The following is a 47,585-nucleotide window of genomic DNA, read 5'->3' as shown; positions in this document are numbered from 1 at the left end:
ATGCAACTGTTCAGGTTGGGTGGCTAAAGCGGGAGGGGGCCAAGCCATGCCGCGATCTCCCAAAAGGGGATCAGGATTGCATCGGCCTCCCTCCCGTACCAACAATAGACCAAACCAGACACACAGGATGCCATGGTCAAGCCATGGCAGGACGAAAGAGAGGGTTTCGGGGAGAAAGCCGGTTCCGTTGGCCCGGAAACCTTGGCGTTCCTCTGCTTGAAGGAGGGGCGGTGGCTTTTTGTGATCTTGTGAGCGCCGGCTGGCGAAGGTGGCTTAGGTTGTGGGGTTGGCATTCACGAGGGCAGTGGCGGTTTGGGGCGCAAGTAGACTGTCCCGTTTTGCCCGCCGTCAGGGCAAAGCTGACATTGGCTTTTGCACCACGCTCGTTGAGTTTTGGCTCATCTCTGACATCCCCGGAATACGCAGAGGAGATCCGTTCCTAGACGATTCTGACAGATGCGACTGAGCGAAGCGGGCTCACGTTCGCGTTATTAGCGATGATGATAACCGCTGTTGGTGTCCTTGCAAGGCGTGTTAGCGTAAAAAATTAGTGGCGTGCGACCGACGTTGGCTGAACCCGAACAAGAGAATATGAAACCAGATCATGTGTGCTGATCGCGAAGAAGCAATCCTCAATGAGGTATTGGGGTTTTATTTGGAGTCAGGAGACTTCAATGGACTTGGCGTGTTCTTGATGACAAGCGCTGCTGATGTTGCAGTCATCAGGGAGTTGGTCTCCGACGGCAGTCTGGATTTGGTGCGTGGCGACGCACATCCCAACCCTCACATTAAGGCTTTCCCAGCGGATTCAGTCGAGCTCCAACTCGAAAAGATCGATGCTCTTGGACTTGCTGGGTGCCTATACCCCACCCCGCAACTGCTGAAGGAGCGGAACGCGGGAGCCAATGAAGCCGCACCATATACGCGGGCTCTGAAAGAAGGCGCGCCTCAACTTAGCTACCGCGCATTCGATCTTCGTGCTCTTGAATGGTATCGCAATGACCCCCGCTTTGACTTTGACGTCGATGACATTCACGGCCGTATTCTACAGAAGGAAGGGACTCAGGTAGCAGAACGTGCAGTAGTTCTTGATGGTCTGGAGTTCTTTGAGTTTGGCTTTGCCTATGACGAAGAAATGCATCGAGCATTAGCTGCCTTTATCCGATACTTGCATGACCTGCCAGAAGCACAGCAGATCGAGATGCAGAAGCATGAGTTGCCGGGTTTGTATAAGTTGCACCCTGATTTTTTCCGCACTCAGATCATCGGGGACTTCCCTGAGCGCATGTCGATCTATGACGCCTTCCTGCAGGAGAAGGTAGAGATTAATCGGATGTGTGAGCTTATGGGGAAGCCCAAGCTTTTCCGTACTGAGTATGTTGATTTAAAGCGCCCGCGTGGGTTCGGCATTCTGATACGGCCAACCAAGAAAGAATTTCGAGATTTTGCCCTGCTACTTGATCAGCTTTTGAGCGATGACTTGAATCGAGAATTTTTCAAGGGGGATTTAGAGCTAAATCGCAACCTGACCGACGAAGATGGAAACAGAGTTACGCAGTCGAAAGGCACGATCCAACTCCTCGAGGAATGGATTGGCTCGAAGTTAAGGCCAGCTGAGCCAGCCGCAATGGCGGAACTCTTTGATAATCTCCGAGCGGTACGCAAAGTTCGCCAGAAGCCGGCACACATTGTAGAGGATAACGAGTTCGACCAAAACTACGTCGCCGAGCAGCGCGAGTTAATCACTAAAGCTTATGACGCGGTCCGTACCTTGCGAATGGTGCTGGAGAACCATCCTGCAACGCGCGGGCATGAGGTTCCCGACTATTTGCGAGAGGCGAAGGTGTGGACTATGTAGCTGCCGCCGCTTCTGCACCCAAGCACTCTCGCGCCAAAATACACATGCCGCAGCCGACGGTCATCTCATCTTGCAAATGCAGGAAAATCTGGGGGAAGGTCTTTATGGTCGGGCAGGCCGGATTTGAACCGACGACCCCTTGACCCCCAGTCAAGTGCGCTACCAGGCTGCGCTACTGCCCGAACGCGCTCTACCTAACCGGTTCGCCGCCCAAGCGCAAGCGCCTTGATGGGGCTTGGTCCACAGGTCTTCTGCGGACCGGTGGAAGACCGTGCCGACGCTGCTCCAGCTTGTCGGCGGCGATCAGGCCCCAGGCGATGCCATAGAGCATATAGACGTGGCGCCAGTGGTCCGTGTCGATGATCGCGCTCAGAATCACATGGGCGCACAGAACACCGAACACGCTGTGGAGGAACAGGGTCCAGGGGCGCTGCTTGAAGAGCAGCGGGAACAACCGCTTCAAGGTCCAGCCGATGAACAGGAGATAGACCGTGCCGCCAAGCCAGCCATAGGTGGTGAAGCCCTTCAGATAGACGTTGTGCTCGTCCTCCGGGAAATATTTGTTGAACTCCAGCGCACCGAGGCCAAGGGGGCGCTCCATCACCATCTGGAAGCCCAGCGTGTAGCGGGCAAAGCGGCCGAGGCGTGCACCGTCATAGGACTGCACCAGCTTGGCGCGCTGCTGGAACATCTCCGCCACGCTGTCGATGGACAGCGCGATGCCCAGAAGCGCAATGACGCCGAGAAGGCCAAGGGCGCCGAGCACGATCAGCCGCAGGCGGCGGGACGGGTTGCGCTCGGTGATCAGGGCCAGCAGGTAGACGATGGCCGAGGCCACGATCAGCACGATCCAGGCGCCGCGCGAAAAGCTGAGGAAGATGCCGAGCACCAGAATGCCCAGCGGAATGGAGAGCAGCAGCAGACGCGGAATGGATGCGGACAGCATGCGCTGGATCAAAAGCACGGCGGGGAGCGCCAGGAAGGGGCCGAAGACGTTCGGATCCTGAAACGTGCCGCGGGCGCGCTCATAAAGCGTGAAGAAACCTGCGCCGGGGAAAAGATGAAAATAGCCGGCGATGCCGAACAGGGCGACCAGCACCGAGGAGGCGAGATAGCCCTTCTCGATCATCCGGTAGCGGTCCGGGCGCTCGGCGAGAACGGCTGCGTAGAAGATCGCCGTGACGGCCAGAAAACCGGTGACGACCGTGTAGATCAGAGCGTTATTGAACTCACGGGCCAGTGGCATGGAGGCCAGGCCGCCGGAGATATAGAGCATCAGGCAGATGATCAGCGGGCCGAATTCCCGCCGCAGCTTCAGCCCGAAGGCAAGCCAGACGACCAGCAGGCCGAGCATGTAAAGCTCATACGGGGCCGGTTCCCGGATCACGAAGCCGGACAGGAAGGCCGCCAGCCACAGGGCGCCATTGCCGATCTGCTGTCCCCGCAGAACCAGGCCGGGCTGCCCATGAGAGGCAGTGCGGCCTCCCAGTCTTCCTTCCTGGGGCAGGCCGCCAAAGTCTGCGGCGGAAGCGCTCAATAGGCGTTCTCCGTGTTGAGCAGGCAGATCGGGGTCATCAAGAGGATCTTGAGATCGAAGAGGATCGACCAGTTCTCGATGTAGAACACATCATGCTCGACGCGTTTCTGGATCTTTTCCGGCGTGTCGACCTCGCCGCGCCAGCCGTTGATCTGGGCCCAGCCGGTAACGCCCGGCTTCACCTTGTGGCGGGCAAAATAGCCATCCACCACATTGTCCCAGGTGCGGTTGTCCGTGTGGGCATTGACCGCATGGGGGCGGGGGCCGACAAGGGACAGCTCGCCGCGCAGCACGTTGATCAGCTGCGGCAGCTCATCGATGGAGGACTTGCGGATGAAGCGGCCAACCTTTGTGACGCGGCAGTCGCCCTTGGTCACAACTTTCTTGGCCTCGGCATCGGTCTTGTCGGCGTACATGGACCGGAACTTCAGAACCTCGATGACCTCATTGTTAAAGCCATAGCGCTTCTGCCGGAAAATCACGGGGCCCTTGCTGTCCAGCTTGATGGCAATGGCCGTGAGAACCATGACAGGGGACAGGATGATCAGGCTCAGGCTGGCAAAGAAAATGTCGAACACGCGCTTTGCCACCATGTCCCAGTCGGTGATCGGCTTTTCGACCACATCGACAAAGGGCACGGAGCCGATGAAGGACGCGCCGCGGTTACGGAACTTCATCTTGTCCGTATGGGCGGAAAGACGGATATCGACCGGCAGCACCCACAGGCGGCGCAGCAGCTCCAGCACGCGCTTCTCGGCGCGCAGCGGTATGCATACGATCAGCATGTCGATCCGGGCGAGGCGGCAGAACTCGACAAGAGCCGCGATGTTGCCGAGCTTGGGATAGCCGGCCACCACCGCCGGGGACCGGTCGTTGCTGCGGTCGTCGAAGATGCCGCAGATGCGGATGTCGTTTTCCGGCTGGGATTCCAGCTCGTGGATCAGGTCCGCCGCCGCGTTGCCGCCGCCGACGATGATCGCCCGGCGCTCCAGGCGTCCCGTGTCCATATAGTGCCGGACAAGCCGGTAAACGGCGAAACGGGCTGCGGTCAGACCAATCAAGCCGTAAACGAACCAGGTTCCGATCCAGTTCTGGTCAAGAGCACCGCCGAAGGTGGACGTCGTCTTTACCAGCGCAAACACCGCAAAGACCAGAACCCAGCCGCCAGCCACACGTCCGGACTGGGCAAGACCCTTGCGCATTGTCGGGACCTGATAGGCATCGCCTGCCTGAAAGAAGGACAATGCAAGGATCATGGCGAGACCAATGGCAACGGCATTGCCGATGCCGAAGGTCTGTCCCGGCAGCGCTGTGATGAAGGCTGCAAGGCCTGTGAGGACAATCACCGCAATATCCGCAAGGCGGACGGTTCCAGTCAGAACCGGAACGGAAACGGCATTGTCTTCAAGCGTGCCTGCGACGCGCAGAGCCTCCTCGGACAGCGAGGGGCGGTCTGCGCCGGCGTTATGCGCCTGGGTGCTTTCCCCTTGCCCTTTAGGCTGGTTGGCCGCATGTGGGGGAGGAGCAGGCGCAACGGACGGCGCCCGCAGGCTGCTGGTCAAGTGCTCGCGCAATTCCGGAGCGCTGCGGTCCGGTGTATCTTCCGGCGGCTGCACGTCTGGTGCTTTGACGTCGTTCTTGGCAGGGTCAAAGGGGGGCTGGCTGCCGTGACGGCTGGCTGGAAGGCTCATCAGCGTTGCCCCGTTCTGGCATAAACCGATTGGGAATTCGTCGAAGGCAGCGCACCGGCGCCGGACTGCTGGGAGGAGGAATATTGCTCCTCCGGCAACTGGCCGCGGACCTCACGGTAAAGGGTCATGATACGGTCGCTCATGAGGTCGATGGAGAAGGTTTCCGCCAGACAGCCGCGCAGGGTCCGGGCGAGCCGATCCATGGATTCAGGCTGTGCAAGCGCGGCTTCCATGGCGTTCGTCAGGCTTTCGATCCGTCCAGGTTCGACCAGGTGCGACGCGTACCGCCCGAAGATTTCCGGAATGCCACCCACACGGGTGGCGATCAGCGGGCGCTGGGCGGCCACTGTTTCCAGGATAATATAGGGCATTGCTTCAGCTCGTGAGGGAACCACAACACATTTTCCCATGGCAAAAGCCTTACGTGCCGGAAGAGCGCCATGGAACGTCACCTTGTCCTCAAGTCCGAACTTGCTGACCATGGCGCGGTATTTGGCTTCATCCGGGCCTTCGCCCACTATATGCGCAGCCGGCGCGTTTCCGCTCTTTAATTTTATGTTATGTAGCGCCTCGATGAAGAGATCGGTCCCCTTCAGATCGCGCAGCATGCCGATATAGAGAAAATCCGCCGCATCCGGATCGGTCCCGACCGGGGAGAATTCGTCTGGCCGCAAGCCGTTATAAATGACGCGGGAAACGGCCTTGGGATGGCACACCTTGGTTTCAAAGGCGGCGGCTTCGTAATCGGAGACAAAGATCAGACCATCGGTGAGGCGTTCCAGCGCCCGTTCGATGGTGTGATAGACACGCCCTTCCATCCTGTTCGGATCATAATGCAGACTGCCGCCATGGGGGCAGTAGATCCGGGTCACGTCCCGGCCCTTTGCGCGCAAAATGGTGCCGATGATACGCGTATACGCGCCGCCCTTGGCCCCATGGCCATGCAGCACGTCAGGTTTCAGGTCGCGGATATGGCGGTAGAGGTCGCGGGTTGCCTTGAGGTCCTGAAGGGTCAGCTGCCGCTGCATTGGAAAGCGGGCGACACCCAAGGACAGGGACTGGCTGATCTGGTCGACGAGCGCATTGTCAAACGCGCTGCCCGTAGAGCTGTCGCAGATCAGACCAACGTCATGTCCAGCCGCTGCCTGGCTGGCCGCAAGGTCCATGATATGTCTGAATATGCCGCCGATGGGCGAGCGTACGCAGTGTAAAATCCGAAGCGGATCGGATGTCATGGTGCAGGCTCCCTGTTGCGGCCCTCAGGTTTCTTCGTGAACCTTGAGCGCCGAGTGCCTGCATCCTAGCAAAGGGAAATGAGTCCGCAGTTAATTATGCGGTTGTGTCAGAACAGCCGTTCGCGGACGTAGATGGTGTCTCCCGGGCGGACAGGGTCCGAAATGGGCACACGGCCGTTAAGGATCTCTCCGTTGATCTGCCGGGTGATGTCGACGTCAAGCTGCTGCGCACGGGTGCCGAAGCCTCCGGCGGTCGCAATGGCGTTCTGGACCGTCATGCCGGCCACGAAGGAGTATTGGCCCGGGTTTTGCACTTCGCCCATGATGAAGACCGGGCGGTAGGTGTCCACCTCGACGGAAACATCCGGGTCGCGAAGGTAACCCTGGCGCAGCTTGCGTGCGATTTCAGCGGCCAGCTGCTGCTGGTTCTTGCCTCGGGCAGGGACGCTGCCGATCAGCGGGAAGGAAATATAACCTGCCTGGTCAACGGTATAGGTATTGGAGAGATCGTCCTGCCCGAACACGATGATGCGCAGCCGGTCGCTCGAGTCGAGCTGGTAGGGCTGGGTCAGCGTTTCGTGAAACGCGGCCGGGGGACGGCGGTAGCCGCTGCAGGCAGCCAGTCCGGCACATACCGCCAGGACAAGCAACAGTCTGATCAACATGCAATTCTCTCCTGAGATCAGATGCACAATCGCAAGCTATGGTTAATGGCGGGTGAAGAGCCGGCAGTAATAGGGGAGAACGCAAGGGAAGGGGAAATGGCTTGGTTAATGCGCGGGGCGGTCCGAAAGAGGTCATCTTAACCGATCGCTTACCCTGTTTCGCCATAGTTCGAAAAATACCTTGGAGTTTTGACAATGACCGCCAACCGCGGACCAGCACCGATCGACGACATGGCGCTTGACCTCACCGGCTTGCTGCGCGAGCTGCGGGGTGCCATGCGGTGGCTTCTGCCGCTGGTTCTGCTGGTGGGGGCGCTCGCGTTTATCTCCCTGCAATTCGTTCCGTCCAAATACAAGGGCGAGGCACGGCTGCTGATCGAGAGCAAGGAATCCACATTTCCGGGGTCTTCCCGTGGCGTGGAAGAGGAGCGGGCGCTTCTGGACAATGAAGGCGTTGCCAGCCAGGTGCAGCTGCTCATGTCCGGCGATCTTGCGCGCCGGGTGGCCAAGAAGCTGGACCTTGCCTCCATTCCGGAATTCAAGGCCTCTGGATCGGGCAGCCTGCTCTCAAGTGCGCTTGTGATGCTGGGCGTCATGCCGGATCAGTCCCGCAACTCCGTCGAGGAGCGTGTTCTTAAGGTCTATTTCAAGAACCTGGATGTCTACCGGCTCGAAGGCTCCCGCGTGATCGCGGTCGAGTATTCCTCGGAAGATCCCGAGCTGGCCGCTCAGGTGGCAAACACCATTCTGGACGAGTACATCATCCTCCAGTCCAGCGCCAAGCGGAAGACCAACGAGGTCGCGACTACGGCGCTGGAGCCACAGATCGAAGCCTTGCGTCAGGACGTTCAGGCCGCCCGCAAAGCGGTCGAGGATTTCCGCGCCCATGCCGATCTGCTGATGGGCAATGACAATCTGACCTTGAACCAGCAGCAGCTGTCCGAAATCAGCACCGAGTACAGCCGGGCCCAGGCCAACAAGGCGGAAGCGGAAGCCAAGGCGCAGCTAATCCGTGAGCTTCTGCGGTCGGGCGGTGCTCTGGAATCGGCCTCGGACGTTTTGAATTCTCCGCTGATCCAGCGTCTGCGCGAGCGGGAAGCGCAGGTGCAGTCCAACATCGCCGAACTATCCATCACGCTTCTGCCGAACCATCCACAGCTCAAGGCTCTTCAGTCCCAGCTGGCCGACTATAAGCGTCTGATCCGGGACGAGGCGCGCAAGGTCCTGGTTGGTCTCGAAAGCGATGCGAAGGTGTCCAGCCAGCAGGCCGCGGCGCTGAAGAACCGGCTGGATGAGCTGAAGGCCGCTGCCGCCCGTTCCAATGCGGATCAGGTGCGCCTGTCTGAGCTGGAGCGTGAGGCCAATTCGAAGGCCCGTCAGCTGGACCAGATGATCTCCAGCTTCCGCGATGCGGACACACGCCTGAAGGCTCAGGTGCTTCCCGCCGACGCCCGGATTATCTCGCGCGCCAGCGTTCCGATCGAACCCTATGCCCCGAAGATTCTGGTGATCACCATCATCGCCATAGTGGTGACCTTCGTTCTGGGGTGCGCCTTTATCATCATGCGGGCGTTCTTGTCTGGTGCCGTGCTCTATCCGGTTGAAGACACACGCTCCGAAGAGGCGCGCAGCGAACCCGAAATGCCTGTGCAGATGCCACGGATGGCGCCGTCGCCTTACGGTTATGATTTGCGCTCAGGTGTTTCCATGAGCGCTTCCTATGACTATCGCGACGCCCCGGCTGGCAAAGTGGATGAGCTGGACGAAGAGCTGACGGACGAGCTTGATGACCACATCGATCAGGCTGACCTCCCACCGGTTGGGGAAGAGCCTCGGGCCGCTGCCGTTGAAGAGGAAGAGCCAGGCGAAGAGGACATAGACGATGGAGAGGCTGCAGAAGCCGTCGTGGCTCCTGTGCTTGAAGCCCCCCGTGTGGCCCGCCCGCTGACAAGGAACCTTGAGAGAAGCGTCCGCCGCCGTCAAATTGCCGCGGATGCTCAGGAACGGGCCGCGGCCGCAGCCGGGGCGGAAGCCTTGTCTGACGATCTGGCCCGCCAAATTCAGGAAGCTCCCGAAGGGCGGATCGTGGTGCTGAGCATCGACGAGCCGGAGCGCAGCCAGAAGCGGGCCTTCGAGCTTGCCCGCCGCTCCGCCGATCAGGGCCGCACCACCTTGCTGATGGAGGTCTTCCCGGATCAGGAAGAGGCTGATGCAGCCCCCGGATTTTCCGACATTGTGGCAGGAACCGCGCAGTTCTCCAAGGTGATCTACCGGGATGCCGGGTCCAACGCGCATATCATCGAAACGGGAACCGTCAGGATCACCGATGAGATGGCCGCCAACAGCCGGTTTGAGCAGACGCTTGATGTGATCGCGGAGACCTATGACACGGTGGTCATTGACCTTGGACCGATCGACGGGTCGCAGGCGAGCGCCAACATTCTGAGGGACGCGGATGCGGTTCTGCTCATGTCCGCCGATCTGGATCACATGGCGGAACTGAAAAGCGCTGCCCGGCTGCTGTCTCACAACACCGGGGCACGGGTTCTGATTCAACCGGAATACCGTGGCCGTTTGCGCCGCCGTCCGGGACCGAAGGGAGATGGCGGTCAGGCAGCCTGACCGCGCATAGCCTTCCATTTGCGAAGGCGCCTGACCAGGGGCCAAAGGGTCTTCGAGGCGCGGATCCGGGCTTTGAGGGCCTGCTTTGCTTCCGTCGCCATGAGAAGCCCCCGTCCTTTCAAAGACAAGGCTTCCAGAACATCGAAAAGGGGTTCAGGGCTGCTCCAGGCGTGCTTGTAGCGCTCATCCCCGAGCCCAAGATCAATTGCCGTAATCTCCGGATCGGAGCAGGCCATCTCGACGATGTCCATCAGCAGAACGACGCCGGGGCTGTGAGCCATCATCTCGTCCTGGGCGATGCTGTTGGCATAGCCGGTAAGACATCCCTGCCGCCAAGCGCAGATATAGGTTGCCCGGATGGCTCCGGCCGTTTCCAGCCAGAACACCCGCAGCTGGGTGTCTGTGCCCGTGCCGCTTTCAAGCAGGCGGCGCAAGAAGTCCTGATCGGGCGCTTCACAAAAGGCATTCGGGATTCCCGTTTCCCGGCAGCGGATATCCCGTTGTTGAAGAAAGGCCTGAAGACCCCTTTCAATCTCTTCAGGCGAACTGGCGGTCACGATCCGGTAGCCGCCAGCCTCCTCAAGCGCCCGTTTCTTGCGAAGCAGCTTCTTGCGGCCGTCCTTGCCCAGTCCCTTTCGGAGCAGCTCCTCAAAAGGAGCATTCAAGTCTCCCTTGAAGACGGGGCTTGGGCTGGGCAGGTGATGGCCGCCAAGAAGCGGGTTGGGCGCATCGGCGAACTGACCGGGCATATTCGGCAGATGAATGAGGTCTGCGCCCGCTTCCCGCGAAAGGCCGCGCAAGGCGGCCAGCAGAATGCCGCCATCCAGAGCGGAAAGGCGGGCGCGGTTCCAAAGGCCCTGGTTCTGGTTGGCCCTGTTCCAGCCAAGGAACGTCAGCCGCCGCAGCTTTGCAGGGCCGCTCTCGAGCGCAAGAGGCAGAAGTCCTGCCAGTTCGCCATGCGCTTCGACGGCGTAATAGGCAGGTTCCAGTGGACGGGCAGGGGCTATGGCTGTCAAATAGGCGTCCAGCCAGTCCGGTTCCTGATAAAGACAGCGCAAGTCGATGTCTGATGTCCGCTCCGCCAGAGTGCGGTATTCTTGACCGGAGATCCTGCGAACCGTCAGCGGCGCAGAGGGGACATGGCCGGTCTCCGCGGTGCCAATGGTCTTGTGGCTCTGTCTGCCGTCCGGGCTCAGAGATGAGACGTGGGACACGAGGCAAATTCCGTTCTGGTTGAGGATCCTTATTCCTGCAACAAGTAGCAATAAAAATTAAAGAAACAGTGCCTACAGTCACTGAGATATTTAAGGGGGTACGGGACTCTGATGGGTGTCCGCCAGCGTTTTTTCAGCCGAGCATTCAAAGCCTTGCATGCGACTGGTGTCAGCCGGGCTCTGGCTCCGTTTACGCAAGGGTGCGGAGCTATCTTCATGCTCCATCACGTGCGAGAGCCCTCATCTGCTGCCTTCCGTCCCAATCAGCATCTGGAAATCACGCCGGAGTTTCTCGTCCGGGCCATCGAGCGCATCCGTGCCAATGGCTATGAAATCGTGTCGCTCGACGAAACCGTCGATCAGTTGAAGACGGGATATGGCCGCAAGCGCTATGCGGCGATCACCTTTGATGACGGCTACCGGGACAATGCCGAAGTTGCCCTGCCGATCCTCAAGAAGCTTGGCGTTCCCTTCACGATCTTCATTGCCAGCGGGCTTATAGACCGCACGGCGGATCTTTGGTGGATCGGGCTGGAGCGGATCATTTCCCAGGTCGATGAGCTTCAGCTTGCTTCTGGCCCCGCGGCTGGAAGCGGGATTTCCTGCAGGACGCCTCAGGAAAAGGAAATCTGTTTCGAGAAGCTCTGCTACTGGCTGACCCACGAGGTCGGGGAGAGCGAGCAGCGGGAGATCATCCGGCGCCTGTGTACCCAATATGGCATCGATCTGAAGGCCATTGGCGATGAGCTGATGATGAGCTGGGACGAATTGCGGACGCTCTCGCGTGAGCCGCTCGTCAGCCTCGGCGCTCATACGGACGGTCACTATGCTCTGGCCCGCCTGGAGGAAGGCGAGGCCCGGCATCAGATCAGCCTGTCCCTGGACAGGATGCGCAAGGAGTTAGGCCGCAGCCCCAAGCACTTTGCCTATCCCTACGGGAATTCGGTTGCCGTCAGCCCACGCGATGGAGAACTGGTTGCGGAAGCGGGCTTTACGTCGGCAGTGACGACGATGCCGGGCGTTCTGCGCTCTGCCAGCGCGCGCAGCCCCATGATGCTGCCGCGCGTCTCCCTGAACGGGCGTTTCCAGGACCCCTATATCATCGACCAGTATCTGACCGGCGCGCCTTTTGCGCTCTACAAGGCCACCCGCTGGGCCTTCCCGACCGATGCGATCAAGTCCGGGGTTTCCCGCCTTTTTCCATCCACCAGATGATGGCCCCTGCCGGAATCACCCAGATCAGTCCGGCAATGGCGAAATAGACAAAGCGTACCAGCGTAGACGACTGCTGCAGGGTCATGTCGCCGATCACCATGGCGACCAGGGCGTAGACGACGACGAAAACGACCAGCATGACCATGCCGACGAATTTCCGGAACGAAGGGACCATGTCTTTTCAAGACCTTCCGCGCGAGGGCAGGGGAGACTGGGTGCTGTTGCAGCCCGGCCATGTAGCGTAACAGTGTCGCAAGAGCATTTGCGCGCTTGCCGTATCCGCCTTGCACCTATATTCCCGCGCGGAAAAGGTCAAATCCAGGATTGAACATGCCAGCATCAAGCCAGGCTGCCCCAGAGAGCGGCACCGCCATGTCCATCAATGATGAAAGCGCCATCCGGCGGAACCGGACCCTGATCCGCTGGTGGCTATATGCCATCTGCCTCCTGGTGCTGGCCATGGTGGTTGTCGGGGGCGCAACCCGCCTGACCGAGTCTGGCCTCTCCATCACCGAGTGGAAACCGATCCATGGCGCCCTCCCGCCGCTTTCTGACGCCGAATGGCAGGAGGAATTCGCCAAGTACCGGGAAATTCCCCAGTATGAGGCGATCAATGCGGGCATGACCCTGGACGAGTTCAAGTTCATCTTCTGGTGGGAATGGGGCCACCGTCTTCTGGGACGGTTCATTGGCGTTGCCTTCTTCCTGCCGCTGGTGTTCTTCTGGGTGCGGGGCATGATTGAGCCCTGGCTCAAGCCGCGTCTGGTCGCGGGATTGTTCCTTGGTGGTCTGCAGGGCGCTGTCGGCTGGTGGATGGTGGCCTCCGGGCTGGTCAACCGGATCGACGTGAGCCAGTACCGGCTGGCCACCCATCTGACGCTCGCCTGTATCATCTTCGCCTATCTGTTCTGGATCGCCCGCCGGCTTGCGCCGAGGGAAGCAGCAACCGCCGGAGAAGCCCGACGCCTGGCCGGGTTCGGAAAGGTCTTCCTGGCGCTCGTTTTTGTCCAGATTTTCCTGGGTGGTCTGGTCGCGGGTCTCAACGCCGGCTTCACCTACAACACTTGGCCCCTGATGGATGGACAGTTCATCCCGCGTGGCCTGCTGATCATGACCCCGGCCTGGACGAATTTCTTCGAAAACGTCCTGACCGTTCAGTTCCAGCACCGCATGACCGCTTATCTGCTGGTTATTGCCGTGATCGTCCTGTTCCTGCGGTCCAAACAGGTGAGTGGCCGCAAGCCGGTCATGATGCCCGCCCGGCATCTGCTCGGCTTCGTCCTGCTGCAGGTTCTCTTCGGCATCGGCACCTTGCTCATGCACGTGCAGCTTCACATTGCGCTCTGGCACCAGGCCTTTGCGGTGATCGTTCTGGCGGGGGCAGTCGATTATCTGGCCGCGCTCAAGGGGCCTTATCCCGTTCGCAACTGAACCTGATTTTTCCAAAAGCAAACCCGGCAGTGGAGGATCCGCTGCCGGGTTTTCTTTTAGGTTATGCCGGTCCTTGCCGGCTCCAGCTGCCTGCGGGCGCCTTTGCCTTGTCAGGCAGCCGCCACATTGGTGAGGAAGGTTTCCACCCGGCGGACAAGCTCGTCGGTCTTGCTGCGCAGTTCCGAGGATGCTTCCAAAACACTGCCCGCAGACTGGGACGTCCGGTCGACCGCCTCTGACAGATTTTCCATGTTGGCGGAAACCACTGCGGTGCTGTCGGCGGCCTGGCTGGCGTTGTGGGAAATCTCTGAGGTGGCGCTGCCCTGCTGGGAAACGGCGGACGCGATGGACGAGGTATAATTGTCGACCTCCTCCATGGTTTCCGCGATCTCGCCAATTGCACGGACGGCATTTCCCGTTTCCGCCTGAATGGCGCTGATCTGAGAGGTGATTTCCTCGGTTGCCTTGGAGGTTTGCGTCGCAAGCTCCTTGACCTCGGCGGCCACCACCGCAAAACCCTTGCCCGCTTCCCCGGCCCGGGCCGCTTCAATGGTGGCGTTCAGAGCCAGAAGATTGGTCTGCTCGGCAATCGCCTTGATCAGGGTCACAACCTCACCGATCCGGACCGCCGCTTTTTCAAGGCTCTCGATCTTCTCATTGGTCATGGCTGTCCGGGTCCTTGCGCTTTCAACCACGCTCGTGGTTCGGCTTACCTGCACCGAAATTTCTGCAATTGAAGCGGAGAGCTCTTCAGCCGCGGAGGCCACGGTCTGGACGTTGTGGCTGACGGTCGATGACGAATGCTGCGTTTCCTGGGCGTGACCGGCCGTATCCCGGGACAGCGAGTTCAGTGATTTGGCCGTTTCCTCAAGCGCGCCGGCTGTCTGGCCGACAGAGGAAAACACTTCTTCCGCAGAGGTCTTGAACTCTTCGATCAACGCATCGACATGGGCCTGGCGCTGAATACGGGCAGCCTGTTCGGTACGGCTTTCCTCCGACAGCTTCGTGCGCTCAATCTCGTTCTCGCGGAACACCTCAACCGAACGGGCCATTTCACCGATCTCGTCCCGCCGCTTCAGCTGAGCCAGTGTGACGGAAGTGTCCCCCTTGGCAAGGCGCAGCATGGCGTCGGACATCTGCAGGATTGGCCGTGCAATCGTGCGCACCAGAAGGTAGGCGATCGCGGTCGTCAGGAAGAGGCAGACGGCACCCGCAGCCCACATCAGCCAGCTGCTGCGGTCGGACTGGGCCTCGGCTGCATCGCTGATCTTGCCGACAATCTGCACCACGCCATCGGTCATGTCATTGGAGGTGGAGACGGCTGTCGAGGTCGCCTGGTCAAACGCGGCCATGGCGGCGATGATTTGATCGAAGCTGCTCTGAACGGCACCAACGCCGTCCGCCAGCTCGGGATCTCCCATCTTGGTCAGCATCTTACCAAATCCAGCGGCCTTCCCGAGGGCCTTGGTTACGGTCTCGGCGGTCTCGTCACTCGGGCTGATCTGGTAACGTTCTGCGTCTACGATTGCGCCTTTGATGACTTCACTGAAGTTCCGGACCACGCCGGTCACGATACGGGCCTTCGAGCGCTCGTTGTCTTTTTCGGTCTTTACCGCCAGCTCCGCGTTGGCTTCCTCCCCCAGAATAACGTCCAGCTGCCCGGTGGTCTTGGCCAGGTCCTGAGCGAGCGACATCAGTGTTGCCTGTTCGGAGCTGCCGATGGGAGCTGAACTGCCGATCAGCGCTTCGACCTTTTCGTAAGTCTTGGTCAGCGCACTTACGACAGGCTGGACATTCGGGGTTCCGCCAAGCTCGACAATGCCTGCAAGTGCAGGCCTGGCGCGTTCCGCAGCCTGGGTCAATTGACTGGCGAGGTCATCGGATACTTGCCCGGAGCTGGCCGTCAGGCTGATTTCCATTTGCTGGATGGCGGAGTGGAACTGGCTGTTGGCGTAAATCAGCTTCCGGATCCGGTCCAGGCTGATGAAAACTTCGTTTGATTTTGTTTCCGCGTTGCTTGCGACCGAAGCCCGCTGTTTTTCTGCTCCGGCGGCTTTGCTGATCAGGTCGTCGGTTGCGGCAACGAAGGCACTGCTGGCGGCTTCTACCCCCTCATAAGCCGATGTGAGACTTTGAACGGCTGTGGACATCCTGGACATCAGCTCTGCCAGGCTCTGCTGATCCGCCGCGTCGAGATTGAGCGACGGCAGCTTGGCGGTTGCCCGGTCGAGAGCTGCTGTCGCGGCATCAATATGCGCCGGATCCTTCTTGAACAGATATTGGGTCATCGAGCCGCCGGCCGAGTTGACGTCAATCAGGATCTCTGACGCTTTTTCCGTCCGGGAGACCGCTCCGCTCAAGGTTCCGATCCCGCGCAAGCCGACCGTGGCGATGACTATCAGGAGAATTGCCAAGGCCGCCATCGAGGCAACGGTCTTCATGCCGATGGAGTTCATTTTTGCTTTTAAAAACTGATGGGTACGGTCAAAAACAGCCACAGCGTCACCTCCGGATGATCGTTTGGACTCTGCGGTTTATGGGTTAAAATTTACATAACCCTCATCTAGGTAACTCTGACAATTATAATGTTAATATTTGCGTGTGCTTGAGTTTTGTTTCGATGTGACCGGTTTTAATTAAACTTGAACATGGAAAGGAGAAGCTTTGTGTCGGCGCGCGCGAGGATTTGATCGCGACGCGAGGCCTTTGCAGGGGCTGCGTCAGTCATTCAAGGCTCAGGCTGAGACTGGTCCACACCCTAGTACATCATGTGGCGGATGTTCTTCAGCGCCGTCATGATGACGAGCAGAGACGGCACTGCGATAAATCCCCCGATCGGTCCCCAGATCCAGATCCAGAACACCAGAGACAGGAAGATGATGAAGGGGTTGATCTCCATCGACCGGCCCAGGACATGCGGGGTCACGACCTGGGATTCCAGAATGTTCAGGCCAAGGTAGATCGCTGGAGGAATGAAAATCCCGAGGCTGGTGTTTGCGGTCGCCAGACCGACCCCCAGCATCACGGCGACCATTACAGCCGGGCCGATGTAAATGACATAGTTGAGCGTGCAGGCAAGCAGCCCCCACATCAGCGCCGAGGGCACACCTGCCAGCCACAACATGAGCGACAGGGCCGCCCCGAGCAGCAGGTTGATGCCGGTGATCTGCAGCAGATAGTGGGAGACGTAGTGCTCCACGTCGCGGAAGATATGCGCAGCGCGCCAGCGCTGCTTGCGACTCATGCAAAGGGTCAGGATTGACACGCGGATGTCGTGCCGGGTGGAGATGAAGAAATACAGGCTGGCGAGAAAAATGCCGAGCTGGCCCACGATGGCAGGCGCCAGGAGGGCGACATCGCTGACGGATGTGGAATCGTCCAGCTTCACCGACATGGCGGCATCAGCCCCGGCCAAGGACCGGATTTGGTCCTGCAGGGCCCCGACCGACTTGATCACCCCCTGCCAATTGGCAAGTTCCACCTGTACCCGCTTCCAGATCAGGGGAATCTTGCTGATCCAGTCGGACAGGGGCACGGCAAAGCCGGTGATGGCCAGGCTGATGAGTGTCAGGAAAACGGCCAGGACAATGGCGCCGGAAAGCCAGGAGGAAATGCCCAACCGTTCAATGCGGTCGGCGAGCGGGCCAAACATCAGACCGATCACGACCGCCAGCGCAACGGGGGCAAGAATCGCCTGAGCATGCACCAGGATCAACGCAATGGTCCCGATACCCATCAGGATCGTCGCGAGCGAGGCAACCGTGCCCAGATGAGCCCTGACCGGGTGTATCTGGGTTGGGCGTGCCACGATAAGAGACTTGGGATGGTGCATGAAGGCTCCCCTTTCGACCGTTAACGTTTGAAAGGGGAGGGAGTTCCTTGCAGATCAAGAAAAGAGCGGGATTTTCCGGACACAACCGGCGTTGCTCAAGAGGCAAGACCTTTTTTGCGTTTGCGTCCTGGAAGGGGCAGCGAAATACGGATCTTGAGGCCGTTTTGGCCGAAGTCGTGGCTTATGTTACCGCGCAGCTCGCCGCGGATCGAGGCGTCGATCAGGCGTGAACCAAAGCCTTTGCTGCTTGGCTGGGTGATTGCTGTGGCGGAGATTTCAACCCAGTTCAGCTCGAGCCACGGTTCGCGGCCATTTTGGACGGTGGTCCAGGTGATCGACAGGCTGCCGCCCTCCTCGAAGATACTGGAATATTTCATCGCATTGGTGGCCAACTCGTGGAACACGAGACCCAGCGCGTGGGTTGCCCGCTCGTCGAGGCGGATCTTCGGGCCACCCACCTCCATCTGCTCAGACTCAGTGCCGAAAACTTGCTCCAGCTCCTGGGTCAGCAGGGTCTTGAGATCCGCGCTTTCCCATTTCGACCGGGTCAAGAGGTCCTGAGCATTCGCCATGGCCTGAAGCCGGGCGGTAAAAGACGTTTTGAATTCCTCAAGGTTTTCGGAGGAGTTGGACGTTTGCCGCGCCATGGCTAGGATGCGGGCAATGGAGTTCTTGATCCTGTGCTTCATTTCCTGAAGCATGAGATCCTTTTCCTCAATGGTCTTGCGGGCAACCTCGTTCAGTTCATGGGTGGCGGCAACGGTCTTCATCTGCGCACGGATGGAAACGGCAAGGGCGGCGGCAAAGAGCAGGGAGACCGTTCCGAGGATCAGAGTGCGCCAGTAAAGCAGGGTGTGACTGGCGGGGAAGGCCTCGATGACAGACACGGACCACTGACGGCCTGCAACGTCAAGCGTCTCCTTCAAGACATTCTCTGCCGCCTCCAGACGGTCTTCATAACCGTGTGACCGGAACAGAAGCTGTGATCCCCCGTCGGTGGTGTCGATGGTCTCCACCAGAACGGACACAGGCGTCGGCCTGGCCAGGGCAGCCTGATGCAGATCACCAGCCCGGAAAGGGGCATAGACAAATCCGGTTATGGAGCCGTATTGGCCGTTGCTCTTCTTGTCCTGCATCATCTCGCTGGGCGTGAAAAGCGGCATATAGGCCAGGAAACCGGTCTGCTTGTCGTCGGTGATTTCCTGGACCAGCTCAACCGGCGCGGAGGCCTGCAGCTTTCCCGTCGTCGCGGCGGCTTCCATCGCGGCACGGCGGATCGGATCGCTGAACATGTCATAGCCGATGGCCGCCTGGTTCCGTGCATCCTGAGGTTCAAGCAGCGTAATCGGCGTGCGGAAGGGCTGGTCGCTCTCAGGCCAGATCTTTCCGGTGAAACTATAGTTCCGTCGCAGGTTTTGCTCTGCGCTTGCCTCATTGCCCGTCTCGATCAGCTGCGAATAGCCGATGCCCTGAATTCCGGATACATGGCTGTTGACCACCAGGCCCATTGCGAAGGTCTGGAACTCCTTGCGGGATACGGACGCGCCGTTGGTGTTGAGGAACGAGTGTGTGGCAGCGATGACTGAAAGGTTCTGGTCTGCCTTCTGCCGGATGCGGTCCACTGCTTCGGTGGCGATGGATGCGAACCTGGTATTTTCCGCGGAGGTTTCCGCCTCGAAGATTAGATATGTCATGGCCAGACCGACGGCGGACACGATGACAAATGCCAGCATGGGCATGTATTTCTTCACTTGGCGGGTTCCTCGCAAGCCAATCGGAATTGGGTATCTGCTCATCTTCCAGACGTTCAGCATAAGGCACTCATGCCCCTGACGAAACGGAGGGTGCCGGTTATGCTCGTCCAAATTTTGTTCATTTGCGGCCGGGAGTTCTGACCGCCGGACAAAGTTAGTTCTCGTTTCTTTGGAACCCTTCCCAGATCTGCACGTTGACTTAGCGAGTGGAAAATGAGCCGCTCTCGAACGACAAGGAGGCAGTCATGAACTGGAATCAGATTGAAGGGAACTGGGATCAGTTTCGCGGTAAGGTTCAGGAAAAGTGGGGCAAGCTCACCGATGATGAGCTGGATGTGATCGCAGGCAAGCGCAAGCAGCTCTCCGGCCTTATTCAGGAGCGCTACGGCAAGGCCGAAGACGAGGCGGAAAAGGAAATCGACCTCTGGTTGAACCACCACTAAGCGCCTCCCAAATCGCTTTTGACCCCTTTGACTGATCAGGCGCTCCGTCTTATGGCGGGCGCCTGATTGGCGTTTGGAGGGAAGTTTCACCAGGTCACGTGTCAATCTTCAACCTGCCGCTCGTCACGGCTGAAGGGAAATCTGCGCGGCATCAGCGCGCCTCGTCTGATACGTTTTCGTCACTCAGCGGGAACGACAGAACATACTCTACACCATCATCGTAAACCGTGTAGCGGCTGGTGCCGCTGACCGACGCGGGGACCACGCGTTCAAGCACCGTGCTGCCGAAACTGCCCGGAGTGATCTCGCGGGGTAGGGGAGGCACATCGGGTGACAGGTCCGCAGGCTCGTTCCAGGACAATTCCGCGTTGCCATCATCTGTGATCTTGCAACTGATACCGATTGTCTTGCCCGCAGCCATGGCATGGCTGGCGCTGACCGCATTGACCATCAGTTCGTGCAGGGCAAGACCGATGTGAAGAGCGGCGTTGGGGGAGAGCAGGATGTTTGGACCGGAAACGTTAACCGCCGGCTTGTCATTTTGCTGATAGCGGGCGACCTGGTCCCGGATCAGGTCGTGCAGATAAGCGCCGCGCCAATTGGAATCCGTGACCAGATCCTGGGATTGCGACAGCGAAAAGATCCGGCCCCGGAACTTGGTCAGGAACTGGTCCAGCGATGTGGAATTGCGGGCGGTCTGGGAGGCGATGCTTTGAATGATCGCAAGCAGGTTCTTGGAACGGTGACTGACTTCGCGCAGCAAGACCTTCAGCACCTTTTCGCGGCGCCGGATCTCGCTCATGTCGACAATGGTCGTCATGATCTGTTGCTTGCCATCCGGCGATGAGATGGCTTCGATATGGAACTCGAAGAACTTGTCGTTCTCGATCTGAACTTCCTGTTTCTGCTGTTCGCCTGTCTCGCGCGCAAGTCTCTTCAACTCATTGAGCTGCCCGCCCAAGGCGTCGCCGAAAATCAGTGAGTCAACCGGTGGCTCACCAAGCGGGAGGTTCCAGATCTCTGGAAGGTTGGCGATATAATGATAGCGAAGTTCGCTGTCCTGAAAAGTGACGCAAGCGCGGGAGCGCAGAAGGGCAAGGATAAGATACTCGCGAAGTTCTTCATCAGACTGACTTGTCCGGTGCCATGTAAGCCGACCTGCCACGTGTTTTCCCTCAATGAAAACGGTATCCGGAACGCCCGCGTGGGCACTTCACTGGGAAGCGCCCACGATGGTGTTCAAAGCTCCGTTCTTCATTATCTGCGGACGATGCCTGTAATCAGCGAGATAACGAAGAACACAAGGAACAAGAAGAACAGAATTTGTGCGATACCCGCAGAGGTTCCGGCAATACCGCCGAAGCCAAAGAAAGCGGCCACGATCGCAACAACAAGAAACACAAGAGCGTAGTAAAGCATGGGTCGTCTCCTTGAGTGTTGATGCAGGAATAACGTCCATCACGCGAATTGGTTCCTTTTCTGAACGGTAGAATTTTTCCTTAAGCTGCTTCTGCGGTTGCGTTGAAGAAAAGTGCCTGGCTGATCAGGGCCTTGACCATGTCCGGGTTGAACGGTTTGGTGACCAGGAAGGCCGGCTCCGGCCGTTCGCCCGTCAGCAGACGTTCCGGGAAGGCGGTGATGAAGATGACCGGAATTGTGGCGGTCTTCAGAATATCGTTCACCGCATCGATGCCGGAGCTGCCGTCTGCAAGCTGGATGTCCGCCAGGATCATTTTCGGCGAAGAGTTCGCGAAAAGCTCGATGGCTTCCTTGTGCGTGCGCGCAATCCCCGAAACGGTGTGGCCAAGACCTTCCACCATCTGCTCGATGTCCATGGCGATCAGCGGTTCGTCCTCGATGATCAGGATTTCTGTCGCGACCTGGCGGGAGATTTCCTGAACGGCGTCATCGATCAGTCTGGAGACTTCCGCCTCGCTGACATCGAGAATGGCGGAAACATCTTCCTGATTGAAGCCTTCCACAGACAGAAGCAGGAAGGCCTGCCGGTTCTTGGCCGGGATGCGGGCAAGGTTTTCGGCGGCGCGGCGCTCCCATGCGAAAGGAGAGTCGATTTCTCCAATTTCGATATTCGTGGAACCAAACAGCTTGGAGAACAGTTTGTACAAGGAGACCCGGTCGCTGGATCCTTCGGGGAATGCGGAAACATCCGCGATGAGGGCTTCCAGGGTTGCGGTGACATAGGCATCGCCCGAGGTCTGGGATCCTGTTACCGCACGGGCGTATCTCCGCAGATAAGGAAGTTGGGGCGCGATGCGGGTCGAGAGAGACATGAATTGAACTCCATAGTCCAAGAAGGTGGGTTATGACCATGATAACGGGTGGCTTGAAAAAAAGTTCCGGAGCTTTGGAACTTTTTTTCCGGAGGCGCGTTTTAAATCATTATCCGCGTTCAAAACCTACAAAAACAGCTGGTGCATGGAAATGAAGGAAGAAACCTCAGCAGGAATGCTTGGCCGCTCGAAAGGGGGGGCAGCAGACACCGTGTCGGAAAAGCTCCGGGAATATTACGTCTCTATACAGAATGACGGTATTCCCGAAAAATTCCTCGACCTTCTTGAAAAGCTTGATGAAGCTGAAAAGGCCGCCCAAAAATGACGAAGTCTGATGAGTCTCTCAGTTTCAAGCGCGTGATGCTTGAGGCTCTGCCGAGCCTTCGAGCCTTCGCCGTTTCGCTGGTGGGTCAACCCGACCGGGCTGACGACCTTGTTCAGGACACCATCATGAAGGCCTGGGCGAAGCAGGACAGCTTCACCATGGGAACCAGCATGAAGGCCTGGCTTTTCACCATTCTCCGCAACGAGTTCTACAGTCAGATGCGCAAGCGCGGACGCGAGGTTTCTGACACCGACGGCACATTCACCAACCAGCTTGCCGTTCATCCGGGGCAGTATGGCGCCCTCGACCTTCAGGATTTCAGGGGAGCATTGAACAAGCTCCCGGAAGACCAGCGTGAAGCGATTATCCTGATTGGAGCTTCCGGTTTTTCCTATGAGGAGGCTGCTAATATCTGCGGATGCGCCACCGGCACCATCAAAAGCCGCGTCAACCGCGCACGAAATGCCCTTCAGGATCTTCTTTCCATAACCAACGAAAATGATTTTGGACCGGACGCGGAAAGCGCTTCCGTCATCCATCGCGGGGCGATCGCCTGAAAGACAGGGGCCTGAAAGTCAGGGGCCTGAAAGACAGGGGCCAGATCTGGGCCTGAGCGGATATTTGAACTGAAAGACATTCGAGGCCGCCTGCCATCGCAGGCGGCCTCAGACTGCTGAAAAAAACCTCTCCTGCCGCGCCTTCCCGGACGCAGCTGAGCGGAGGTCCGTGATCTCTCATCTGAACATTAGATCGAAAATAATGGGTTCCTAATGCAGGTCCCGGCTCAAGACCGGGACAGCGTGGGGAGAACTCTTGCTGTCTTGGGGTCGTCAGCTGTCATTTCTCTTATTCGGACAAGCACCACCCGTTGGCGCAGCGGCGCGCAAGGGAAGCCCGGGCCGCGGGCCTCGATAGATATCAGGCGGCAGGTGCAGACAGGGGCGCGAAGACACCGGCGACAATGTCCTGGAACTGGTGATCACTGAAGGGTTTCAGCAGAACCGGATAGCGTTCCTGTCCTGGAATTCCGCCCATGAAGGCTGAGTTCGTTGTCAGGAAGATGAGGGCTGCCCCTGCCATCAGCACCGCATTGACAGCTTCCGGGAGGTCCGGGCCAAAGGCATCGGATTCAAGAATGACGGCGGTAAAACTTTGCTCACGGAGATGGTCTTCAAGTGACGCCGGTGTGCCGATGGAGACTTCGCAAGGCATAGAGCTCTTCAGGATGTTCTCGACATCCATGGCGACCAGGTAAGTCCGGTCGATGATAAGCACTCGCATATCCATGGCAAGCACGATCCAGAATGACGGGGTGATTGTGAAGTCTCAGCGCAAGAAATCCTACACATAACTTCCGTCATTTGGGAAACAAAAAACACCGGATTGCTGCCGATTTTGCTTCCCTAAGGGAAGGAGGCGGGGGCGGAATGCTGCGTCCGGACGGCTGATAGAGGCGGCCAGCCTATCAAGTTTGGCGGTCATCCCGGTTTGCTGCCACAGCACCAAGACCGGGATCCGGTATCCCTGGTGCGGATTAATGAAAAAGACGGTTACCTCAGTCCGCTACGGAGTTTCTGCCTTCGCCGGAATGTGCAGCGACTTGAGGCTAATGACAAAGCTGCAGCCCCTCTTTCGTCATCCTCGGCCTTGTGCCGAGGACCTATTAAAGTCAATGGCTTGCAGATGGTCGGGACAAGCCCGACCATGACGAAAGAGCACAAAGTCCATTTTGTCATAAAACTTAGCCGCCGGGGGGCATCCCGGCGGCTTCTCGGACTGGTCATTGCTCGCCTGTTAAAGCGTTGCCGCACTGTCTTCGTCTGCGGCTTTCAGCACCTCGCCGTGGCCAAGCTTTTCGAGAGCGAGATCAATCTGCTGCAGATCGGAGGAGGGGTCTTCTCCGTCCATCGGGCTCTCGGTTGCCGCGCGCTGAAGCGCTCTTGCATCCGAGCGCAGGGTCAGGAGGTCTCTGATCTTTGCCTCCGTGCCGCGGGTTCCGTCCTTCAGGATCATCTCGATCTTGGATTTGACGGTTCCGGCCATGACAAAATCTCCCTTGGCTTTGGCTTTTTGAGCTGATTAGTGCGCCACGATGGCGCGCAGCATCCACAGGGCCTTTTCATGGAAGGTAAGGCGGGCGGTCAGCATGTCCTCAGTGACGACATCGCCTGCATCGCCAGCATCCTTTGCGGCGTTCCGCATAGTCTTGACAGCCGTTTCGTGGTCTGCGATCAGGTCGTTGACCATTTCTTCGGCCGTCTTATTGTTTACTTCCGATGCCTTGGGAGCAAACTGGGCTGCTTCGCCCAGCTTCGCCGGAGCAAGGTGGCCCAGCGCCCGGATGCGTTCGGCAATGATGTCGGTCGCACCAAACAGTGCGTTGTAGTGCTCTTCCGTCAGCTCATGCAGCGGCTTGAACAGCGGACCCACCACATTCCAGTGGTAAATGTGGCTCTTGATGGTCAGTTTGTAGGTCGAAGCCAGGATCGTGGACAGCTTTTCCGCCATATCTTCGCGATAGGCGCTTGCCAGGCCCGTATCGATTTCCTCGTCATGGGTCTTCGGTTTCAGAACTGCGGAAACATTTGCCATTTTGATGCTCTCCATCTCTCTGGTTTTTCTGGTTTCGGGAAAAGCAAGCCGCAAAGCGCGAGGGCTTTTTCTTCTTGTTTTTGTTTGGCTTGCTTGTGAAGTTAACGCCTCAGACCGTCAGGAGTTCCAAATTAACCGGAATTTATGGTGCAGCTCCCGGAGGGCGCGTGGGCAGGAGCCGACCGTCCGGTCTGGTCGCTCAAGCGCTGTCGTCGTCCGGCGGGCGGTTCATCATGTAAAAGGCAAAAACACCAGCCGCAACTGCTGCCAGTCCGGTCTTGGAGCCGAAAATCCGCGGCAGAAGGCCGATGGCGGCGGTGGTCGCCAGCATGCGGGCCCGGCGCAGTTTCGCCAGCCGCTTTTCTTCCCTCCAGCTGATGAAGCGCATCACTGCAAAGGGAATGACCGCGGCGAACGCAAAGCCAAGCGCACCCAGAAGGGAGGCCGCAAGAAAACTGCCCGTCTGCATCCAGAGACTGTGGACCCCCGCGGTAATCAGAAGCGTGTAGGCGGTCAGTCCGAAGAGGCCGGTAACCGATAAGAGAACAAAGTTCCGCCGAAGCCGGCGGAACCTTGTTTTGGCCTCCTGGGTGGCGGCGTTTGCCGCCAGGGATGCGAGGGCCTGCATGTTACTTCCTCAGCAGGAGGGCGGCAAGAAAGCCGACGCCGGCGGCAACAGCCACCGCCTGCAGCGGGTTGGTCTGGATCTGCTTGCGTGTGCCTTTTTCCAGATTGCGGAACTCCTCGCGCAGCGTGTCGAGCGCATCTTCGCTCATGGCACGCATGGCATCGACCTTTTCAGCCGCCCGGTCCTTGACCTGACCGGCCTTGCCGGAGCCGAAGCTGGAAACGGCTTCCGTCAGCAGAACAATGTCGCTGCGCAGCTTTTCCATTTGCTCTTCAATGTCGGCGGCGGATGCGGCCACTGCCTTGTCGCGGCCATTTGCAGATGCAGTCTGTGCAGATTGGGAAGCCATGATGGTTTCCTCCTTCAAAGGGTGGGTTAATTGATTGGCCGCTAAGGACCTGACGGGAGTACGGCTCCCTGGGCAGACATCAGACGCGTCGCGCCCGAAGTCTTGCCAATTCCTGCCGGGTCAGATCTGTGCTGGATGACCTGGCCGGGCCGGGGATCTGCCCCACGCAGGGGCTGCTCCCACGGGGATTACTGAACCAGGACGCTGTCCGGGTTAGCCTCATAGGCCTGCTCGGTGAACTCCGGCTTGTTTTCGAGCGAGGACTTGGTGGCGCTGGTGTAGATGTGCATCTCGCCGGATGTGTCCTTGAAGATCTTCAGGCCATCGGCGGCGAAGGCCATCTTCTTTTCGCCAACACCCAGGAAGCCGCCAACATCCACGATGTAGGCCGTCACGTTTTCGCCATTGCCTGCCAGAAGAACGTCGCTGACCTCACCCAGTTCCTCCTCGTTGCTGCCCATGACGGCAGTGCCGAGCAGTTTGCCGGCAGACAGGTCGGCCGTATCAACCGGGGCCATGTCTTCCACGGATTCCGCACCGGTCAGACCCTTGCTGGCGCCGGCGGTAACGGTTACCGGAGTGTCGGCGTCCATCGGCTGGTCCGCAGTCACGGTGCTGTCAAACACCGCCATATCCGTCCCGGAAGAGGTGGTGACAGCGGCGGTGTCCGCTGATTCGCCCTCCAGCAGGCTTTTGTCGAAGGGGGGAGCGTGCTCAAGCTCTTCCTTTGTGCTGCTGATGGTCAGCCAGGTTTCACCTTCGACCTTGGACATGGCCAGGCGGTCAAAGGATACGGCCACCGATTTTTCTCCAACACCCAGGAAACCACCGACGCCGATCACGACCGCTACAGCAAGGCCATCCTTGGACATCACAATGTCATTCACGTCTCCGACGGCTTCGGCGTTCGCGCCGACACCGTTGTAGATGGACTTGCCAATCAGGCTGGAAGCCAGGACTTCGTTGGCGCTGCGCTTCAGATAGCCGTTGATATTGTTCTCATCAGGAGTCTGGGTGTTGATCTGGGATTTGAAAACGGGCGCAGGCTGATCCGGTGCTTTCGTGTTGCTGGTTGCAGCATCATCGGCGAAGGCGGTGCCAACAGCAAACGCAGCTGTCAAAGCAGTAGTCGCTAGAAGTTTCCGGATCATGATATAGTTTCCTCATACACCCGTTTTGTATACAGATGCTCTGTACGGGAAAGTTGGAAGCTCAACCGTTCAGCGCAGCCTTTGGATACTGGGATAACGGCGGAATCACGAAAAGGTTCCCGCCATTTCACCTTTTCATTTAAGATTTTTTGAACGGACGTCCTATCCGGCGGGAAGCCCTGAACGCGTCTGGCCACGAGACCGTCCTGAGCGATCCCTTAGAGAATGACGCTTTGCTGGACTTGGCTGGCTGCTGATGGGTGGAACCAAAGCCCGTGGTGCGAATGGCCTGCGGCATGATGCCGGAACCATAGACCTTTCGCCTGCGTTACCTTATCATTCTGTGCTCTTGAGAGCGGCAGATGACGGTCATGCAGGCGCGGGATATATCTGGTCTGCGAAAGTTTTTCTCGAGGCAGCTGGAGTGATTATCCGGATGGCCTCCGACCCCTGGAAAGGGCCCTTCATGCTCACGCCTGCAAATTCTCTTCGACCGCTTCTGTCCGGCTCCGCTCTGGCGCTTGCATGTTTCGTCCTGACTGCGCCCTTGGCAAATGCCCAAACGGCAGGAAAGCAGATCACCGGTCCGAAGCGCGTGGAAGCTGGCATGCTGGATTGCGCTGTCGAGGGCGGGACGGGCTTTGTCTTCGGCTCCACCAAACAGCTGTCCTGCACTTTCACGCCTACGGATGAAAGCCGTCAGCCGGAGCCTTACTTCGGTGTGATCCAGAAATACGGCATCGATATCGGAACGACGACGGGTGGGGTTCTCTCCTGGGCTGTTCTGGCGCCAACCGTGGATGAACTGGCGCCCGGCGCATTGGCTGGCGATTATGGCGGCGTCACCGCCGAGGCGACCGTTGGTGCCGGAGTTGGCACCAACATCCTGATGGGCGGCTCTACCCAGACCATTGCCCTGCAGCCGGTCAGCGTGACGGCCCAGACAGGGTTGAACCTTGCTGTCTCCATCAGCGAGATCCAGCTGCGCACCGCGCTGGACTGATTTTCCGGCTGCAGTTCATAACAACTGAATTCGGAAGGCCTGGCCGGGAGGTCAGGCCTTCCTTTTGTCCAGCCCTCGTTTTTCAACTTTCCCTCCAGTCTTCTCCCAGGTCCTGCCAAGATGGGGCTGGGAAGGCTTCCGATTTGAGGGGCTGCTGGCTCTTCCGACTGCCCGCATGGAACCAAACTCCTTAACCGGCGTTAATAGGGTGGAGGTATTGAGCAATGAAGATCACCTACAAGCCCCTGATAACTCTTCGTCCCTGGATGCTGTGTCTCGGCCTCGCCATCGCCGGCGCAGGCAACGCGCTTCAGGCTGCAACCCCGTCAGTTGCAGGTCGCGTGACCCCTAGCGGCATTGATCACGCCGATGCTGGGGCGTTAAAGAGCCCGCAGGCGGCGACGGTGACTGCCAAGTCCACCAAGGGGGATGCGCAAATCAGCCTGTCCGGGGTCAAGCCCCGCCAGATCCGCTGTGTTTCAGGTGCGGACATGACATCCTGCACCGGCTGGCCTGTCGCGACACTTGTCGCCTCCAACTGACCTGCCCCGATCTTTCCGGCAGGGGCCATCCGGCCTTCGCCCGGAGAGGTTCGCCGGAGACTTTCGCGCGGAGAGGGAAGATCCTATCTGCCGTGACTGCGGTCATAGGCATTGACCGGCGGCTCTGACCAGCCCGTGAGCTTGCCCGGCCGGGGCTGGAACACTTCCATGAGCATGGGGTAGCACTTGGCCACATCGCTTGTGTGTTCTGAGCTGCAATCCCCGCCCGGACAGGCGCTCATCACGGCCAGCAGATCGATTTCCGCGAAAAGCTCCAGATAATCCCCCGGCCGCACCGGGCTGGCCTTCATGAAATACTGGCCGGTGTCCCGGGTGAAGCCGGTGCACATGAAGACGTTCAGAACGTCATGCACTCTTGCTTCTGCCTCCTGAAGAGGTAATCCGCGCGCATCCGAAAGGGCCCGCGTCAGGTTTGAATGGCAGCAGTGATGATAGTGCGTGCCACGCAGAACCTGCCCCGTATAGGGATCGCAGCGCGTGCCGATGACATCATGAACAGAGCCGCCGAAAGCGTCGATTCCGTACCAGTTCAGCGTGTCTTCAACGATGGTTGCCATGGGGCGCATGTAGGGAAAGCTCGACCAGAGCTGGTCTCCCGTGGTGACGTGCGTGCCGTTCAAGGCCCGTGTCTTGCCGGAATAAAACCGCTCGTCCAGATTGGCACTGGCAAAGAGATTGAGATCGCCGACCTGCGGCCCCTCGATGCTGGTGATCCTGAGGAGATGTCCGGCTGGCACCTCGATACTGGCCGCTTCCCGCGCGGGAATCACCACTTCACAGGTTTTGACCGCATCCGTTCTGGCAGCCTGGTAGAGGCCGAGATCAGGACGGGGCAGAGTATCGGTGGGGTAACAGATGACGGGGAGAATTGCCCTGCGGGCTTCAGCATCGTCGGGAGCTTGCATTGCCGGTCTCTTCCACGGGTAACGGGGCGGGGAAGACTGTGCTCCAGGCAGCTTTTGAGAGGCAAGCCACTTCACAAACCGTCACAGGAAATTTCCGGAGACTTCCCCGGTTTTTCTTGGGAAATGGTTTTGGGACGGGGAGAAAACCGTTTTTTCTCAACTGGAAGGAGGCCTTCCCGGAACTACAATGATGTTTGATGAAATTATTATTTGAAAAATATTTGGGTGGCGCGTGATAATTTCAGTTGCTTATAAGGGGCGTTGCGGCTATAGAGACCTATCGATTTTGTTTGATGAACTTTGTTACTGCGCGTTCTTCGCGAACTACACGATCTTCCTATCAACGTCGAGACTAACCGCTGCTTCGCAAAATTGCGCGGTGGCATCCCTGCATGACCGATTGAAAGGAAATCGTTATGGCTATCGGTACCGTTAAGTTCTTCAACTCCACCAAGGGCTTTGGCTTCATTCAGCCGGAAGATGGCGGCGCAGACGTCTTCGTCCACATCTCCGCTGTTGAGCGTTCTGGCATGCACTCCCTGAACGAAGGCGACAAGGTCTCCTTCGAAGTTGTGCAGGACCGCCGTTCGGGCAAGTCCGCTGCAGACAACCTCTCTGCAGTCTAAGCATCCCGTTTCAGGTTTGTGACCACGGATGTACTGGCACGAACCTTTGAGATGATCGAAAAGGCCGGGGCATTGCTCCGGCCTTTTTGCTTTTGCGCTGAATGAAAAACAAGACCCCCGTAAAACGGGCTGCTGCGCTCTGGCGCGAGATGATGGGTGGAGACGGAATGACAAGTTCGGGCGCGGCCGCAGCCGTTGAGAGTAGGGTGGACGACACGTCTGCCGCAGCAAAAACGGACGCGAGATCCTGGACCGGCATTCTGGCACACTACCGCCAGCCAAACCCGGTGCGCAGTGCTGTTGAAATCGCCATCACCGCCTTTCCTTTTGCCGCGCTTTGGGCGCTGGCAGCCATTGCAGTCCTGCACGGTCACTATTGGGGTTTGCTGCTGACGGTTCCCGCTGCCGGCTTCCTGGTCCGCCTTTTCATTCTGCAGCATGACTGCGGCCACGGCTCCCTGTTTTCCCATCGGGGTCTGAACGACTGGACAGGCCGGGTCATCGGTGTCTTCACGCTCACGCCCTATGACTACTGGCGCCGGACCCATGCGGTGCACCACGCTTCGGCCGGTAATCTGGACCGGCGCGGGGTGGGGGATGTCGATACATTGACCGTCCGGGAATATCAGGCCCTGTCCCGCTGGGGCCGTCTGCGCTACCGGCTCTACCGGCACCCGCTGGTCATGTTCGGCCTGGGTCCTGCCTGGCTTTTCGTCTGCCAGTACCGGCTGCCGTTCGGTCTGATGAGCGCGGGTGTGCAGCCCTGGGTCTCGACCATCGCCACCAATCTGGGCATTGCCCTGCCAGTGGCCGCTCTTATCTGGATGATCGGCCTCGGGCCTTTCCTTCTGGTCCAGCTGCCGGTTACCCTGATGGCCGCCAGCGCCGGGGTGTGGCTGTTCTATATCCAGCATCAGTTCGAGGACACGCACTGGTCAGATCAGGACGAGTGGAATTTTCCTCATGCCGCCCTTCATGGCAGTTCCCACTATGATCTGCCCGTGGTTCTGCGCTGGATTTCCGGCAATATCGGCATTCATCACGTCCATCACCTGGCCGCGAAAATCCCGTTCTACCGTCTGCCGGAAGTGCTGCGCGATCATCCCGAGCTGCAGGACATGAGCCGCATCACGCTCACGGACAGCTTCAAATGCGTGAAACTGGCGCTGTGGGATGAAGAAACCCGCCGCCTGGTGTCCTTCCGCGAGGCGCAGGCAGCGGCTTGAGACATCTGCGCCGGGAGCAGGAAGCGTCTCTCCGGTCTTGAAAACGGCTCCATCGCCCGCTCGTGCGCTGGTTGCCTTCATGCTAATCTTCCCTAACGTGAGACGTTAAGGTCGGATCTGCGGGGGAGGACGCGATGGCGGCTGGCACTGTGACGGTTCTGGTTGGAACCACCAAGGGGGCCTTTCTGCTGAAGGGCGGGGAAGAGCGGTCCGGCTGGGAGGTGTCCGGCCCGTTTTGCAACGGCTGGCCGATCAATCATCTGGCTGGCGATCCTGAAACTGGCACCATCTGGGCTGGTGGCGGCGGGGACTGGCAGGGGGCTGGCGTTTGGCGGTCCGTGGATGGCGGAGACACCTGGAAGGTGACGCGCCTGACCAAGGGTGCCATGGATGACTGTGCAGCCAATGATCCGGACTTTGCCGCCATGATCGGCTGGCAGGACACGCCCTTGCCCTATGGGGACAGTTTCTCGCAAGTTTGGTCGCTCTGTCATGCCCATGGCACGCTCTACGCGGGCACCAAGCCTGCCCAGCTATTGAAAAGCCTGGACGGTGGCGAGACCTTCGAGACCGTGGAAGCCCTGACCGATCACCCGTCCGCCAAGGACTGGAACCCGGGCGGGGCAGGACTGGTGCTCCACACCATCGTCCCGGACCCGGACGATGCGCAAAAGCTCTGGATCGGCATTTCTGCGGCTGGCGTTTTTGCCACGGAAGATGGCAGCAAGAGTTTTGAGCGCCGCAACCGCCTGTCCAACGCATCCGCCTGTTCCGGCCATGGCCATCCGGCAGCCCCGCGCGACGGGGAGCTGGGCCACTGCATTCACAACATGATGCGGGCACCGGGCAAGGGGGATCTTCTCTACCAGCAGAACCACCACGGCGTCTGGCGCTCCGGCGATGGCGGGCGCAGCTGGGAGGACATTACCGAAGGCCTGCCGTCCTATTTCGGCTTTCCCATCCGGGTGCATCCGCGCGATCCCGAGACGCTTTGGACCCTACCGCTCAACGGCGACAGCATTGGCCGCTTCCCGCCGGATGCTGCAGCTGCCGTCTGGCGCTCCCGCGACGGTGGCAAAAGCTGGCAGGCCCTGCGCGATGGCTTGCCGCAGAAGGGCTGTTTCTTCACCGTGTTGCGTCAGGCCATGGCTGGGGACAGCCGGGACCCGGCAGGTGTTTATTTTGGCACCAACTCCGGCTCGGTCTTCGCTAGCCTGGACGAGGGCGGCACCTGGTCCGAAATCGCCCGCCACCTGCCCACGGTGCTTGCGGTGGAAGTGCTGGAGTACTGACGGGAGAGCAAGAGGTCACCCTCTTCCGCCCTCGCAACCTCTCGCCTCGCTTCCACCTCTCCGTATTCGTCACCCCATGGCTTGACCATGGGGTCCACGCCGTATCCTATCGGCCCATGCAGAGGCAGTTTTGGGTCTATATTCTCAGCTCGCATAAAAACGGAACGCTCTACACGGGCGTCACCAACGATCTGCTTCGAAGGTTATACGAGCACCAGAGCGAGCGTGTGCCCGGGTTTACCGAAAGATATCAGGTCAAGCGTCTCGTCTGGTACGAGGAGCACGGCACGGCATACCGTGCCATCGCGCGGGAGAAAGCCATCAAGACCTGGAAGCGCTCCTGGAAAATTGAGCTAATCGAGGAGAGCAATCCGCAGTGGTTCGATCTCGGGCGGTTCTTAAATGGGTGATATGGGAGCGACTCGTCTCACGTGAATGCCATACCGATTGGCGAGGTCACGGAATGGATGCCATGGTCAAGCCATGGCATGACGGAGGAGAGGTGAAGGATCAAACTGTCTTTAGGATCTGAGGCGCCTTTTTCGAGTAGCCTCAATGCCTCTCCGCCCTCGCAGTCTCTCGCCTCGCTTCCCCCCTCCGCATCCGTCACCCCATGGCTTGACCATGGGGTCCACGCCGTATCCTATCGGCCCATGCAGAGGCTGTTCTGGGTCTATATTCTCAGCTCGCATAAAAACGGAACGCTCTATACGGGCGTCACCAACGATCTGCTTCGAAGGTTATATGAGCACCAGAGCGAGAGTTCGCCGAGGTTTAGCGCCAGATATCAGGTCAAACGGCTCGTCTGGTACGAGGAGCACTGCACGGCAGACCGTGCCATTGCGCGGGAGAAAGCCATCAAGACCTGGAAGCGCTCCTGGAAGATTGACCTGATCGAGGAGAGCAATCCGGAGTGGTTTGATCTGGGGCGTTTCTTGAATGGGTGACGGGCTGTAGGGGCATCAATACATCTCCGACGTCCTCGGACTTGAGCCGGAGACCTATGCCGTTTCCCTGTGTCTGACGGAGGCTGAACCCGGACGATAGGTCACGGAATGGATGCCATGGTCGAGCCATGGCATGACGGAGGAGAGGTGAAGGATCAAACTGTCTTTAGGTTCTGAGGCGCCTTTTTCGAGTAGCCTCAATGCCTCTCCGCTCACGCGGCCTCTCACCTCGCTTCCACCCCTCCGTATTCGTCACCCCATGGCTTGACCATGGGGTTCATGCCGTATCCTGTCAGCTCATGCAGAGGTGATGAGGTCGGTTTCAAAAAAAAACCGCCAGCCTCTCAGCCAGCGGGTTCTTCAGTTTCAAAAGCCTGTCTCAGAGCGGACAACTCACCCCAGGTTCAGTTCCTGGAAGAAGTCGTTGCCCTTGTCGTCGACGACGATGAAGGCGGGGAAGTCTTCGACTTCGATCTTCCAGACCGCTTCCATGCCCAGTTCTTCATACTCAACCACTTCCACGGACTTGATGCAGTCCTGGGCCAAACGGGCGGCAGGCCCCCCAATGGAGCCGAGGTAGAAGCCGCCGTGCGCCTGGCAGGCGCGGCGCACCTGGGCGGAGCGGTTGCCCTTGGCCAGCATCACCATGGAGCCGCCCGCCGCCTGGAACTGGTCCACATAGGCATCCATGCGGCCGGCTGTTGTCGGGCCGAAGGAGCCCGACGGCATGCCTTCCGGGGTCTTGGCGGGGCCGGCGTAATAGACCGGGTGGTTCTTGATGTAGTCCGGCAGCGGCTCGCCCTTTTCCAGACGGTCGCGCAGCTTGGAATGGGCCAGGTCACGGGCGACGATCAGCGGGCCGGTAAGGCTCAGGCGGGTCTTGATCGGATGCTTGGTCAGCTCGCCAAGGATCTCGCTCATCGGGCGGGTCAGGTCGATCTTGACCACATTGTCCGACAGGTGCTCGTCGGTGACTTCCGGCATGTACTTCTCCGGATGCATTTCCAGCTGTTCCAGGAAAATGCCGTCCTTGGTGATCTTGCCGGTGGCCTGACGGTCGGCGGAGCAGGAGACGCCGATGCCGATCGGCAGGGAGGCGCCGTGGCGGGGCAGACGGATGACGCGCACGTCGTGGCAGAAATACTTACCGCCGAACTGGGCGCCAACGCCGGACGCCTGGGTCAGCTTGTGGATCTCGGCTTCCATTTCCAGGTCGCGGAAGGCATGGCCAAGTTCGGAGCCTTGCGTCGGCAGGCCATCCAGATAGCGGGCGGAACCGAGCTTCACCGTCTTCAGGTTCATCTCGGCAGACGGGCCGCCGATGACGATGGACAGGTGATAGGGCGGGCAGGCGGCAGTGCCGAGTGTCAGGATCTTTTCCTTCAGGAAGTCGATCATCCGGTCATGGGTCAGAAGCGACGGCGTGCCCTGGAACAGGAAGGTCTTGTTGGCCGAACCGCCGCCCTTGGCCATGAACAGGAACTTGTAGGCGTCCTCGCCCTCGGCATAGAGCTCGATCTGGGCCGGCATGTTGTTGGAGGTGTTCTTTTCCTCGAACATGGAAATCGGCGCCAGCTGGGAGTAGCGCAGGTTTTTCTTGAAATAGGCGTCGCGCGCGCCTTCGCCGAGGGCGGCTTCATCGGAGCCATCGGTCCAGACCCGGCGGCCCTTCTTGCCCATGACGATCGCCGTGCCGGTGTCCTGGCACATGGGCAGAACGCCAGCGGAGGAAATGGCAGCGTTTTTCAGAAGGTCAAAGGCGACGAACTTGTCGTTTTCGGTCGCTTCCGGATCGTCCAGGATCTTGCGCAGCTGCTCCAGATGGCCGGGGCGTAGGAAGTGGTTGATGTCCTTGAAGGCTTCTTCGGCCAAAAGGCGCAGGCCCTCGCGCTCGACCACGAGCACTTCCTCACCGTTGAACTCGGCGGTCTTCACATAATCGGAGGTCAGCTTGCGGTAGGGCGTTTCGTCCTTGGCAAGGGGAAACAGGCTGCTGTGCTTGTATTCAGGCGGCGTGACAGGAGCGTTCATGAGCTGGCTCTCTCCGGTGGGCTTTAAGGGCTCTGGCGATTGGGGCGGGTCTGCGGGAGGCAGCGCGCCATCAGGTTATGGCCGCATTCTTTACGCGAAAACAGCCGGTCACGCCAAGCGTTCCGGCTGCCTCATTTCGTCGAAGGGAACGGATGGTTTGAAATGGCCCTTTCCGGGCCCTCAAACCTTACTCCGTTGCCGTCAGGTCTATGGTCACGGCGACCGTGTCGGCGATCTGGGACTTGCCGACAACGGTGCCGACTTCATGGGCCAGGCGGTTGACCGAGGCCGTGCCGGTGGCGTGGGCGGTGGTGCCGTCGATCTCCAGCTTGAAGTCGAGCGTGGCGGGCTGGCTGATGCCCTTGATGGTCAAGGTGCCGTCTGCCCGGTAGGTGTCGCCGCCCAGAGCTGTGACCTTGGAGGATTCGAACGTGGCGTCCGGCATGGCTTCGGCATTGAACCAGTCTGCGGACGGCAGCATGGCGTCAAACTGGCCGTTGCCGGTCCCGGCCGAGCCAGTCTTGATCGTGGCCTTGATGGTCGCTGCTTCCGGGTTCTGCGGATCGAAATCGATATCCGCTGTCCAGTCCTTGAAGGTGCCCGTGATGGTCTCGTTGCCCTGGGCAACAGAGAAGCCAACAGTGCTCTTTGCGGGATCGACGGTCCAGCTGGCGGCCATGGCAGGTGCGCCGGCAAAGGCAATCGCGCTGGTCACGGCCAGAGCGGAAAGGGTGCGGGAAATGCGGGTGATCAGCGGGGTAGGCATGCGGGTAACCTCGTAAGGCAGGTCTTTTAACGGTGTTTGGCCGGATGCTTGGAAGGAAACATCCGGGCCGTCGTGTCTCAGCCGTTTGCGCGGGCGGGACGGGTCGAAATCATGCGCTGCAGGGTGGTGTCCCTGGACAGGAAATGGTGCTTGAGCGCCGCGGCAATATGCGCCACGAGCAAGGCAATCAGCAGCCACGCGCCATTTTCATGAAGCTCTTTCATCAGGGCTTCGGCCGCGGGCTTGTCTCCCAGGAAGGCCGGAACCGGCAGATGCGGAACGGGAAGCGTGTTGAACAGCACTGTCGGAATGTTCCAGGGTGAAGCCGACACCATGATCCAGCCGGTCAGCGGCAGGGCGAGCATCAGGCCGTAGAGCCCGGTATGCCCGGCATGCGCCAGAAACTTCTCGAAGGCGGACATGCCCGATGGCAGTTTGGGAGCGGGATTGACCACGCGCCAGACAAGACGAAGAACTGCAAGCGCCAGCACGACAAAGCCAAAGGACTTGTGCAGCTGATAGTACCAGAAGGTGTCAGCAGCGGTCGGCGGCAGAGAGGTCATGTACAGCCCCAGCGCCAGCATGCCGGCGATCAAAAGGGCCATGGTCCAGTGAAAGGCGATGGCAATCAGGCCGTAGCCGGTGGCCGTGTTCCGGATCATTGTGCGTCACTTTCGAAACGCCCAGCGGAAAGGGCTGGGGTGGGGCAATCTGATCAGCCGGCCAGCTTTCCGGGAGGAGAAAGCTGGCCGGCTGAGTCTTGTTACTTCGCAGCCTGGGTGGTTTCGCCGTTGAAGTGAACGGTCACTTCATCGCCGACGTAAGGCACATACATGTCCATACCGTAGTCGGAGCGCTTGATGACGCCGGTAACATCAAAGCCGGCAGCCGGAACCTTGGCCATCGGGTGTTCGCCCAGCTGGTTTACCGTCACATCGAGTGTCACCGGCTTGGTGATGTCCTTGATGGTCAGGTCGCCGGTGACTTTCAGAGTGTTGTCACCGGTCTTTTCGACGCTGGTGCTCTTAAAGGCAGCTTCCGGGAACTTTTCGGCATCGAAGAAATCAGCGCTCAGGAAGTGCTTGTTGCGCTCGGCCCAGAAGGTGTCCATGGACTTGATGTCGATGGTGAAGGAAACGGAGGAGTTCGCCGGATTGTCCTGGTCGATGTTCAGCTCACCATTCCAGTCACGGAACACGCCTTCGGTCGTGGAGTAGCCCAGATGATTATAGGAGAACGCAAGAATGGCATGGGACTTGTCGAAGTCATAAGCAACCGGATCGGCCATGGCGGCGCCGGTGAGAAGAGCCAGAGCCAGGGCGGAAGAGGCAATGCGGATCATGTGTGGTCCTCGTGAAACAGTGTGTTCCTGCGCTGGGGATCAGCGCCATCGCTGCAGAAATAGTAAAATCCGTACAGGATGCAATTTGACGTTCTGTTCACATTAAGTGAACAGTGGCCGGTATATCGGAAAATTTGTCCACAAAAAGGCGTGCTAACGGCCTCTGAGCGCTGCCGGTAAAGGAGAGCTGGAGCTGAGATTAAATAAAAATAACAGGATTTTTATCAGGAAATTTTAGGGGCAAGCCAATTCGCTGATGTCTTGCGCGAGAGGCTTTCTAGACTTCACTAGTAGTTAAATCTTGCAGAGTAATGTTGAGCCGGGAAACGATCATGTATTGGAGTTGCCGTGTCCTATCTTACGCTGAGAGCTCTGAGTGGTCTGGCACGCTCGAGAATAATACCGGTCTTCTGGATCGATGTTCACGGATCACGATCGCGTGAGAGCGGGCGGCAGGTCTTCCGCAGATCAGGAAAAGGGGCTTCGCTGGTCTCCTGTCTGGGTGCTCTTTCACTTCTTCTATTTGCGGTCACAGCCGGCGCAACTCCTGGTCGGGCATCCGGCTGGTCCTTGAAGCGCGTGTCAGGGACCGTCTATCTCGTGGCTCCGGGTATCGAGCCCTATCGTGCCCGTGCAGGAATGGAGCTTGACCCTGGACTGACCCTTGCGACCCGTAATGGCCGGGCGATGGTCGAGCGCGGGCAAGAGAGCATACTTGTCGGTCCCAATACGACATTCGTGATCTCCAAATACCGCAGCAATCAGGAGTTCACGACCGTTTTGCAGACGTCGGGAACGGTAACCGTCGATGTCGCGAAAAGGGCGCGCCCGCATTTTTCCGTGGAGACACCTTTCCTGGCTGCGGTGGTCAAGGGAACGAAGTTCACCGTAAAGGTCGGAAAAACCCGCGCGGATATAGCCGTCGAACGGGGTGTTGTCGGCGTGCGTGATTTTGCATCCGGGCAGCAGACGGATCTTGCGGCCGGGCAAAGCGCAGCGACCGCTCCGGCTCAAGCCGTTGGTCTTCAGGTCAACGGCGCGGTCAAACCTGTTGTGCGTCCGGGTCCCAGAAAGGCTCCTGTCTTTCAGACGCCTGCCGTTGCCAATATCCCTGCGGCACCAGCGGAAGCCAATAAGTCAACGGCTGCCACTTCCTCTGAGCCGTCTTTCTCAAGGTCTTCGAATTCAACTGGACGATCCGCCAGCCGCGATGGAAGAGGGGACGACAAGGGGAACTCCGATAGCAACGCTGGCGGCAATGGGAATGGCAATGCCGGTGGCAACGGCAATGGTAACGGAAGCGGCAACGGCAACGGCAATTGGAACGGCAATGCCGGTGGCAACGGTAACGGCAATGCCGGTGGCAACGGCGGAGGGAATGGCAACGGCAACGCTGGCGGCAACGGTAACGGCAACGCCGGTGGCAACGGCAATGGCAACGCCGGTGGCAACGGGAACGGCAATGCAGGCGGAAATGGGAACGGTAATGGCAACGGAAATAGCAACGGAAAGAATGGTGGCTAGATCTCGTGACCTCTCCCGAAGTTCAGCCATTGATTTGATGCGCCTGACTTGATTATGAAGCGCTATCCTCCGCTCAACTGGACCAGCATGACTCGTTTGGGGTCTCTCTTGCAGCTGGCAATTGTTGCTTTGCTGCTGGGGGCAGTGGTGTGCGGTCATTTCACCAGCGGCTTTCCCGCTGTGGAGCGGTTTTTATCCAAGCAACGCTTTGCGCTGCTGGACCGGCCGGCGACGGGAAATGTGGTGATCGTCGATATCGATGCACGCAGTCTCTCCGAGGTTGGTGTTTGGCCATGGCCGCGCCGTATTCACGGGCAACTGACCGATATTCTGCTGAATGCCGGAGCCGCTGAAATTGGCTTCGATATCGATTTCAGCAGCGCCTCCAACGCGGTGGACGATGCCTATTTCGAGGCGATGCTGAAGCGGGCGGACGGCGCGGTTGATCTCGCCGTTTTCCGCCAGGTGCCTGACCTGCAATCCAGCAAAACGGATCCCATGCTGGTCAGCTGGCCTCTGCCCCGGTTTCTCGAGCATGCCTGGCCCGCGACGGTCATGGTTCCTATCGAAAAGGATGGAGCGGTCTGGCGCGCCGAGTGGGGAGAGACAATCGATGGGGAAGCCATTCCCTCCCTTGCCGCCCTGATCGGCGGGAAAAGCGGAGCTCCCGGCGCCACGTTCTGGATCGACTACAGCATCGACATTTCGGGCTTCGGGACCCTCTCCGCGACGGATGTTGTCAACGGCAGGTTTGATCCCGGTCAGGTCGCCGGCAAGAAAGTCCTGATTGCTGCAAGTGCCCAGGAATTGCGGGATCTGTTTTCTGTCCCGGTCCATGGCATTCTATCCGGAGGGATGATCCAGGCTCTCGCAGCAGAATCCATTGCCCAGGACCGGGCTCTCATCCCGGCAGGGGGAGGTTTTTTTCTATTTGCTGCGCTGGCTCTCGGTCTGGGCGTCCTGGCGCTGCGGAACGTCGATTGGCGCGTCAGGCTGGCACTGCTGTTGTGCCTTTCGCCCATGATGGAAGCTGCCGCACTGATCCTTCAGTCCCGGACACCGGTTCTCCCGCAAACCGCCTGTGCGCAACTGGCCCTTCTAGTTCTCGCTGCAGGTCTGGCTCTGCGCCAGGTTGGGGTGCACCGGATTCTTTTGCGGGTGACGGAAATCCATAATCAGAACAACCGCCGACTTGTTTCGCGTGTTCTTGAAGACAGTTTTGACGGGATCGTTCTGGTTGACGAGGGGGGCATCGTCCGGGCTGCCAGCCGCTCCGCCCGGGCAATTTGGGGAGAAGATCTCCAGCCGGGCACATGCCTCCGGACAGTGGTCCCGGAGCAGATCTGGACGGATCTCGAGGAGGTGCTGAGCAGCGGCCCTCAGCAGGACTGGCTTCCGGTCCGGCAGGAAGTGGAAGCGGGCGGCGGGGAGACTGCCCGCAAGGTCGTTGAATATGTGGTGACGCCCATGTCCCAGGTGGATGTGCTGAAGGGGCGGCTCAGCAGTCAGACCCAGGAAGTCAGCCTCGCCATTCTGACCTGCCGCGATGTGACCATGCAGCGCAAGGCCATGGACCGGCTTGGCTATCTGGCAAGCCATGATCCGGTGACCGGTCTTCAAAACCGGCTTGGGCTGGAAGAGCAGCTGCAGCGCCTGTGTGGGGGAGGAGAGGACGTCTCCGGTGTCTTCAGCCTGGCACTGATCTCGCTTGATGATCTGGACGAGGCGGTGGCATCCCTTGGCTTTTCCTTCGGGGATCTCCTGCGCGGGGCTGCGGCCTCGCGGCTTGCTCAGGCTGCTGGCGAGGGAGCATTTCTGGCAACCATTGGAGACAACTGCCTTGCCTGCGTCTGGAACGAGCCGGACGAGACGTATGTTGTCAGAACAGCAGCGCGGCTGGTTGAGGAACTGGAGGCTGAGTATGAGCTTGAGGGCAGCCGGATCCACTCCGGTATCACACTTGGATACTGCCTGGTTGACACGGACGAGATGGACGTTGCAGTTCCCTTGAGAGACGCGGGAGCAGCCCTTTCCTTTGCCCGGAAGCTTGGCGGAGGTCTGCCGGTCCGCTTCGAACCGTCCATGCATGTGATGTTCGAGCGCCGCCGGCGCCTTGAACTGGACCTTGCAAAGGCGTTGCCGCAGGGCCGTATCCGGGCAGTCTATCAACCACTTGTAGATCTTAAGACAAGCCGGATTATTGGTGCCGAGGCGCTGATGCGGTGGGACCATCCGGAGTTCGGCTATATTTCTCCGGCAGAGTTCATTCCGATCGCTGAACAGAGCGGACAGATCCGGCAGCTCGGCGTGTGGATGCTCCGTCAGGCGGCGCTGGATGCGGCAAGCTGGCCCCGGAAGTTGAGGCTTGCCGTCAATGTCTCGGCTGTCCAATTCACGGACGGGGAACTGGCGAACGCGGTCAGCGACGCTCTGTCGCGAAGCGGATTTCCGGCAGCGGGTCTTGATCTCGAACTGACGGAGTCGCTCTTCATCCAGGGCGGGGACAGTGTTTCCGAACAGATCATGGCTTTGAACCGGCTCGGCTGCGGCCTGGCGCTGGATGACTTTGGCACTGGCTATTCGTCGCTGGGCTACATCCCCCGGTTTCCTTTCACCAAGATCAAAATCGACAAGAGCTTTGTCGACAGGGTCTGCGAGGATCCCGCTCAGGCGGCAATCATCTGCACAGTGGTCGACCTCGCCGCAAGTTTCGGCATGAATGTTGTGGCAGAGGGGATCGAGCACCCGGCGCAGCAGAAACAGCTGATTGAGCTGGGGTGCGATATCGGTCAAGGCTTCCTTTTCGGGCGGCCCATGTCATCGGAGGAATTGGCGCGCAGGCTGCGGGAGGCTGCCTGATCTCCCGCCTGATTTTCTCGCCTAGTTTTCCGGCAGTCTGCTTCCGCAAGCGCTGAAAGGATGGTCTCGCCCGGGCGGTTGTGCCGTGGTATCAACACGGTCCTTCCTTTTCGACTGACTGCCGAGATCCATGTCCGACAACAGACTTTCCCTGCAAGAGGCGCATGACCTGATCGTTTCCGCCCTCGTTGCCAGCAAGACCAGTGCTGAAAATGCTGCCAGCGTTGCCCGTGCCCTTGTGGCCGCAGAAGCCTCGGGGCAAAGCGGCCATGGCCTCTCACGCGTCCCTTCCTATGCAGCTCAGTCCAGAACCGGCAAGGTCAACGGTTTTGCCAAACCGGAAATGCAAAAGACCGCGCCCGGCATTCTGCGCATTGATGCGGGTCTCGGCTTTGCCTATCCTGCCTTTGAGATGGCCATCGAGGCCCTGCCGGAACTCGCAAGGTCTCAGGGGATTGCAATGGCTGTGGTGGCAAGGTCCCACCATTTCGGCCAAGGGGGTGCTCATTGCGAGGCATTGGCCACCAGGGGGCTGGTCAACTTCGTCTTCGGCAACACCACCAAGTCCATCGCCCCCTGGGGCAGCAGCAAGCCGCTCTTTGGCACCAATCCGGTTGCCTTCGGCGCGCCGGTTCCGGGCGGTGAGCCGCTGGTGATTGACCTTGCGGTCTCCAAGGTCGCCCGAGGCAAGATCATGGCAGCGGAAAAGACCGGCAGCGCCATTCCGGAAGGCTGGGCGCTGGATGTGGACGGCAACCCGACCACCAATGCCACCGCCGCCATGGCCGGAACCATGGTTCCGATCGGAGAGGCCAAGGGCGCGGCCCTTGCCATGATGATCGAAGTGCTCGGCGCCTGCCTCGTTGGGGCAAGTCTCGGCTTTGAAAGTTCAAGCCTCTTCAACGGAGAAGGCGAGGCTCCGGATCTTGGCCAGGTTATCATCGCGATCGATCCGGGACTGTCGTCTCTTGGCGCCTATGGTGAGCGGATCGCCACACTCATGGCCGCCGTTGAAGGCGCAGAAGGCGCGCGTGTTCCCGGCAGCAAGCGTTTCGGCCTGCGGGAAAAGGCAGGGCACGAAGGCCTTCTCATTCCCGGCCCGATCCTTGCCGAGATCAGGGCGCTCGCGGGCGGAAACTGAGCCTGCTGGTGGCTCAGTATTCCTTCTCGAAGAAGATACCGGCCTTGGATGAGCCATTGGCCCCAACCTCGCCGCGGACCTTGAGCCCGCGGTTGAGATCAATGTCAACCTTGACCCGGCTGTTGCCGTCCGACGTGCCCTGCTCGACGCCGAGGTAGATATTGTCATTGATGTACTTGCCGACGCCGATGGTCGGACCATCGGAGCCACTCGTGTCGATGTCGATGGCATCGAGCCCCAGGGACTTTCGCAACTGGGCCAGCGGGCCGTTGTCGCTGCCTCCGGTCAGGGTCGAGATGGCGGCTGCAAGCTGGGCAATCTGGGTTGGGGACAAGGTCCCCATTTCCTTGTTGAACAACAAGAGAGCGAGCACCTCATCCTGTGGCCGTTCCGGCGAAGAAGAAAAGCTGATCGCCGGATCGCTGGCATAGCCGTTCACCGCAACCGTTACCGTGGTGCTGGAAATGGACGAGGTCGCCAGGAAGTCGAGGGCGGGTGTCAGGGTGCCATTGAAGGTCACCAGCCCGCGGGAGAAAGTCAGGCGCCGGGTGAGGATATCGATCAGCCCGCGCCGGAGAGTGAAGCCGCCGATGGCCTGCGGTGCGTCTGCCGTTCCGCGGATGGTCAGGTCGCCGAAAAGTTCGGCGTCAATGCCGCGCCCGCGCACGAACACGCGGCCAGGTGCGGAGACCGCGATGTCCAGACGGGGGGACTGGTTTGCAGGACCAGCAGAGCTGTTACCGGCACCGGTGTCTCCGCGCAACTCGCTGACCTGCTGGCGCACGGCCTTGGGCGCATTCACGTGACGGATGGCGACAGGCGAAATCGAGCCCGGGAGCGTTTCGGGGATCGTGATGTCCGCCTTGTTCAAGGCCACCTTGCCGGAGACCAGCATGGCCTCACGGCTCGACGACAGCGGCCCTTCGATCTTGAGTGTCGCGTCCAGAACCGCATTGACCAGACCTGGATCGATATAGCGGGCCTGATCGGCGCGGATGTCGATATTGGCTGGCAGGCCCTCTCCAAGGCCGACAGTGCCGGAAACGGTGACGGATCCGCCTGCGGCAATCTCGCCCCGGAGGGCTGAGAGCGTCACGCCAGTTTGGGTGGCATCAACGCTGCCGGTCACGTTCTGCAAGGTGAGTGAGCTGGCGAGATCGGTCAGGGAAATCTCTCTCGGGCGGGCCGAGATGGAATAGGTGGGAGCTGTTGCCGTTCCGCCGACCGTGCCGGTGATCGCGAAGCTGCCTGAACCGCGAAAGCCTGCCTTGATCAGCGGCAAACGGGCAAAGGCCAGCGGCGCATTTCCATCCACCGACAGGCGCAGCGGGAAGGGCGCCTTGGCACCAACAGTGCCGTTGATGGACACCGCCAGGCCATCCGGACCCGTGACCCGTGTTTCCTGGGTTACGATTTGTCCTGCCATCTTGCCGGAGCTTGTGACGTTGATCGCAGGCAGCCCTTGCTGGCGCAGGACTGCTGCGGTCAGGTTAGATGCCGTCACCGACCAGGTGGCGGCGGGCGAGGCGGCTGGACCGGTCGCCGTCGCGGTCCCGGACAGCGTGCCGCCAAGCCCAACTTGCGGTGCAAAGGCATTGGCAAGCGAAAGGGGAACCGCGTTCAACTGAGCCTTCAGGTTCAACTGGTCTCCCGCCGTGCCGCTGACGCTCAGGTCTCCGGAGCCGAGGGAAAGCGCGAACGCCTGAAGGGTCGCCCTGCCATCCGCATAGGTGATTTCCGCTGGTGCCTTGAGCTTGGTCTGAAGGCGCTGATAGCTCCCGTCCAGCTTGTCGAGCCCGATGCGGAAACCGCCGTTGTCGAGCTGGGTCAAGTACCCGGCCGCCTTCAGCCCATCCATGCCTCTGCCATCTGCGGAAAGGTCCACCGTAGTGTCAAAGACGGTTTCCGGCCCATGGCTGCTGGCTTTCAACGTGACCTTGCGGACCGGTGTCGACCCCGCAATCAGCCCCTCGGCGACCAGGTCGCCGTCAATCTTCGGCACGGAAAAGGGATCCCGCGCCGTTGCCTTCAGGGAAAGCTTGTCGAGAGAATTTCCTTCGGCCTTGATGCCGGACCCGCTGAGGTCGATCTGCACGGTCTGAGGGCCGCTGCCCTGCCGAGCAATATTGAGCGATCCTTCGAGCGCTCCAGCAATCTCGGTAAGAACCAGAGGAGACAGGCTGGCCAGAACCGGCGCGTCGATTTTCAGCTGGCCCTTCAGCGTCTCAAGAGCGTTTGCAAGGTCCATGATCTGGAACTGGCCGCTGAGCTTGTTGCCGGCAATATCCGCGGAGACAGGATCGATCCTGGCCACCCCGTTTTCGGATTTGAGCACCGCATCAAGCTTGAGAGGGGCCCCCTTCATAGAGCCGTTCAGTGTCACATTGGCTTCCGGCGAGAGGGCGGAGGCGACGCCTTCCGCGTGAAGGGTCAGACCGTCCACGGGCGTTCCAGCAAGGGTCAGCTTTTCAGAGCTGAGGTCTGCCTTGAACGCCGGGCCATCCAGAACACCATCCACGGAACCTGTCAGGGACAGGCCTCCCTCAACTTGCGGGTCGACCTTGGAAAGGTCATTCAGCGCTGCTTCGACTTCAGCCGCAACGTTGCCATCCTTGAGCGAGCCGGAGCCAGAGGCCTGAAGGCCGGAGGACGCCAGCGTGAAGGAGGTGAGCGTCATGTCGCTGGCACCATTGGCAGCAGCTTCAACCTTCAGGCTGGTGTCTCCGGTCAGCAGCGCGTCAAGCGCATCGATGCCGGCGGCAAGGTTCCGGCCGCTTGCATCCAGTGTGACCGTTCCGGCGAGCGCCTGCGGGTCCAGATCTGCGGTAAAGCTGCTGGTCAGTCCGCCGGAGAGCTGTTGTCCGGTAAGGCTGGACAGACGCGCCAGATCATCAATGCGCAGTGTGCCCTGGCTTGTCACCTTGTCTTGGGAAAGCCGGGTTTCGCCAAGGGTCAGCGCCAGCAGGTGCGAGGTCAATGCCCCTTCTGCAAGGGTTGCCGATTGTTCTGTGCCCGAGAGCGTTCCTTTGGCAGACAGAGCAATTGTGCCGCCCAGGGCCGCAAGTGCGGGATCGGCCAAGGCGATGCCGCTCGCAGAAAGCTCGAGCGCGAAGTCGGAGGTGAGCGCTTCGGGTCTCAGGTCCGCAGACTGGCCGGACAGGTCAAGCGTGACCTGCTCTGTCTTTCCTTCCGTGGTGCCGAGCTGGGCCGCATTGACCTTTGCCGACCAGCTGGCACTCTCAAGCGTGCCCTTGAGCGTTATATCGCTCTGGACCGGGCCGAAGACCACCCGCCGTTCCGGTAGATCCAGCGCGATCAGGTTGCCGTCGTCCGCCCCGGCATGAAGAGAGGAGCGGACATCGATCTGGCTTGTCGCCGGATCAAACCGGCCATCGGCGGAAAGACGCAGCGTCTGGGTGCTCAGATCCATCTGTCCGGTTTCAGGTATGAAATCCTGGGACAGACCGGCGGTCAGCTTCAGATTTGTCGTGCCAAGGAAAAAGGCGTTGGCAAGGTCCGGCAGCAGCGGTGCGAGTTCGCCATTCAGGTCCGCGCTCAGCTGGCGTCCGGTGGCGTTCTCGGTCAGGCGGGCCGTGCCGCTCAGCGTCTGGCGGCCATCAAGGGCCGCGGAAAGCTTCGCGGTCCAGTCACTCAGGGGACCATCGCCGGTCAGCTTGAAATCGACGGCGGGTAGTCCGGGCATGGTGCCAAGCCGGGCAACGAGGCCGCCGCGCGGCTCAGCAACGGTCAGGTCGAAGCGGAGCGTTTCGGCATCCGGCAGGAAGGCGACATCTGCGTCAATCGTGCCTTCCTCACCGCCAAGCCGGGCAACATGAAGCGCGCCGCTGACTTCAAGCGGGCTGCGGGCAAGGGCTGCCGATCCACTGGCCATCAGTTCAATAGCTTCTCCAAGAAGCGGCGCGCCCAACGCGATCCGGTTGATGCGCAGAGCCTTGAGGTCACCGGGCAGGATCGGGAACGAGCCGCTGGAGGCTGTGTCCTTTGCGGTGTCTTCGCTGGTTGCTGCGGGCAGAGGCGCGCGCGCAATGGAAATATCGTCGACGGAGACAGAGTTGATCTCGACCCGTCCGCCCAAAAGGGCAAGGGGAGACCAGAGAACTTCGGCACCGTTGACACTCAGCCACTGGCCTTCCCGGTCGGCAATGGCAACGGAGCGGGCACGGGCATCAAGACCCCAGCTCAGGCCGAGGTCGGTGATGGTGATCTTCATGTCCCCGGAAGAGGCGAGATCCGAGACGAGGGAAGACAGCAGCGTGCGTCCGGTCTGCACCTGCAGAGCGGCCAGAAGCAGAACCGGGAGAACAATCAGAATTGCCAGAAGCCAGAGAAGGCTTTTCAAAAGTCTTTTCAAAACGGTCCTCAACGTCGGATTCGCCAGTTTGAGCCTTAACCCATAGGTATGGGACAATTAAGGACGGGGGCAACATAAAGCTTAGGGGCCGGACATGGCATCCAGTTGAGGTTGCGCTCCGGCGATACCTGTCTGCCACCCTGTTTCGAATACCC

At 59.6% G+C, this 47,585-nt stretch carries 41 protein-coding genes, 1 tRNA gene and 1 pseudogene; 17 read left to right on the top strand and 26 right to left on the bottom strand.

From position 1 onward, the window contains the following. Positions 1–604 precede the first annotated feature (604 nt). On the top strand, positions 605–1,858 hold the full coding sequence (locus tag IG616_RS15170; protein ID WP_192148993.1) for an AAA family ATPase: 1,254 nt from the start codon (positions 605–607) through the stop codon (positions 1,856–1,858). A gap of 105 nt (positions 1,859–1,963) precedes the next feature. On the opposite strand, the gene IG616_RS15165 is transcribed toward IG616_RS15170, so the two are convergent. From IG616_RS15165 to IG616_RS15145, 5 genes are all read right to left on the bottom strand, one after another. After that, positions 1,964–2,040: transfer RNA gene (locus IG616_RS15165), tRNA-Pro, on the bottom strand. Positions 2,041–2,048: 8 nt separating this feature from the next. Continuing rightward, the gene (locus IG616_RS15160) at positions 2,049–3,395 is read right to left on the bottom strand and encodes an O-antigen ligase family protein (protein ID WP_209007555.1); all 1,347 of its coding nucleotides are present in this window, start codon (positions 3,393–3,395) and stop codon (positions 2,049–2,051) included. After that, the gene (locus IG616_RS15155) at positions 3,392–5,086 is read right to left on the bottom strand and encodes an undecaprenyl-phosphate glucose phosphotransferase (RefSeq protein ID WP_192148992.1); all 1,695 of its coding nucleotides are present in this window, start codon (positions 5,084–5,086) and stop codon (positions 3,392–3,394) included. The genes IG616_RS15160 and IG616_RS15155 overlap by 4 nt, the downstream gene beginning before the upstream one ends. Next, positions 5,086–6,321 carry a glycosyltransferase family 4 protein gene (locus IG616_RS15150; protein ID WP_192148991.1) on the bottom strand — a complete coding sequence of 412 codons (1,236 nt, stop codon included), beginning with the start codon at positions 6,319–6,321 and terminating at the stop codon, positions 5,086–5,088. The genes IG616_RS15155 and IG616_RS15150 overlap by 1 nt, the downstream gene beginning before the upstream one ends. Positions 6,322–6,428: 107 nt before the next feature. Further along, positions 6,429–6,986 carry a polysaccharide biosynthesis/export family protein gene (locus IG616_RS15145; protein WP_192148990.1) on the bottom strand — a complete coding sequence of 186 codons (558 nt, stop codon included), beginning with the start codon at positions 6,984–6,986 and terminating at the stop codon, positions 6,429–6,431. A 195-nt stretch (positions 6,987–7,181) separates the two neighbouring features. On the opposite strand from IG616_RS15145, the gene IG616_RS15140 reads away from it, so the two are divergent. Further along, complete coding sequence (locus tag IG616_RS15140; protein ID WP_192148989.1) at positions 7,182–9,608, top strand: exopolysaccharide transport family protein; 2,427 nt, start codon at positions 7,182–7,184, stop codon at positions 9,606–9,608. Here IG616_RS15140 and IG616_RS23375 read toward each other — a convergent pair. Next, positions 9,596–10,822 carry a GNAT family N-acetyltransferase gene (locus IG616_RS23375; protein WP_192148988.1) on the bottom strand — a complete coding sequence of 409 codons (1,227 nt, stop codon included), beginning with the start codon at positions 10,820–10,822 and terminating at the stop codon, positions 9,596–9,598. The two genes, IG616_RS15140 and IG616_RS23375, sit on opposite strands and share 13 nt — an antisense overlap. Positions 10,823–11,038: 216 nt before the next feature. Here IG616_RS23375 and IG616_RS15130 point away from each other — a divergent pair, with 216 nt between their 5' ends. Beyond that, positions 11,039–12,037 (top strand): polysaccharide deacetylase family protein, encoded by a 999-nt coding sequence (locus IG616_RS15130; RefSeq protein WP_209007553.1) that lies wholly within the window; start codon positions 11,039–11,041, stop codon positions 12,035–12,037. On the opposite strand, the gene IG616_RS15125 is transcribed toward IG616_RS15130, so the two are convergent. Next, positions 11,997–12,212 (bottom strand): DUF2842 domain-containing protein, encoded by a 216-nt coding sequence (locus IG616_RS15125; protein ID WP_192148986.1) that lies wholly within the window; start codon positions 12,210–12,212, stop codon positions 11,997–11,999. The two genes, IG616_RS15130 and IG616_RS15125, sit on opposite strands and share 41 nt — an antisense overlap. Before the next feature lie 197 nt (positions 12,213–12,409). Here IG616_RS15125 and IG616_RS15120 point away from each other — a divergent pair, with 197 nt between their 5' ends. Beyond that, the gene (locus IG616_RS15120) at positions 12,410–13,468 is read left to right on the top strand and encodes a COX15/CtaA family protein (protein WP_192149013.1); all 1,059 of its coding nucleotides are present in this window, start codon (positions 12,410–12,412) and stop codon (positions 13,466–13,468) included. Between the two features lie 110 nt (positions 13,469–13,578). Here IG616_RS15120 and IG616_RS15115 read toward each other — a convergent pair whose 3' ends face one another. The 3 genes from IG616_RS15115 to IG616_RS15105 form a co-directional block, all read right to left on the bottom strand. Then, positions 13,579–15,924 carry a methyl-accepting chemotaxis protein gene (locus IG616_RS15115; RefSeq protein ID WP_192148985.1) on the bottom strand — a complete coding sequence of 782 codons (2,346 nt, stop codon included), beginning with the start codon at positions 15,922–15,924 and terminating at the stop codon, positions 13,579–13,581. Between the two features lie 302 nt (positions 15,925–16,226). After that, positions 16,227–17,300, bottom strand: a complete 1,074-nt coding sequence (locus IG616_RS15110) for an AI-2E family transporter (protein ID WP_192148984.1) — start codon at positions 17,298–17,300, stop codon at positions 16,227–16,229. A gap of 95 nt (positions 17,301–17,395) precedes the next feature. Next, positions 17,396–19,051 carry a CHASE domain-containing protein gene (locus IG616_RS15105; RefSeq protein WP_192148983.1) on the bottom strand — a complete coding sequence of 552 codons (1,656 nt, stop codon included), beginning with the start codon at positions 19,049–19,051 and terminating at the stop codon, positions 17,396–17,398. A gap of 248 nt (positions 19,052–19,299) precedes the next feature. Here IG616_RS15105 and IG616_RS15100 point away from each other — a divergent pair, with 248 nt between their 5' ends. Continuing rightward, positions 19,300–19,497 carry a CsbD family protein gene (locus IG616_RS15100; RefSeq protein ID WP_192148982.1) on the top strand — a complete coding sequence of 66 codons (198 nt, stop codon included), beginning with the start codon at positions 19,300–19,302 and terminating at the stop codon, positions 19,495–19,497. Between the two features lie 151 nt (positions 19,498–19,648). Here IG616_RS15100 and IG616_RS23370 read toward each other — a convergent pair whose 3' ends face one another. The 3 genes from IG616_RS23370 to IG616_RS15085 all read right to left on the bottom strand — a co-directional run bounded on the left by IG616_RS23370 (position 19,649) and on the right by IG616_RS15085 (position 21,788). After that, positions 19,649–20,662 (bottom strand): HWE histidine kinase domain-containing protein, encoded by a 1,014-nt coding sequence (locus IG616_RS23370; protein ID WP_192148981.1) that lies wholly within the window; start codon positions 20,660–20,662, stop codon positions 19,649–19,651. Between the two features lie 92 nt (positions 20,663–20,754). Continuing rightward, complete coding sequence (locus IG616_RS15090; RefSeq protein WP_073010320.1) at positions 20,755–20,916, bottom strand: DUF1328 domain-containing protein; 162 nt, start codon at positions 20,914–20,916, stop codon at positions 20,755–20,757. An 80-nt stretch (positions 20,917–20,996) separates the two neighbouring features. Further along, the gene (locus IG616_RS15085) at positions 20,997–21,788 is read right to left on the bottom strand and encodes a response regulator (RefSeq protein ID WP_192148980.1); all 792 of its coding nucleotides are present in this window, start codon (positions 21,786–21,788) and stop codon (positions 20,997–20,999) included. A 25-nt stretch (positions 21,789–21,813) separates the two neighbouring features. Here IG616_RS15085 and IG616_RS23365 point away from each other — a divergent pair, with 25 nt between their 5' ends. After that, the gene (locus IG616_RS23365; RefSeq protein WP_246476254.1) at positions 21,814–22,113 is read left to right on the top strand and encodes a NepR family anti-sigma factor; all 300 of its coding nucleotides are present in this window, start codon (positions 21,814–21,816) and stop codon (positions 22,111–22,113) included. Beyond that, entirely contained in the window at positions 22,110–22,670 is a 561-nt protein-coding gene (locus IG616_RS15075; RefSeq protein WP_192148979.1) for an RNA polymerase sigma factor, read from the top strand. The genes IG616_RS23365 and IG616_RS15075 overlap by 4 nt, the downstream gene beginning before the upstream one ends. 361 nt (positions 22,671–23,031) lie before the next feature. Here the strand turns inward: IG616_RS15075 and IG616_RS15070 are convergent, their stop codons facing one another. The 6 genes from IG616_RS15070 to IG616_RS15045 all read right to left on the bottom strand — a co-directional run bounded on the left by IG616_RS15070 (position 23,032) and on the right by IG616_RS15045 (position 26,833). Continuing rightward, complete coding sequence (locus tag IG616_RS15070) at positions 23,032–23,400, bottom strand: response regulator (protein WP_192148978.1); 369 nt, start codon at positions 23,398–23,400, stop codon at positions 23,032–23,034. 507 nt (positions 23,401–23,907) lie between these two features. After that, positions 23,908–24,156, bottom strand: coding sequence for a hypothetical protein (locus tag IG616_RS15065; protein WP_192148977.1), 249 nt, complete (start codon positions 24,154–24,156; stop codon positions 23,908–23,910). 36 nt (positions 24,157–24,192) lie between these two features. Continuing rightward, on the bottom strand, positions 24,193–24,705 hold the full coding sequence (locus IG616_RS15060) for a Dps family protein (RefSeq protein WP_192148976.1): 513 nt from the start codon (positions 24,703–24,705) through the stop codon (positions 24,193–24,195). A gap of 199 nt (positions 24,706–24,904) precedes the next feature. Next, positions 24,905–25,333: a hypothetical protein gene (locus tag IG616_RS15055; protein WP_192148975.1), complete on the bottom strand. Its 429-nt coding sequence runs from the start codon at positions 25,331–25,333 to the stop codon at positions 24,905–24,907. Position 25,334: 1 nt separating this feature from the next. Continuing rightward, entirely contained in the window at positions 25,335–25,682 is a 348-nt protein-coding gene (locus IG616_RS15050) for an ElaB/YgaM/YqjD family protein (RefSeq protein ID WP_192148974.1), read from the bottom strand. Between the two features lie 188 nt (positions 25,683–25,870). Further along, positions 25,871–26,833, bottom strand: coding sequence for a PRC-barrel domain-containing protein (locus IG616_RS15045; RefSeq protein WP_192148973.1), 963 nt, complete (start codon positions 26,831–26,833; stop codon positions 25,871–25,873). A gap of 466 nt (positions 26,834–27,299) precedes the next feature. Between IG616_RS15045 and IG616_RS15040 the strand changes: the two genes are divergently transcribed. Together IG616_RS15040 and IG616_RS15035 are read left to right on the top strand one after the other, a co-directional pair. After that, complete coding sequence (locus IG616_RS15040; RefSeq protein WP_192148972.1) at positions 27,300–27,836, top strand: DUF992 domain-containing protein; 537 nt, start codon at positions 27,300–27,302, stop codon at positions 27,834–27,836. Between the two features lie 224 nt (positions 27,837–28,060). Then, complete coding sequence (locus IG616_RS15035) at positions 28,061–28,378, top strand: hypothetical protein (RefSeq protein WP_192148971.1); 318 nt, start codon at positions 28,061–28,063, stop codon at positions 28,376–28,378. An 83-nt stretch (positions 28,379–28,461) separates the two neighbouring features. Here IG616_RS15035 and IG616_RS15030 read toward each other — a convergent pair whose 3' ends face one another. Further along, the gene (locus IG616_RS15030; protein WP_192148970.1) at positions 28,462–29,304 is read right to left on the bottom strand and encodes an urea carboxylase-associated family protein; all 843 of its coding nucleotides are present in this window, start codon (positions 29,302–29,304) and stop codon (positions 28,462–28,464) included. Positions 29,305–29,720: 416 nt separating this feature from the next. Here IG616_RS15030 and IG616_RS15025 point away from each other — a divergent pair, with 416 nt between their 5' ends. The 5 genes from IG616_RS15025 (at position 29,721) to IG616_RS15005 (ending at position 33,395) form a co-directional block, all read left to right on the top strand. Beyond that, entirely contained in the window at positions 29,721–29,930 is a 210-nt protein-coding gene (locus IG616_RS15025) for a cold-shock protein (protein ID WP_192148969.1), read from the top strand. Between the two features lie 167 nt (positions 29,931–30,097). Further along, the gene (locus IG616_RS15020; protein WP_192148968.1) at positions 30,098–31,156 is read left to right on the top strand and encodes a fatty acid desaturase; all 1,059 of its coding nucleotides are present in this window, start codon (positions 30,098–30,100) and stop codon (positions 31,154–31,156) included. A gap of 134 nt (positions 31,157–31,290) precedes the next feature. Continuing rightward, positions 31,291–32,448 (top strand): WD40/YVTN/BNR-like repeat-containing protein, encoded by a 1,158-nt coding sequence (locus IG616_RS15015; RefSeq protein WP_192148967.1) that lies wholly within the window; start codon positions 31,291–31,293, stop codon positions 32,446–32,448. 116 nt (positions 32,449–32,564) lie between these two features. Then, positions 32,565–32,858 carry a GIY-YIG nuclease family protein gene (locus tag IG616_RS15010; protein WP_192148966.1) on the top strand — a complete coding sequence of 98 codons (294 nt, stop codon included), beginning with the start codon at positions 32,565–32,567 and terminating at the stop codon, positions 32,856–32,858. 243 nt (positions 32,859–33,101) lie between these two features. Then, a complete protein-coding gene (locus IG616_RS15005; protein ID WP_192148965.1) occupies positions 33,102–33,395 on the top strand; it encodes a GIY-YIG nuclease family protein in 294 nt (97 codons plus the stop codon). Positions 33,396–33,788: 393 nt separating this feature from the next. Here IG616_RS15005 and IG616_RS15000 read toward each other — a convergent pair whose 3' ends face one another. The 4 genes from IG616_RS15000 to IG616_RS14985 form a co-directional block, all read right to left on the bottom strand. Next, on the bottom strand, positions 33,789–35,426 hold the full coding sequence (locus IG616_RS15000) for a fumarate hydratase (protein ID WP_192148964.1): 1,638 nt from the start codon (positions 35,424–35,426) through the stop codon (positions 33,789–33,791). A gap of 187 nt (positions 35,427–35,613) precedes the next feature. Continuing rightward, entirely contained in the window at positions 35,614–36,192 is a 579-nt protein-coding gene (locus IG616_RS14995; RefSeq protein WP_192148963.1) for a YceI family protein, read from the bottom strand. Positions 36,193–36,269: 77 nt separating this feature from the next. Continuing rightward, on the bottom strand, positions 36,270–36,854 hold the full coding sequence (locus tag IG616_RS14990) for a cytochrome b (protein ID WP_192148962.1): 585 nt from the start codon (positions 36,852–36,854) through the stop codon (positions 36,270–36,272). A 101-nt stretch (positions 36,855–36,955) separates the two neighbouring features. Further along, positions 36,956–37,534, bottom strand: coding sequence for a YceI family protein (locus IG616_RS14985; RefSeq protein WP_192148961.1), 579 nt, complete (start codon positions 37,532–37,534; stop codon positions 36,956–36,958). A gap of 639 nt (positions 37,535–38,173) precedes the next feature. Here IG616_RS14985 and IG616_RS23165 point away from each other — a divergent pair. Further along, positions 38,174–38,413 (top strand): annotated as a pseudogene (locus IG616_RS23165) (FecR family protein); the annotation flags it as partial. A 306-nt stretch (positions 38,414–38,719) separates the two neighbouring features. On the opposite strand, the gene IG616_RS23160 reads toward IG616_RS23165, so the two are convergent. Beyond that, the gene (locus IG616_RS23160) at positions 38,720–39,088 is read right to left on the bottom strand and encodes a hypothetical protein (RefSeq protein ID WP_246476260.1); all 369 of its coding nucleotides are present in this window, start codon (positions 39,086–39,088) and stop codon (positions 38,720–38,722) included. 24 nt (positions 39,089–39,112) lie between these two features. Here IG616_RS23160 and IG616_RS14975 point away from each other — a divergent pair, with 24 nt between their 5' ends. Together IG616_RS14975 and IG616_RS14970 are read left to right on the top strand one after the other, a co-directional pair. Then, positions 39,113–41,917, top strand: coding sequence for an EAL domain-containing protein (locus IG616_RS14975; RefSeq protein ID WP_192148960.1), 2,805 nt, complete (start codon positions 39,113–39,115; stop codon positions 41,915–41,917). A gap of 130 nt (positions 41,918–42,047) precedes the next feature. Next, complete coding sequence (locus tag IG616_RS14970) at positions 42,048–43,058, top strand: Ldh family oxidoreductase (RefSeq protein ID WP_192148959.1); 1,011 nt, start codon at positions 42,048–42,050, stop codon at positions 43,056–43,058. 13 nt (positions 43,059–43,071) lie between these two features. Here IG616_RS14970 and IG616_RS14965 read toward each other — a convergent pair whose 3' ends face one another. Beyond that, positions 43,072–47,418, bottom strand: coding sequence for a translocation/assembly module TamB domain-containing protein (locus tag IG616_RS14965; protein ID WP_192148958.1), 4,347 nt, complete (start codon positions 47,416–47,418; stop codon positions 43,072–43,074). Positions 47,419–47,585 lie beyond the last annotated feature (167 nt).

Source organism: Roseibium litorale (assembly GCF_014842915.1).
Classification (GTDB): Bacteria; Pseudomonadota; Alphaproteobacteria; order Rhizobiales; family Stappiaceae; genus Roseibium; species Roseibium litorale.
The sequence above is the reverse complement of the archived record's forward strand: the minus strand, read 5'-3'. Positions and strand labels throughout refer to the sequence as shown.

Excerpts from the sequence above, each read along its gene's own strand:
- IG616_RS15120 (WP_192149013.1), top strand. The coding sequence starts at position 12,410 with ATGTCCATCAATGATGAAAGCGCCATCCGGCGGAACCGGACCCTGATC.
- IG616_RS15150 (WP_192148991.1), bottom strand. The coding sequence starts at position 6,321 with ATGACATCCGATCCGCTTCGGATTTTACACTGCGTACGCTCGCCCATC.
- IG616_RS15090 (WP_073010320.1), bottom strand. The coding sequence starts at position 20,916 with ATGCTTTACTACGCTCTTGTGTTTCTTGTTGTTGCGATCGTGGCCGCT.
- IG616_RS14990 (WP_192148962.1), bottom strand. The coding sequence starts at position 36,854 with ATGATCCGGAACACGGCCACCGGCTACGGCCTGATTGCCATCGCCTTT.
- IG616_RS14975 (WP_192148960.1), top strand. The coding sequence starts at position 39,113 with ATGAAGCGCTATCCTCCGCTCAACTGGACCAGCATGACTCGTTTGGGG.
- IG616_RS15075 (WP_192148979.1), top strand. The coding sequence starts at position 22,110 with ATGACGAAGTCTGATGAGTCTCTCAGTTTCAAGCGCGTGATGCTTGAG.
- IG616_RS15040 (WP_192148972.1), top strand. The coding sequence starts at position 27,300 with ATGCTCACGCCTGCAAATTCTCTTCGACCGCTTCTGTCCGGCTCCGCT.
- IG616_RS15140 (WP_192148989.1), top strand. The coding sequence starts at position 7,182 with ATGACCGCCAACCGCGGACCAGCACCGATCGACGACATGGCGCTTGAC.
- IG616_RS15155 (WP_192148992.1), bottom strand. The coding sequence starts at position 5,086 with ATGAGCCTTCCAGCCAGCCGTCACGGCAGCCAGCCCCCCTTTGACCCT.
- IG616_RS15110 (WP_192148984.1), bottom strand. The coding sequence starts at position 17,300 with ATGCACCATCCCAAGTCTCTTATCGTGGCACGCCCAACCCAGATACAC.
- IG616_RS15035 (WP_192148971.1), top strand. The coding sequence starts at position 28,061 with ATGAAGATCACCTACAAGCCCCTGATAACTCTTCGTCCCTGGATGCTG.
- IG616_RS15055 (WP_192148975.1), bottom strand. The coding sequence starts at position 25,333 with ATGCAGGCCCTCGCATCCCTGGCGGCAAACGCCGCCACCCAGGAGGCC.
- IG616_RS15115 (WP_192148985.1), bottom strand. The coding sequence starts at position 15,924 with ATGAACTCCATCGGCATGAAGACCGTTGCCTCGATGGCGGCCTTGGCA.
- IG616_RS15125 (WP_192148986.1), bottom strand. The coding sequence starts at position 12,212 with ATGGTCCCTTCGTTCCGGAAATTCGTCGGCATGGTCATGCTGGTCGTT.
- IG616_RS15100 (WP_192148982.1), top strand. The coding sequence starts at position 19,300 with ATGAACTGGAATCAGATTGAAGGGAACTGGGATCAGTTTCGCGGTAAG.
- IG616_RS14985 (WP_192148961.1), bottom strand. The coding sequence starts at position 37,534 with ATGATCCGCATTGCCTCTTCCGCCCTGGCTCTGGCTCTTCTCACCGGC.
- IG616_RS14995 (WP_192148963.1), bottom strand. The coding sequence starts at position 36,192 with ATGCCTACCCCGCTGATCACCCGCATTTCCCGCACCCTTTCCGCTCTG.
- IG616_RS15130 (WP_209007553.1), top strand. The coding sequence starts at position 11,039 with ATGCTCCATCACGTGCGAGAGCCCTCATCTGCTGCCTTCCGTCCCAAT.
- IG616_RS15145 (WP_192148990.1), bottom strand. The coding sequence starts at position 6,986 with ATGTTGATCAGACTGTTGCTTGTCCTGGCGGTATGTGCCGGACTGGCT.
- IG616_RS14970 (WP_192148959.1), top strand. The coding sequence starts at position 42,048 with ATGTCCGACAACAGACTTTCCCTGCAAGAGGCGCATGACCTGATCGTT.
- IG616_RS15050 (WP_192148974.1), bottom strand. The coding sequence starts at position 25,682 with ATGGCTTCCCAATCTGCACAGACTGCATCTGCAAATGGCCGCGACAAG.
- IG616_RS15025 (WP_192148969.1), top strand. The coding sequence starts at position 29,721 with ATGGCTATCGGTACCGTTAAGTTCTTCAACTCCACCAAGGGCTTTGGC.
- IG616_RS15020 (WP_192148968.1), top strand. The coding sequence starts at position 30,098 with ATGACAAGTTCGGGCGCGGCCGCAGCCGTTGAGAGTAGGGTGGACGAC.
- IG616_RS15005 (WP_192148965.1), top strand. The coding sequence starts at position 33,102 with ATGCAGAGGCTGTTCTGGGTCTATATTCTCAGCTCGCATAAAAACGGA.
- IG616_RS15060 (WP_192148976.1), bottom strand. The coding sequence starts at position 24,705 with ATGGCAAATGTTTCCGCAGTTCTGAAACCGAAGACCCATGACGAGGAA.
- IG616_RS15015 (WP_192148967.1), top strand. The coding sequence starts at position 31,291 with ATGGCGGCTGGCACTGTGACGGTTCTGGTTGGAACCACCAAGGGGGCC.
- IG616_RS15030 (WP_192148970.1), bottom strand. The coding sequence starts at position 29,304 with ATGCAAGCTCCCGACGATGCTGAAGCCCGCAGGGCAATTCTCCCCGTC.
- IG616_RS15170 (WP_192148993.1), top strand. The coding sequence starts at position 605 with ATGTGTGCTGATCGCGAAGAAGCAATCCTCAATGAGGTATTGGGGTTT.
- IG616_RS15070 (WP_192148978.1), bottom strand. The coding sequence starts at position 23,400 with ATGGATATGCGAGTGCTTATCATCGACCGGACTTACCTGGTCGCCATG.
- IG616_RS15085 (WP_192148980.1), bottom strand. The coding sequence starts at position 21,788 with ATGTCTCTCTCGACCCGCATCGCGCCCCAACTTCCTTATCTGCGGAGA.
- IG616_RS15010 (WP_192148966.1), top strand. The coding sequence starts at position 32,565 with ATGCAGAGGCAGTTTTGGGTCTATATTCTCAGCTCGCATAAAAACGGA.
- IG616_RS15045 (WP_192148973.1), bottom strand. The coding sequence starts at position 26,833 with ATGATCCGGAAACTTCTAGCGACTACTGCTTTGACAGCTGCGTTTGCT.
- IG616_RS15065 (WP_192148977.1), bottom strand. The coding sequence starts at position 24,156 with ATGGCCGGAACCGTCAAATCCAAGATCGAGATGATCCTGAAGGACGGA.
- IG616_RS15000 (WP_192148964.1), bottom strand. The coding sequence starts at position 35,426 with ATGAACGCTCCTGTCACGCCGCCTGAATACAAGCACAGCAGCCTGTTT.
- IG616_RS23160 (WP_246476260.1), bottom strand. The coding sequence starts at position 39,088 with ATGGCTGAACTTCGGGAGAGGTCACGAGATCTAGCCACCATTCTTTCC.